Here is a 57,319-nt window from a genome sequence, read left to right as displayed (position 1 = left end):
CCGGGCTGGCCCACGTACGACTCCGAGGGGCGCCTGACCCGGATCTTCGACACGGAGCCTTCGGTGGTGGCGTACCCGCACGAGACCTCGCGCCGTATGTGGCAGGACCACTCCTTCGAGGCGATGCCCCTGCTGGGTTCCTGACCCCCCGATCTCCGGCACCGGCTTCCGAGCGGCCATGGCGCGCCGCTCAGGAGGCCGGTGCCGCAGGTGTGTCACCGGGGCGGACCAGACCGGTCTCATAGGCCACGATCACCAGCTGGGCCCGGTCGCGTACGCCGAGCTTGCTCATCGCCCGGTTGACGTGTGTTTTTGCCGTCAGCGGCGACACGAACAGCCGTGCCGCGATCTGTTCGTTCGACAGCCCCGCCCCGACGAGGGTGAGTGTCTCCCGCTCGCGGTCGGTCAGCACGTCCAGCGAGGGCGCCGCGGGCGCCGACGTCGACCGCTCGGGTTCGTTGAGATACCGGGTGATCAGCGTTCGGGTGGCTCCTGGCGAGAGCAGTACATCGCCGGCAGCGACGGTACGGATGGCGTCCAGGAGTCCGGCGGGGTCCACCCCCTTGGTCAGGAAGCCGCTGGCGCCGGCGCGCAGCGCCAGCAGCACGTTCTCGTCCATCTCGAACGTGGTCAGGACGAGCACCCGTACCCCGGCGAGGGAGTCGTCGGCGGTGATGCGTCGGGTAGCCTCCAGACCGTCCACCTCCGGCATCCGGATGTCCATGAGTACGACGTCGGCCCGGGTCGCGCGCACCAGGTCGACCGCCTCCCGGCCGTTTCCGGCCTCGCCGACGACCTCGAGATCGTCCGCCGTCTCGATGAGGGCACGGAACCCGGCCCGGATGAGCGCCTGGTCGTCGGCCAGCACCACGCGAATGGTCACTCGGCCACCCCGGAGGACTCGGGCGCCGGCACGAACGCGTGCACGGTGAAGGTGTTCGCCGTGGCCGGGCCGGCCCGCAGGGTGCCGCCGATCGCGGTGGCACGCTCCCGCATGCCGATGAGACCGTGCCGGGTTCCCGTGGCGGCTGCCCCGCCGTCGGGCAGGTCGGTCGTCCGGACCGGGTTGGTGACTTCGATCGTGACTCCCGCGTCGTCGTAGTCGAGCCGCAGGCCGGCGGTCGCGCCGGCGCCGTGCTTGTGGGCGTTGGTGAGCGACTCCTGGATGATGCGGTACGCGGCGAGGTCGGCAGCGGCGGGCAGCATCCGCATCGGGCCGCTTCGCCGGGACCGGACCCGCAGTCCGGTGGTGGCCACCGCGTCGAGCAGCTCCGGCAACTGGGCCAGGCCGGGGGTCGGCTGGGTGGCCGTCTCGGGATCGCTGTCCTGGCGCAGCACACTGAGCACGGTGCCGAGTTCGTCGACGGCGGTGTTGGCGGCCTCCCGGACGTGGCCGAGCGCGGTGACGGCCTGATCGGGACGGCTGTGCATGAGGTGGGTGGCGACCCCGGACTGCACGCTGATCAGCGCGAGGCGGTGGGCGACCACGTCGTGCAGCTCCCTTGCGATGCGCAGCCGTTCCTCGATCACCCGCCGCTGTGCCTCCTCCTCGCGGGACGCCTCGGCCCGGCGCGCCCGCTCCTCCACGGCGGCCACATAGGCCCTCCGCGAGCGCACTGCGTCGCCGATCGCCACGGCCATCCCCACCGCGGTGAGCACACCGACGTTACCCCGCTGCCACCAGTCGGCACACGCAAGCTGGGGAGCCGGCCACACCGCACTCGCGACGAACAGCAACAGCGCCGCGGTGCCGCCCCACTGCCGGGCGGTACGCCGGGTCTCCAGGGTGGCGACGGTGTACGCGGCGACGGCTGCTGCCGGGATCATCGCCGCCCATGGCTCGCCGGCCGCCATGCTCACCGTCGCCCCGGCCACGGACAGCCCCAGCACCGTACGGGGCCACCGTCGGCGTACCGCGATCAGTGCGAACGCGACGGCCGCCGCGACGAAGTCCCAGCTTGTCAACGGGCGGGCCGGATGGGGCCCGAACTGGTCGCCCAGCCGGACCGAGGCGAGATAGCCCTGGGCGACCAGCGCGGCGACGATCAGGTCGACGGCCGAGGGATGCCGGGCCGTCCACCTTGTCACACACGACTGCGCCATACCGGGCTGAACCATGCAGGTCAGAGTAGGTGGGCATCGACCTGCGATGCGTCCTCCGGCAGTGGTACGGCAACGGCGCCCGCCGTACCGCCATCGCAGTACGCCCCGCGCCGCTACCGCGGCCATGGCAGCCCCAGAAGCCCACGGCTGGACGACGCGGCACACGGCCCCGGAACGGGACCGTGGACCCATGATCGAAGTACACGAACTCACCAAGCGCTACGGCGACAAGACGGCCGTGGACAGGCTGTCGTTCACCGTCCCAGCCGGGATCGTGACGGGCTTCCTCGGCCCCAACGGCGCCGGGAAGTCCACCACCATGCGGATGATCCTGGGCCTGGACCGGCCTACCTCCGGCACGGCGACGGTGGGCGGCCGCCCGTACGCCGACCACGCTGCGCCGCTGCGCGCCGCCGGAGCGCTGCTGGACGCGAAGGCCGTGCACACCGGCCGCTCCGCCTACCACCACCTGCTGGCGATGGCAGCCACCACCGGCGTCCCCCGGGCCCGCGTCGACGAGGTGATCCAGCTGGTCGGCCTCCAGGGCGTGGCGCGCAAGCGCGCCGGTGGGTTCTCCCTCGGTATGGGCCAGCGTCTCGGTATCGCCTCCGCGCTGCTCGCGGACCCGCAGGTGCTGATCCTCGACGAACCGGTCAACGGCCTCGACCCGGAGGGTGTGTTGTGGATCCGCAACCTCATGCGGGACTTCGCCGCCCAGGGCCGTACCGTCTTCGTCTCCTCGCACCTGATGAGCGAGATGGCCGTCACCGCCGAACACCTCATCGTCATCGGCCGGGGCAAGCTGATCGCCGACACCTCGGTGAGCGCGTTCATCGAACAGGCGGCCTCGAACTCGGTCCTGGTGCGCTCACCCCGCGCCACCGAGCTCTTCCAGCTCCTCTCCGGCGCCGACGTCACCGTCACCACGGTGGAAACCGGGCTGTTCGAGGTCACCGGCCTGACCGCCGTGGAGATCGGGGACCGCGCCGCGGAAGCGGGCATCCCCGTGCACGAGCTCACCCCACAACGCCCCTCCCTGGAACAGGCGTTCATGGAACTCACCCGGGACTCCGTCGAATACCACGCCACATCCCAGAACGAACGCGCCGACGCAGGAGCCGCCCGATGACCACGACCACCGTCCCGCCCCGGGCCGACGCCGGCGGCGCGCCCGTCACGCAGTTGCGGGTCGTCAAGTCGGAGTGGATCAAGTTCTGGTCCCTGCGCTCGACGACCGTCACGCTGGTCGTGACCGTCCTGCTGCTCGTCGGAGTGGGACTCATCGCCTCCTCGGTGTTCGGCAACGGCGACACAGGCGGCCCCGGCGACGACGGCCCCCAGAACCCGATCGACGTCAGCCTCGCCGGGCTGAACCTCGCACAACTCGCCCTGGCCACCCTCGGCGTGCTGTTCATGGCCGGTGAGTACTCCACCGGGATGATCCGCTCGTCGCTCGCGGCCGTGCCGAAGCGACTGCCGGTCCTCTGGGCGAAGATCGCGGTCTTCACCGGGGTCTCGTTCGTCGTCGGGCTCCTCGCCTCCGCGATCGCGTTCACCGGAGGCCAGGCGATCATCGGCGACCTGGGTGCCTCGTGGTCCGACCCGGGCGTCGTACGGGCCGTCGTCGGCACCGCCGTCGTTCTCGCCGGGTTCGGCCTCTTCGGCGTCGCCCTGGGTACGCTCCTGCGCTCCACGCCCGCCGCCATCTCCACCATCGTCGGCGTGATGTTCCTGCTCCCCGGTATCGCGGGCCTGCTCCTGCCGGACAGCTGGGGCGACAACGTCACCCAGGTGCTGCCCCCCAACGCCGCCGAGGCGTTCACCGACATCACCCGGAACGAGGGCACGCTCAGCCCGTGGGCCGGACTCGCCGTCTTCGCCGCCTACCTCGTGGCCACGACCCTCGCCGCCGCCTGGCGGCTCAGGCGCACGGACGCCTGACACCCCCGAACCCCTGACGACCGCCCAATACCCGACCGACAGAAGGACCCACCCCATGAACCAGATGCCCCGTCGTGCCATGATCCGGCGCAGTGGTGCCGTCGCGGGAGCGGCGACGCTGGCCGCCACGGGACTGGCCTCGCCCGCCACCGCTGCGACCGAGACGGACGGCCCCCAGTTTCTCCCGCTGCCCGATCACGCCAAGCCGCTGCCGGTCCCGGCCGAGGGGTACCGGCTGGAGCCCGTCGGCGACAACGGGTACGCCGTCAGCGCCGGCTCCGCGCAGGGCTACTTCTTCGTCACCCGCACCGGCGTCGTCATGCTCGACGCGCCCACCGCCGTGTCCAACTACCTGCCCCTGGCCGTCAAGAGGATCACGGACAAACCCGTGACCCACATGATCCTCACCCACGATCACAACGACCACATCAGCGGCGCCGCCAAGTTCCCCGACGCCAGATTCGTCTCCCACAAGATGACCGCCGAACTGCTGCGGGTCTACACCGACCCCGACCGCCCCGTACCGGACATCACCTTCGCCGGCACCCACCACACCCTGAGGGTGGGCGGCGAGCGCTTCGACCTGATCTACCCCGGCGCCAACCACGAGCACGGCAACATCATCGTGTACCTGCCGAGGCAGAAGATCGCGATGATGGCCGACGTCGTCGCGCCGGGCTGGGCGCCCTTCCTCCACTACGGCAACGCCGACCACATCCCCGGCATCCTCAAGGCGATCGACGCCGTCCTGGACCTGGACTTCGAGATCTTCCTCGGCGCGCACACCTACCGCATCGGCGACCGGCACGACGTGGAGATGGGCCGGGCGTTCTTCGTCGACCAGTGGAACTGGACCCGGCAGGCGATGCGGGAGGTCCGGTTCGACCCGAGCGTGGCCGAAGCGGGCAACCTGTGGGCCGCGCAGTCCGTCTGGTTCAACCGCGTCGCCGACCAGGTGTCGGCCCGCCTGATCGACAGGTACGGCAAGGACCTCGCCGCCGTGGACGCCTTCGCCCACGACAACGTCAAGGCCGTCCTCATCTCGCTGGGCACGGACGACCCCAACATCCCGGCGGACGCCCTCGCGTAGCCGGGAATCCCTCAGCCGGCCTACTTCAGGGGCATGACCCTGAGGTAGGCCGGCACCGCGATCACCGTCACCGCGACGTGCATCAGAAGCAGGGCCACCACACCGATGACGCCCTCTTCTTCGAGCTGGGCGAAGTCGGGAGGAAAGGAGAGGACGAGAACCGTCGGTACCAGCTTGCGGAGCAGGCGCTCGGGATTCTTGGAGAACCTGCGCACAAGAGCCCATCCGGCGGCCCCCGCCAACACACCCAACGCGGTCAGGGTGGCGTACGCCGGAGGCTTCAGCGCGTCGAAGTCCTCTGGTGCGCCCAGTTGGTGCGCCACGACCGCGATCAGCGCGTTCACCAGTGAGGACAGTATGAAAGCGGCTACCAGACCTCCGGCGACCACGAGGGGACCACGGCGGACGGGAGACGTCTCGGCGACAGGGGACACGGCAACTCCGGACGAGGGAAGGAAACGGTGCGGTCGGGGCGGGCGTGCCCGGAGCGAGGTGGGGCGCCGGGCCGTCGGCCTTACGGCTGATCGTCGGCTCCGGCACCCCCTGCGCGCATCGACCGATCGACGCGTCCTTCGTCCGTCGTGCGGTGGACGCGCATCCACCGGCTGGTCACCAGCGGACTGGCACTTTGCGCAGCCCTCCGACGCTCAGCCCCTCGACCTGCTCCAACTCCGCGGCCGGTACGGCCAGTTCCAGTGTGGGCAGGCGGCGCAGCAGAACCTCCAGGACGACTTGGAGCTCGGTGCGGGCAAGGGACTGGCCCAGGCAGGAGTGCGGGCCCGCGCCGAAGGTCAGATGGGGGTTGGGCAGACGGTCGAGGTCCATGATGTCGGCATCGGCGAAGACCGTCTCGTCCCGGTTGGCGGCGGACATGCCGCAGAAAACGGTGGTGCCGCCCGGCAGCAGCTCGCCGTCGATCTCGAAGTCCTCGGTGAGATAGCGCCGGATACCGAAGTTGCCCACGTTGACGTCGAAACGCAGTGCCTCGTCGACGGCACCGCGTACCAGGGACGGGTCGTCCAGCAACCGCTCCCACCGGCTGCGGTCGGCGAGCAGCAGGGCGACCATCTTGCCGATCATGTTCGCGGTGGTCTCGTGCCCGGCGACCAGCAGGGACATGCCCGTGCCGATCAGCTCGGCGTCGGACATCCCCTGGTCGTCCGCGTCGCCCTCCTGGAGAAGCACGCTGAGCATGTCCTCGCCCGGCGCGAGGCGTTTGGCCTCCACGAGCCGCGTCATGTAGGTGACGAACTCGTCGTACGCCGCCGCTGTCTGCTCCTTCGAGTAGCGGGTGACGTTCAGGAACGCGTCGGACCAGAAGGAGAAGCGTGGCCGGTCGTCGACGGAGACGCCGAGGATGTCGCAGATCACGTAGACGGGCAGCGGGAAACCGAGCGATGCCTTGAGATCGGCGGGCCGACCGCTCTCCACCATGGCGTCGACGAGGTCCTCCGCCGTGCGCGTCATGCCGGGACGCAGCGCCGCGACCTGCTTGACGGTGAAGTACTTGGCCAGGCGCCCTCGCCAGCGCTGGTGCCCTTCGCCACGGACCGGCACGACGTCCGACAGTCCGCCGTCGGCGACCACACCGCCCGCTCCTTCCGGGGCGATCCTGGCTCCGTCGTCCTCGGCGGCCGGCCGGGAGAAGCGTGGGTCGGACAGCAGGGCCCGGACATGGTCGTAGCGGGTCAGGAAGACTCCCTTGTCACCGCTGGGCAGTTCGACGGTGGCCACCGGGCACCGCTCGCGCAACTGTTTCCACTCGGGGGGCGGGCCCAGCGGCCCGTCAGTGGGCATCGGCAGACGGAGGGTCAGGTCGTCGTGGTGCATGTGCGTCTCCAGTGATATGGGGGGAGAGACTGCCGGCCGGGCGGCTCACAGAGTGGTCGCGGTCACCTGTTCCCAGCGCTCGTACTCCGCCCACTGCGCGGTGAGTTTGCCGCGCAGCAGATGGAGGCCATGGCCCAGGGCGAGGCGCAACGGCGGGTTGTCCATGGTGGCGATCGACACGACCGCGTCGCAGGAGGCGTCGAGGTCGCCGAACTTGTAGTCGTTGGCGAACAGCAGGGCCTGAGCGGGGCCGTACTCGTCGGGCAGGGGATGTGCCGGTCCGCTCATGCCCGCACCGAACTCGGTCTTGTAGGAGGCCGGTTGAACGATTGTGACGTTGATGCCCAGATGCCGGACGTCCTGGGCGAGTGATTCGCTGAAGCCTTCCAGGGCGAATTTCGAGCTGCTGTAGGCCGCCATGGTCGGCACCGCTGCCGTGCCGGCCACGGAGGAGAAGTTGAGGATGTGCCCGATGGCGCGCTCGCGCATCTGCGGCAGAACGGCCTTGGTGAGCGCCAGCGCTCCGAACAGATTGGTCTCGAACTGTGCGCGGATCTGGTCGAGCGTCATCTCTTCCAGTGATCCCCGCTGTGCGTAGCCGGCGACGTTGGCGAGGACGTCGACCGGGCCGAAGCGGGCGTGGACCGCGTCGAGAGCGGTGACGATCGACTCGGGTTCGGTGACGTCGAGCCGTACGACCTCGACGGCGGGAAGGCTTGCGAAGTCGGGGGGCGCCTGCGACGGCTTGCGCATGGTCGCGGCGACATTCCAGCCCGCCCGGGCGAACGCCCGGGTCAGGGCGGCCCCGAAACCGGAGGACGCTCCGGTGACGAGGGCGGTTCGGGTCATGGGTATCTCCTTCAATCAGCAGATGCGAGACGGCGACGACATGTACGGGCAGGGGGCTGCCGGGTGGCGGCCGGTCCGTGGCGGTCTGGGTGCGAGCGGATCTGCATGGTGCGGATGCCTCGGATACGGACGTGGGGGAGTAGCGCGCGGTGGGCGCGACGGATCTGGAGGAATCGCCGTACGCGCTCGGCGTATCGGACGAATTCCTTCCGCTTCGAAAACCGACCGTACCGAAGCGGACGGAATTCGTCCACGTTGCTCAGGTCGAACTGCCTCAACCCCCTGCGAGAATCGGCCACATGAACCGGCGGTTTCCCGGCCGTGAGCCGCTGATCCGCACCGTGGCACGCGGGCAGCTTCGAGCGTGTGCCAGACATCCAGTGCGGTCGGCCCGGACTGGCCCGCGTGCAGCGCTTTCCAGTCGCCGCGTGTGGGATGCGCCGCGGGGGTGCGTCGGTGGCGGGCCGCCGGGCGGCCAGGGCCGCACGCCCTCAACACGGGCGTCCTAGCCTTCATCCGGCCTCCCGGACCGGCAGGATGATCGCCGAGGGGTGTTCGGGGTCGTGGAAGACCTGCTGGTCCGCGGCGCGCAGATGGGTGGCCGTGGCTCGGGGATCGCCGGTGCCCGGGTTGCGGTTGAAGCGGGGGAAGGCGCCGCTGGAGACCTGGACGCGGATGCGGTGGCCGCGCTTGAAGCGATACGCCGTCGGCCACAACCGCACTGTCGCACAGGTGAGTTCGTCGGCTCCGGTGAGACCGGTCAGGCCGTCGCAGACATTGACGGAACGCCCCTTCTCGTCGACGTCGCACAGCCGGACGAAGACGTCCGCGTGCGACAGGCTGGAGCGGAACCAGACTTCTGCGCTGACCTCTCCGATCACCTCGACGTCCTGAGTCAGGGCGGAGGTGGTGTAGGTCAGGACGTCGTCGCGGGCCTCCAGCTTCGCCTGGTCGACAGGACCGGCTTTGGCGGCGAACGTCATACGGACGCCACCGACGGCCGGGGTGGGATCGGCAGGGTCGTAGCGGTAGCCGTCCGGGGTCGCGTCGGCGGGCGGTGGCTCGGTGGCCAGGGCGGCGCCGGGGCGCAGATGGAAGCGCTGGGATGTGTAGCCGGGCGGCGGCCAGGACGTGAAGTCGCGCCACTTTCCCTCGCCCATGACGTACAGCCGCACCGGCGCGCGCTCTGCGGGCCGCCCACCGCGGCACAGAGCGAGTCCGAAGTCGAGCGCTTCGCGGGCACCCAGGCCGCCGGCCTCGAGGGAGGCATGGGGCCAGGGGCCGACCGTGAGCCGGAGCGGGTCGGCGCGGCCGGTGTCCTGCAGGACGCGGTAGTCGCGGAGTTGGCCCGGCAGGAAGATGTCGTACCAGCCGCCGATCACGCTGGCCGGCACGCTGATGTCGGCCACCGTGTCGCGGTGGTCGAGCGACGACCAGAACGGGTCGTCGCCGGGATGGTCGAGGATGTCCTGGATGTATTGGCAGCGGTAGCCCAGGGCGGCGGTGTCCGCCTGGTTCAGCGGCAGGGTGTCCAGGGCGCGCAGGGTCTTCCTCGACGCCAGCAATTGGCGTGGCATTGCCAACCGCTCCTCCTGGCCGGCGACCATGACGCCCCAGTTGAAGGGGGTCTCCAGGGAGAACCCGTCCGAGCGGAGGAACTCCAGTGTCAGGGCCGAATTCGACACCAGCGGAATCATTGCCTTGACCTGGGGTGGCACGGAGTCGGCGACGGCCCACTGGACGAAACCGGAGTAGCTGCCACCGGTGAGGATCATCGAGTCGCCGAACCACGGCTGCTCGACGATCCAGCCGAGGGTGTCGATGCCGTCGTTGCGTTCGCAGCGCAGCGGGTTGACGGGTCCGTCGGAGCCGAAGGTGCCGCGAGTGCTCTGGATCAGTACCTGGAAGCCGCGCTCGGCCAGCGGCCGGGCGATCTGCCAGCCCTGCGTGCCCGCCCTGCCGTAGGGAACGCGGACGAGCGCGGTGGGCAGCCCGTCGCTGCCGGACTTGGGGAACCAGCGGTCGGCCAGCAGGACCGCCCCGTCGCGCATCGGCACGTGGAGATCGCGCTCGACGACCAGATCTCTCGTGGCCGGGGGAGGCAGGTGTTGCATGCGCTGCACGAGACGACTGCTGAGATTCACGGGTACGACCTCCCAAGCATAAGTCAATGGATTGATTTAAACTCATCTCGTGGGTGGCGTACAGGTTTTGGCCGTCGGAGCTCAGGCGTCCCGGGCGCACCGGAGCCCGGCGTGGCCGCTCGCGGCGACTGGTGTGTTCGCGGTGCGTGCGGCCACGCGGTAGCGGTTGCAGTAGGACCTGTGGCATGGGTGGGAGCCGCCGCGGATGACCTTCTCAGTGCCGGTGATGGGACCCCTCGGGGTGGTCACCGCGCCGGTCGGATGGTCGGTCGACCACCAGTCGGCGCACCACTCCCACGCGTTCCGGAGGTGTTGTACAGGCCGAAGCCGTTAGGCTCAACGGCGTCTACCGGTGCGGTGCCGTGGTAGCCGTCGCCGGCGGTGTTCTTGGTGGGGAAGGTGCCGCGCCAGATGTTGCAGCGGTACGCGCCGTCCGGGTCTGGTTCGTCGCCCCACGGGTACCGCTTCTGCTCCAGGCCGCCGCGAGCCGTCTACTCCCACTCGGCCTCGGTCGGCAGCCGCTTGCCCGCCCAGGCGCAGTAGGCGAGGGCGTCGTTCCAGGAGATGTGCACCACCGGGTGGTCGCCCCGGCCCTCGATCGTACTGCCGGGTCCCTCGGGGTGATCCCAGCGGGCGTCGGCCACTCCGCACCACCAGGGTGGGGGCTCCGCTGCGCAGCGCGGCGGGCAGGCAACCGGCGAACACGTAGAACCGGCCGATGTGTTCGGCTTCGGTGATGTAGCCGGTGGCGTCGGTGAACTCCGCGAAGCCGTCGTTGCTGACGGCGTGCGCGTCGATGTGGAAGGCGCCGAGGCGTACCGGCCGGCCGGGCCTTCGCCGTCTCCCGGGAAACCCTCTGCGTCTTCCGTGCCCATGAGGAACTCGCCGCCGGGTACGAGCGCCATCCCGTCCGCGGATCCGGGCGGGGGGGGCGACCGGTCGGTGGCGCACAGCAGGCGGCGTGCGGGCGGTGAGTCATGGTGCAAGGTCCTGTTCGGGGCCGGGGTTGGACGTGTCCGGACGCAGTGCCCGTACCGATCCCACTGTCAGATATTTTACTTTGATAGATTTTCATCCGTCGCGCGTCAGGGTGCGACTGATCACGAGCCGCTGGATCTGGTTCGTCCCTTCGAAGATCTGCGTGACCTTGGCTTCTCGCATGTACCGTTCGACGGGAAAGTCGCGGGTGTAACCGTAGCCACCGAGTATCTGCACCGCGTCGGTGGTCACCTTCATGGCGTTGTCCGTGGTGACGAGTTTCGCCACCGCCGCCTGGCGGGTGTACGGGAGGCCGGCGTCCTTGCGGCGAGCGGCTGCGAGACAGATGGCGCGTGACGCTTCGACCGCGGCGGCCATGTCGGCGATCAGGAACGCGAGCCCCTGGTGCTCGATGATCGGCCTGCCGAAGGTCTCGCGTTCCCGGGCGTAGGTGACGGCGGCGTCCAAGGCCGCTTGGGACAGGCCGACGGCGACGGCGGCGATGCCGAGGCGCCCGGCGTCGAGGCCGGCGAGGGCGATCCTGAGCCCGTCGCCCTCCTCGCCCAGGCGTCGCTCGACCGGAACCGCGACGTCGTCGAAACGCATGGTCGCGGTGGGCGACCCGGTGAGTCCCATCTTCCGCTCCGGTGGGTCGGCGGTCAGTCCCTCGGCGTCGGCGGGCACGAGGAAGCAGGAGATGCCGTTGCGGTCGTCGGAGGTGCGGGCCATGACCTTGTAGAAGTCGGCGTGTCCGCCATGCGTGGTCCACGCCTTCGCGCCGCGGATCACGTACGTGTCGCCCTTGCGGGTCGCTCGGGTGGTCATCGCGGCGGGATCGGAGCCCGCGCCGGGTTCGGAGAGGCAGTAGGCGCCGAGCAGGTCGCCGCCCAGCATGTCCGGCAGAAACGCCTTCCTCTGTTCCGGTGTGCCGGCGGTCGCCACACCGAAGCAGCTGAGCGCGTGGACGCTCGTGCCCACGCCGACCGTCGCCCAGGCGGTGGCGATCTCCTCGACCACCTGAAGGTAGACCTCGTAGGGCTGTCCGCCGCCGCCGTCCTCCTCGGGGTAGGGCAGACCGAGGAGCCCGGCCCGGCCGAGCGTGCGGAAGACGTCACGGGGGAAGGTCCCGTCCGCCTCGTCGCGGGCCGCGCGCGGCCCGAGCTCCTTGGCGGCCAGGTCGCGGGTCAGCTCGATGAGTTCGCGGGCCTCGTCGGACGGCAGGAGGCGTGTGGCCGGCATTTTGGTTCCCTCTGGGTGTGTCGCGGTCGTGGGATTCAGGGGTGGACGGTCGCGGCGGGGGCGTCGGTGCCCCGGAGCTCGGTCAGCAGCTGTGCGACATGCAGGCGGAAGCGCTCGACGTTGCGCAGCTTGACGTCTTCGTATCCGCGGACCATCTCCGGTGCCTGGGCGAGGTCGAGGACCAGCGGCCGAGTCGACGGGGCCAGGCTTGGCAGGGCCAGTTCCATCGCGTTTCGGTACTCCGCGGGGAGGGAGCGCTCGACACGCCGGACCTCCGCCCGCCCGAAGAGGTCGATCTTCGTGCCGCGCATCCAGCGCGTCGCGTACAGCAGGCGCAGTGCCGGGAAGGCCCAGGGGCCCAGACCGATCTTGCGGCGCAGGCCCAGGGCCCGCAGGAGCGGCGGCTGCAGCATGATCCTGGCCTTGGCGCCTGGACCGAACTCGGATGCCAGTCTCGCCTTCCCGACGGAGTCGAGATGCAGTCGCGCGACCTCGTACTCGTCCTTGTACGCCATCAGTTTGAACAGTCCCTCGGCGTAGGCCGCCACCACGTCCTCGGCGTCCTCGGCGCGGTCCGCGACGGCGCCGACGGAGTCGACGAACTCCTGCGCGTAGGCATCGTTCTGGTAGGCGACGAGCTCGCCCGCGAGCCGCGACACCCGTCGCCGCACATCCTCTGGGAGGCCGGAGACCGGTACCGGAATCTCAGGGACGGTCGGCGTGGGCGCCGTCGCCGTCGGCCGCAGCAGTTCGGGTGCCGCGGCCGCGATCCTGCCGAGCCGGAAGGCGGACAGGTTGGTGTCGACGGCCGCGCCGTTGAGGCGGACGGCCTCTTCCACGGCCCACGCCTCCAACGGCAGGACGCCGTGCTGGAAGGCCGCGCCGACGAGGATCATGTTGGCGGACATGTGGTCGGCGAAGTAGCGGTCGGCGAGGTCCCCGGCGTCGACGTAGAGGTTGTCCGAGGCGGTCGTCGCCGCGTCGATCCGGGCGCGTACGTCCTGCCAGGCAGGGGCTGTCGCGGCCGTGTCGTGGACCATGACCGAGGTGGGGACGTGGGCGGTGTTCACCACGGCCACGGCGGTGCCGCGCAGGGAGTCGAGTGTCGCCTCACCGGCTGCGCCGAGGGCGTCGAACCCGAGCAGGACGTCGACGGTGCCCCGGCCCGCCCGGAGCTGGCCGGTGACGGGCCGCGTCGAGAACCGTACGTCGGAGATGACCGGACCGCCCTTCTGGGCGAGTCCGATCTGTTCGAGCCCGGCGGAGCAGTCGCCCTGGATGAAGGCAGCCATCTGCAGGACCGCCGAGGCGGTCACCACCCCGGTCCCGCCGATGCCGGGCATCCGCACCAGCACGTCGGCCGGGACACGACGGCGGGGCTCCGGCAGCGTGATGTCCGGCACCGTCCGCGTCACCGGCCTGCCCGAGGGCCTCACCTTGACGAACGACGGGCAGTCGCCGTGCAGGCAGGAGGCGTCCTGGTTGCAGGAGGACTGGTGGATCCGGGTCTTGCGGCCGAACTCGGACTCCACGGGCAGCACGGACAGGCAGGTGGACTTCTCACCGCAGTCGCCGCATCCTTCGCAGACCCGCTCGTTGATCCAGACGCGTTCGGCGGGGGCGGGGAGCTTCCCGCGCCTGCGCAGCCGCCGTTCCTCCGTGGCGCAGCGGTCGATGTGGAGGAGGACGGTCACGCCGGCCTCGTCGGCCAGCTCACGCTGCACCTCCGCGAGGTGATCACGGTGACGGACTGAGACGCTCCTGCCGAATCGTGTGCGGCGCCACGCCTCCGGGTGGGCCGTCGTGACGACGATTTTCCGTACGCCCTCCAGGAGCAGCGCCTTCGTGAGGCTGGGGATGCTCATCTGGCCGGCCGGTGTCTGTCCACCCGTCATGGCCACGGCATCGTTGAACAGGAGCTTGTACGTGATGGTGGACCCGGCGGCGACGGCCGCGCGGACGGCCAGTGAGGCGGAGTGGTAGTAGGTGCCGTCACCGACGTTCTGGAAGAAGTGCCTGTCGGCGGTGAACGGCTCCAGGCCGAGCCACTGGGCACCCTCTCCGCCCATCTGGGTCATACCGGTCAACCTGCCTCGTTTGTCCGTCCCTGACTCTCCCGGGTCCTCCAGGGCGACCATGACGTGGCAGCCGATGCCCACGCCGACCAGCTGGTCGGTGTCGGCTCGGGTCGAGACGCTGTGGGGGCAGCCCGAGCAGAAGGCCGGCGTGCGTGCCGGGAGCAGATCGAGGTGCCGGGTGCGGCTGCGGGGGGCCGGCACGACGGCGACCTCGCGGATCCCCGGAACCACCTTGAGAAGAGCGGCGACGACGTCGTCGGACACGAGTCCACCGCGTGGGCTGAGCAGTGGACTGCCGTCACCGCGTAGCTTGCCCACCACTTCGGGCGCGTGCCCGGTGCCGAACAGGGCTTCCTTGACGAGGCCTTCGAGGAAGGGAAGCTTGTCCTCGACGACGAAGACGGTCTCGACGCCCCGCAGCATCCGACGCACCAGACGGTGGTCGAGAGGCCAGGGCATGCCGAGCCGAACGAGCCGGATTCCCAGGTGATCCAGGCCGGCGTCGTCGATTCCCAGGTCGTGCAGCGCCCGTAGAACGGACTGGTGGCCCAGGCCGGCGGCCATGATCGCGATGCGCGCCCGAGCCGGCTCGTGGGTGACCCGGTTCAGGTTGGCCGCCTCCGCGTACTCCTGTGCGCGGGCCAGGCGCCCGGTCATCAGGTCGAACTCCGCGTCGAGGTTCGTGGGCGGCAGCAGTACCGGCGGCCGGAAGGAGCGCGGGCGTCCGAGATCGGGGATCTGCTCCAGCAGTCCGTCGACGCTGACCACCGCGGAGGCGTCGGCGACATCCGCGACGATCTTGAGGCCGGTCCAGAGGCCGGCATGGCGTGACATGGCGATCGCGTGCAGGCCGAAGGTGAGGATCTCCGCGACGCTGCCGGGGGTGAGGAGCGGCATCACCAGGCTTCGGCACATCGGCTCGCACGAGCTGGGGACCGTCGAGGACTTGCTCGTCGGATCGTCCCCGATCCACGCGACGGCGCCGCCGAGCGGTGCGGTGCCGCTGATGTTTCCGTGTCGGATAGCGTCTGCGGCACGGTCGAGCCCGGGGTTCTTGCCGAACCAGATCCCGGTCACGCCCTCCTTGGTGCGGTTCTCCAGTTCCCCGAGCAGTTGGGTCCCCGCGACGGCGGTGGCCGCGAGTTCCTCGTTGAGCCCCTGCCGGAACACCACGTCCTCGGGCCGCAGGAACGCGTCGGCGCGCTTCATCTCGCGATCGACCCCGCCCAGCGGGGAACCCTGGTAGCCCGAGACGAACACGGCGGTGTCGTGGCCCCGCAGCGCGTCGAGCCGGCGCTGGTCCAGGGCGGTGCGCACGAGTGCCTGAATGCCCGTCAGCAGGACCGATCCGCTGGTGGCGGTGTACTTGTCGTCGAGCGTGATCCGTGAACGGACCGGCGTCGCAGAACTCATGTCGAACCCTCCGCGGTGTGTGGCGGTTCACGCTTTCAACCGGCGTGATGGGGAGCAAGATTTATGCCTGGAACAGGCCCCAACAGGCACGGAACGGCGCGACTTTCGCTGGTTTGCTTACTGTTTCGGGATGTGTGACTTACGTTTTCCGCTGTGGACGAGATAGATCGCAGAATCCTTGAGCTGCTCACCCAGAACGCGCGCAGGCCTCTCAGCGAGATCGCCGAGCAGGTCGGTCTGTCGGCGGCGCCGGTCAAACGCCGTATCGAACGGCTGGAGGCGACCGGCGTGATCGAGGGCTACACGGCCGTGGTGAACCACGCGCGGGCCGGTTCGACCCTTGTGGCGTTCACCGAGGTGCGCATCCCCGGCACCGAGGACATCGAGGACCTCTGGAAGGACCTGCGGACCATGCCCGAGGTCCTCCAGATGTTCACGATCGCCGGAGACCCCGACGCCCTGCTGCGTCTGCGCGTCGACAGCGTCCAGCACCTGCAGCAGGTCGTGAACCGTATACGGAAGACGGGGCGGATCGTCGGCACCAAGACACTGATCGTGCTCAACGAGTGGAACCGCTGACGTGCGCGACCGCTCCGTCAGCCGAGCCCGTCAGCACCGACCCGCACGGCCGACTCGTCCAGCAAGGCGTCGGAGACGGGCTGCGGATTGCCGTCGAGGTCCAGCACAGGGCTGGCCTCCTTGTACCAGGACTCGATGACGGCGTTGCCCCAGAAGTCGCGGCGGCGGTCGTCGTGGACGCTCCAGCGGTACGTCTCGTGGTCGGGGTCGCCGGTGTAATAGTCGGAGGTGTAGATCTCGACGCGGTGCCCGTCCGGGTCCCTGAGGTAGAGGTAGAAGGCGTTCGAGACGCCGTGCCGACCGGGCCCCCGTTCGATGTGGTGCTGCTCGTTCAGCGCACCGAGGACATCGGCGATCCGCAGCACCTGATGCGACTCGTGGGTGGCCACGCCGACGTGGTGCAGGCGCGGTCCGGCCCCGCCGGTGAAGGCGACGTCGTGGACGGTCTGCTTGCGGTACATCCAGGCCGCGTACAGCTCGTGCTCGTCGCCCTCGATGGTCTCCGAGCAGCCGAAGCCGAGGGACTCGTAGTGGGCGTAGGCGTTCGGGATGTCAGGGGTGCAGATGTTGAAGTGGTCCAGGCGGGCGATCTGCGCGCCCCGGTGCAGGTCGAAGCGCTGGATGAGGCGCTCGGCGTGGTCGATGTCGTGGAAGAACTCCACGGGGAAGCCGAGCGGGTCGACGACCCGGACCGCGTCGCCGACTCCGGGAGTGCCCTGCCCGCGCGGCACACGGCGGACGGGACACCCGAGTCCGGCGAAGAACCGCTCGGCCCTGTCGACGTCCTCGGGGGTGCGGACCCGGTAGGAGAGGTGGTCGAGGGCCGCCATCCCGCCCTGGCGCAACACCAGGGAGTGGTGGGTGAGTTCGTCGGTGCCGCGCAGACAGAGGACGCCCGCATCCTCGTACTGCACATGGAAGCCGAGCAGGTCGGCCCAGAACCGGCGGCTCGCGTCGAGGTCGGTGACGGCGAGCTGGGCGTAGGCGGAACGGACGACGTCGGGTGCGGGGGAGGAGGTCACGAGGCGGCTCCGAAACGGGGGGTGCGGACATCACCGAGGGCCACGTGGACGATCTTGGCCTCGGTGTAGAAGTCGATGGAGTGCGCGCCGCCCTCCCGGCCCACGCCGGACGCCTTGACCCCGCCGAAGGGGGTGCGCAGGTCGCGGACGTTGTGCGAGTTGATCCAGACCATGCCGGACTCGACGGCGTGGGCGATGCGGTGGCCGCGCTTGAGGTCGGACGTCCAGACGTACGCCGCGAGCCCGTACCGGGTGGCGTTGGCGAGCTCGACCGCCTCCGTCTCGTCGTCGAAGGGGGCGACGGCGACGACGGGGCCGAAGATCTCCTCCTGGAAGATCCGGGCGTCGCGCGGGACGTCGGCGAACACGGTCGGCTGGAGGTAGTTGCCCTCGGGAAGGTGGTCGGGACGTGTGCCGCCGGCCGCCAGTCGAGCCTCCTTCCGGCCGGTCTCGACGTAGTCGAGTACGCGTGCGTAGTGCTCGGGGTGCACCAGCGCGCCCACCTCGGTCGCCGGGTCGCTGGGATGCCCCACCCGGACCTTCGCGGCCCGCTCCGCGAGCCGGCGCGTGAACTCGTCGTACAGCCGCCGCTCGACCAGGACCCGTGAACCGGCCGTGCAGCGCTCGCCGTTGAGGGAGAACACCCCGAACACCACCGAGTCCAGGGCGGCTTCGACATCGGCGTCGGCGAAGACAACCACTGGGGACTTGCCGCCCAGCTCCATGGAGGTGGTCTTCAGATGCTCGGCCGAGGACCGGATGATGCGCCGCCCGGTGTCGGTGGAGCCGGTGAAGGAGATCAGCGGTACGTCCGGATGGTCGACCAGCGCCTGCCCGGCCTCGTCCCCAATGCCGTGCACGATGTTCACCGCTCCGGACGGCACGCCCGCCTCGGCGAAGATCTCCGGCCACAGCGAGGCGGAGAGCGGGGTCCACTCGGCCGGCTTGAGCACGAGGGTGCACCCGGAAGCCAGTGCGGGTGCCAGTTTCCAGCTCTCCAGCATGAAGGGGGTGTTCCACGGCGTGATCAGTCCGGCGACGCCTACGGGGGAGCGTACGACGTACGAGAACTGCTCCTCGCCCTGCCGGAACGCCTCCTCGCCGAGCGCCACGATCACGTCGGCGAAGTAACGGAAGTTCTCCGCCGCCCGGCTGGCCTGGCCCTGCGCCTGGGTGATCGGCAGACCGGAGTCGTACGACTCGAAGGCGGCCAGCCGGTCGTGGCGGGCCTCGACCGCGTCGGCGACGCGGTACAGGACGGTCGCCCGCGCCCGGTTGGACAGCCGGGACCAGGCGGGGAAGGCGGCGCGGGCGGCGGCCACCGCGCGGTCCACGTCGGTCGCCGAACCGCGTGCCGCCCGCGCGTACACGGTGTCGGACACCGGCTCGGCAACCTCGAAGGTACGGCCGTCGGTCGCGTCGACGAGTTCGCCGCCGATCCAGTGCCGGATGACGGAGGGCAGATGGTCGGGGGTGGTCACCGGATGGCTCCGATCTGTGCGGTGAGGTCGCCGCCCTCGGCGAGCAGCGCGCGGATTTCTGTCAGTCCCTGTTCGGTGGGCGACACCAGCGGCGGGCGGACGAAGTCCGAGGCAATGCGGCCCTGTTGGGAGAGGACCCACTTGGCGGGCGCCGGGTTCGTCTCGACGAACAGCAGGTCGACCAAGGGGTGGAGCCGGTAGTGGAGGTCACGGGCGCCCTCGAAGTCGCCGGCCTCCCACAGCTCGTACATACGCGCCACCGCGGTCGGGGCGAGGTTGGCGACGGCCGACACGAACCCGGTCCCGCCGAGCGCCAGCAGCGGCAGGCACAGCAGCTCGATGCCCGACCACACGAGCAGCGAGCGGCCACAGGCGTGCAGAACGCGGGAGAAGTGCTCGAAGTCCTTCGTGGTTTCCTTCACCCCGACGAAGTTGTCGAAGTCGGTGAACAGCCGCCTCACCGTTTCCGGTGCGATGTCGACGGCGGTGCGGGAGGGCACGTTGTAGGCGACGATCGGCAGGTCGGGGAACTCCCGGGCCACCGTCGCGTACCACTGATAGAGCGCCTCCTGGGTCGGCCGCGCGTAGTACGGCGTGATGACGAGCGCGGCGTCTGCGCCCAAGTCCTGTGCCGCAGAGGTGAGTTCGAGGGTCTCGTCGAGCTTGTGGGAGCCCGTGCCGGGCAGGAAGGGCACCCGGTCGCCGATCTCCTCCACGGCGGTGCGCATCCCGGCGACGCGCTCTACGACGCTCTGCGCGCTCGGCTCGCCGGTGGACCCGCCGAGCGAGATGCCGTGCGAGCCGGACTCCAACTGGAAGCGGATCAGGGCGCGCAGACTTTCGTGGTCGACCGCGCCGTCCGCCGTGAACGGCGTGACGACCGGGGCGATCGACCCGCGGATGGTGGACGGGTCGCTGCGGAACTTCACCCTGACTCTCCCTTGCACCAGGTGTCGTATATAGCCCGCCAGGCCGGAGCAAGCGGATACAGGCCGTCGACGCTCTCGCCCGCGGCCACCTGCTCGGTGATGAACCGCTCCTGGCGCTCCTGCTCCCGGCCGTCCGCCACCAACTCCTCGGCGAGGTCGGGCGGTACGACGACCACGCCGTCGGCGTCCCCCACGATCAGGTCCCCGGGCTGCACCAGCGCACCTCCGCAGGCGATGGGCACGCCGTGGTCCCAGGGGATGTGGCGGCGGCCGAGGACGGACGGGTGGGCGCCGGACGCGTACACCGGCAGGCCCAGGCCGGCGATCGCCCGGCTGTCCCGGACCGCGCCGTCGGTGACGACCCCGGCCGCCCCTCGCTTCATCGCTCGCAGGGCGAGGATGTCGCCGAGGGTGCCGGCCGTCGGGTCGCGTCGGGCGTCCATCACCAGCACGTGCCCGGGGCGCAGTGCTTCGACGGCGCGTTTCTGGGCGTTCATGCCGGTGCCGTGCTTCTCGAACAGGTCCTCGCGCAGGGGCAGATAGCGGAGAGTGTGGGCAACGCCGACCATGCCCGTGCTGCTGACGGGCAGTACACCGTCGATGGACATGTGTGGCAGCCCCCGCGCGCGCATCTGTGCGCTCAGCGTCGCCGCCGCCACCGACCGCAGACGCGACTCCAGCGCGGGATCCAGCAGCGGGAGAGCGGTACCGTAGGCGGCCTCCCGCTCGGTGGGATCGGCCTTGGGCATTGACCCGAAGGGCTCCAGCGGGGGCCCGGCGGAGACTGGGTTGCGCAGCCGCCCGGTGGACAACTCGCCGCCGGACACCTCGACTTCGACCACGTCGCCGGGTACGACGACCGAGGCGCCCGCCGGGGTCCCGGTCAGGATCACGTCCCCGGGCTCCAACGTCATCAGGCGCGACAGGTCGGCGACCAGTTGCCCGAACGGGAACAGCAGGGTGTCCGTGGTGTCGTCCTGCACGAGTTCACTGTTGACCCAGGTGCGCAATCGCAGTGCGGCTGGGTCGAGTCGGCGGGCGTCCAGCAGGCGTGGCCCGATCGGCGTGAAACCGTCGCCGCCCTTGGAACGGAGGTTGGAGCCGCGGTCGGCGTACCGCAGGTCGTACAGGCCCGCGTCGTTGGCGGCGGTCACCCAGCGGACGTACGACCAGCCGTCCTCCGGCGGGACATGCTGTGCGCGCGAGCCGATGACGAGCGCGATCTCGCCCTCGAATCCCAGGAGTTCGCAGCCCTCGGGCCGGACGATCGCCTCCTGCGTACCGGACAAGGACGACGGCGGCTTGAGGAAGTACGACGGGTGGGACGGGAACCGCCCCCGCTCCCTGGCGCGGCTGGCGTAGCCGAGATGGACCGCGACGACCTTCGACGGGGGATTCCCCAGCGGGTGCGACATCAGACGCTCTCCAGAAACGCCTGGACCCTGGCTTTGTAGGGCTCACGGTCGTACGACTTGACGTACGCGCTCGCCATCCGCACCGGGTCGCCGAAGAAGTAGTATTCGTAGAGCGCCTGCCGGCTGGAGAAGGCGGAGATGCAGGTGTCCCAGACCAGGCGGAACAGCTTGACCCGCTCGGGGCCGGTCAGTGTCGCCGACTGGAGGTAGGCCTCTATGTCGTCGGCGGCCGGGCCGAGCACGTCGAGCTCGGTCGGCGTCGCCATCAGACCGGAGGCGCCGAGCTTGCGCAGGATCTGCGGGAAGCGCTGGTAGAGCTTGGGGTAGAGGTTGCGGGCCGCGTTGAGCGGGGCGAACGCCGGAGTGAGGACGCCGTAGTCGTTGATCTGCGCGTCGGCCTCGGCCGCCCGCAGGAAAGCGCGCAGCGTCTCCAGCGTCGTGATGACTTCGGCGATGTCCTCCTGGACGTGCTGGAACTGCTCGATGCCGATGGCCTCGGTCAGCAGCGACACCAGGCCGAGGACGTACTCGGTCTTCGCCGTCGTCCGGGTCACGACCTGGTGGGTCATGTGGACCACGGAGCCTGTCCGGGCGTAGAAGCCGTTGCACAGGTCGGCGTCGCCGAGGACGAAGCAGCGCTCGTAGGGCACATGGACGTCGTCGAAGACCACGACGCAGTCGGACTCCTCGTAGCGGGAGGCGAGCGGGTGGTCGTGGCGCCGACGGTCGTAATCCAGCGGTTCGCGTGCGATGTAGCGCAGGCCGCGGGTGTCGTTGGGGATGGCGAAGGCGTACGAGTACGGCTTGTCCTCCGGGGTGCCGCGCAGCACCGTCGAAGGGAACACCAGCATCTCGTCGGCGAAGGGGGCGATGGTGGCGAGCATGCGCGCACCCCGGATCACGACCCCGTTGTCGTCCTCCTTGACGATCCGCGCCGAGAGCTTGCCGCCCGCCTGGTGGCTCCCCGACACCGCGCGGTTGACCTGCGGAGGGATCAGCGTGTGGGTGCACAGCAGGTCCTCCTCGCGGACCTTCTCGTAGTAGCGGCGGATGTTCTCGCCGAAGGCCGGGTTCGCCTGGGCGAACCAGTCGGTGGCCGAGGCGAGTGCCATCAGGGAGCTGTTCAGGTAGTCGCCGGTGCGGCCCAGCATGCCGTTGCTGTGATCGGCCCACACCTTGAACGCCTTGCGGCGCCTGACCAGGTCGTCCGGGGTCCGAGGGGTGAGGAAGGAGGTGCCGACGGGCTCGCCGGAGGTGGGGGAGGGGTAGGTGAGGGTGTCCCGGTGCTCGTCGCTGTGCTGGAGGTCGTAGAGCTCGGCGTAGGTGCGCACCACATTGCGGAAGGCGGGGTGGTCCTGGATGCCGCCGGTGAGCGTCTTGCCCTGGATGTGCACGGTGGGACGGGAGGCGGCGAGCCGTTGGAGGTATTCCTTGCCGGTGCGTGCGGCCATGTGCGGGCTCCTGAAGGGGAAGTGAGGGTTGGTCAGATGAGGTGCTCGACGCCGTCGGCGGACTCTACGGCGCTGCCGAAACGGCTCCAGGCGTAGGTGAGGGCGTCGCCGTCGCGGTGGCCGAGGGCGATCACCTGGCCGAGGACGAGGGTGTGGTCGCCGCCGTCGTAGGACCGCCAGGGGACGCACTCGGCCCAGGCGAGCGGATTGTCCAGTCGGGGGACGCCGCTGCCGGGTGCCCAGCGGGGTGCGGCGGCATCGGGGGTGCCGGCGAACTGCCGTGCCAGCGGCTCCTGTTCGCGGCCGAGGACGTTCACGCAGAACGGCCGGTCGAGCAGCTGGTCGTGGCAGCGTGCCCAGCGGGCGACGCTGACCAGCACCAGCGGGGGCTCGGCCGAGACCGAGGTGAACGAGTTGATGGTGGCCCCGCGTGGGCCGTCGTCCCCCTCGTAGGTCACGACGGTGACGCCGGTGACGAAACGGGACATGCAGGCGCGCAGGGCGCCGGGATCAGGGGGAGCGAGGGTTTCGGGCATGGGTGACTCCCTTGAACGGAGCACATGGGGTGAATGGTGCGATAAGCGGACCAAGATATGTAATAAAACCTTTGATTAATGCGGGAACGTACCGCAGGACGGGCTTCTTGGGAACCCCCTAGACTCCGGACGTGCCCCAGGACCCGCCTGACAACGACCAACTGCACTTCTGGTCGTTCATCGACCACGCCATTGAGCGGACCGCCCGTGAACTGCCGGACGTGGACCCGCTCGCCATGCGCATGGTGCTCACCCTGCACCGCGCCGCGAACATGGTCGTCTACGACCTGGAGTCCAGCGTCCACCGGCCGCGTGGCTGGTCCTGGCCGGGGTTTCGTGTGCTGTTCGTCGTCTGGCTCACCGGACCCGTGGAGGCCAAGAAGGTGGCCGAGCTGTCCGGGATGAGCCGCGCGGCCGTGTCCTCCCTGGTCGCGACGCTGGAGAAGGACGGGCTGATCAGCAAGGAACGGGCGCCGCACGACAAGCGCGCGGTCCATCTGACCCTGACGGAAAAGGGATTGGCCGCCGTCACGGGGGCCTTCCGGGAGCACAACGCGCGCGAACAGGCGTGGGCGGGGTCCCTGAGCCCCGACGAACAGTCCACGCTGATCGGCCTGTTGGAGAAACTGACCGCACAGTCGGTGCACTTCGACGCACGCCATCGGGCGTAGTCCCGAGGCCGGTGTCCACGCCGTTCTACAAACGACGCGTCGATACCGGACAACGTTCGTCGGACGATGGATGTCCCACCGGCCGCACTTGACGATGCTCCAAGGACCGAGGCGGGTGGGGAGTTCCGGCCCCAGCTCGCCCGGACCTCCGTGTCGTCACGAAGCCGCCGCAGGTGGGGAAGAGGCCGAGCATGAACGTGGACGTGGTGGTCATCGGCGCCGGTGTGATCGGTTCCGCGATCGCGCTCGAACTTGCCCGCTCCGGGCGGACGGTCGCGATCGTCGACAAGGCCGGCGGCGTCGGACACGGCTCCACGAGCGCGTCGAGCGCCGTGGTGAGGTTCAACTTCTCGACCCGGGCCGGCGTCGCGGCGTCCTGGGAGGCCAGGCACCAGTGGGAGAACTGGGCCGAGCACCTGGGCACGAGGGACCACGACGGGCTGGTGAGCTTCCGGCGCACCGGCCTGGCCATGCTCGACGTGGACATCGCACCGCGCGGTACCTACCTCCAGCACTTCCGGGACATCGGCGTTCCGTACACGGAATGGGACGACAAGGACCTCGCCGAGCACGTTCGCGGAATCGACGTGGGCCGGTACTGGCCGCCGGCCCGGCTCGACGACGACCGGTTCTGGGCCGACGCGAAGGGCACCCTGGGCGCGGTGTTCACCCCTGACGGAGGGTTCGTCAGCGATCCCCAGCTCGCCGCCCAGAACCTCGCCGACGCGGCCGTCGCACACGGAGCCGTCGTCCTGTCGCGCAGCACGGTGGTGTCCGTGGCGCGTTCCGTCGGCCGGGTGGCGGGCGTCGGTCTCGGGGACGGCAGGCGGATATCGGCCTCGGTGGTCGTCAACGCGGCCGGACCGTGGTCGGGGAGGGTCAACGCGCTGGCGGGCGTGGGTGCGGACTTCACCGTGGGCCTTCGTCCGATGCGTCAGGAGGTCCACCATGTGCCGGCTCCGCCCGGCTACCAGGAGCCGGGAACCCTCGGTGTCGCCGTCGCCGACATGGACCTCGGCATCTATCTGCGGGGCGAGACCGGCGACGGCCTCCTCGTCGGCGGCACCGAACCCGAATGCGACCCCCCGCAGTGGCTCGACGACCCGGACGCGGCCGCTCCCCACCCCACCACCGAGGTCTTCGACGCTCAGGTGACCAGAGCCGCGCGGCGTCTCCCCGGCCTGCGCGTGCCCAACCGGCCGAAGGGCGTGGTCGGGGTCTACGACGTCGCGGACGACTGGACGCCAATCTACGACCGCACCGATCTGCCGGGCTTCTACGTCGCGATCGGCACCAGCGGGAACCAGTTCAAGAACGCGCCTGTGGTGGGTCAGTTCCTGGCCGCGATCATCGAGCAGACGGAGAACGGCCTCGACCACGACACCGCTCCGGTGCAGTTCCTGACGCGGCACACCAAGCAGCTCATCGATCTCGCCGCGTTCTCCCGCAAACGCCCCCGCAACGGCGCGAGCTCCGGGACCGTCATGGGCTGACCAGGGATGGGCGCCGCCCGCGTGGTCGGCTCCGTTCAACGCATGTTGCGTCTGAGTCGGATATGGACAACACTCGTCCGCACCGCCTCCCGCGCTCGAATGGAGCCCTGCCATGCACTTCGACGAGGTGCAGCCGATCGTCGACACTCTGGCGGCCCGTCTGGGGCGGTCGGTGGCCGTGGACGACCCCTCGATCCGGCTGATCGCCGCCAGCCGGCACTTCGGCGACGAGGACGCCGTCCGGGTCCGCTCCGTCCTCGACCGCGAGGTTTCCAAGGACATCCACGACTGGGTCATGGCCCAGGGAGTCGCCACCTGGACCGAGCCGACGCACATGGCCCCCTGCCCCGATCTCGGCATCAGCACCCGCGTGTGTGCCCCGGTCCGCTGCAACACCCTGCTGCTGGGTTACCTCTGGCTCATCGACGACGCGCGGGAGATCGGCGCGGACGACCTGCGCGCCACCGCCGAGGCGGCCGATGCGGTCGGGCTCGTCCTCTACCGGCGCATGCTGCTGCGTGAACGGGAGCGTTCGCACGAGGAGTCGGTGCTGCGGATGCTGATCTCACCGGAACGCGAAGACCGCCGGCACGCCATCGCGGACCTGGTGAACGAAGACATCCTTGCCAACCCGGGGCATATGGCCGTCCTGGTCCTGGAGATCGACACGCCCCCGGGCGGGGACGACACGCTGGCCATGGAAGCATCGATCGAGCACCTGCGACGGACCATGCCGGCCCGCTCCATGCTCACCGTGGTTCAGCAGCGGCGCGCCATCCTGGTCCTGGCCGGCGCGCGACCGCACACCGACCTGAGACTGCGCGCCGCCGCGGAGCTGCTGCGCGAACGAGTCGCCAAGGCAGTGAACAGGAGTGGTGGCTGCGCGGTGGGCATCAGCGTCAGTCACCCCAGACTGGAGGCGGTCGTCGACTGTCACCGTGAGGCCGTCACCGCTGTGCGTGCCGCTCGGCTGCTGCCGGTGTTCGGCGAGATCGCGTCCTGGGCGACGCTGGGTCCGTTCGGACTGCTCCTGCGGATCGACTTCGACGAACTCGCCGCAGAACTGCCTTTTCCGGGGCTGAAGGAACTGCTGGGCGACCCGGCGCACGCCATGCTGGTCGAGACCGCCGAGGAATTCCTGGACCGAGCCGGGGACGTCAACGACACCGCCCAGGCACTGCACGTCCACCGCACGACGCTGTACCACCGTCTCAAGCGGGCCGAATCCGTCTCCGGACTCTCCCTGAGCAACGGGCTGGATCGCCTGACACTCCATCTGGCACTCAAGCTGTCCCGGCTCGCGTCAGCGCATCGAACCAGGTCGGCGACGCAGAGCGGGTGACACGGCGCAAGTGCCACGGAGTCGTGGCACTCGGGGGTCGCCTGAGCATCCACCGCCACGGCGGCCCGGGTTCAGGACGCGGACACGGGGCTCGCCGCGGGAGGCTCCTGCGTCCAGGAGCCGTCCTTACCGGGGACCGACTCCACGAGCCGGGCGGTGTAGGGATGTTGCGGCGAGTCCAGCACCGTGGTCGTGTCGCCGCTCTCCACGATCTCCCCCTTGCGCAGCACGATGGCGCGATCGGTCATCTGCCTCACCACCGAGAGATCGTGGGTGATGAACAGCATGCTCGTGCCCAGGCTGCGGCGGATCTCGCGGAGCAGCTCCAGGACCTGTGCCTGGACGGACACGTCGAGCGCGGCGACGGGCTCGTCGCAGATCAGCAGGCGTGGCCGCACGGCGAGGGCCCGCGCGATCGCGACGCGCTGACGTTCACCGCCGGAGAGGGCGCCCGGCCGACGGGCCGCGTACGAGGCGGGGAGCCCGACCATGTCGAGCAGGTCGCCGGCCTGTCGCGGACGATCGTCGCCCGGCGCGCCGACCGCGATCGCCTCGTCCAGCACGGTCCCGATGGTCAGCGCCGGGTTGAGGGAGGCGTAGGGGTCCTGGAAGACCACCTGCACCAGGCTCCGGACCCGCTGGACCTGTGACCTGCCGAGCTTGCTGTAGTCACTGATGTCGACGCCGTCCAGACGGATGCGACCCGAGTCGGGTTTCGCGAGCCCGAGCACGCAGCGGGCGATGGTGGTCTTCCCGGATCCCGTCTCACCGACCAGGCCCAGCGATTCGCCGGCCCGGATCTCGAACGAGGCGTCGTGCACGGCGGTCGTCTCGCGTGCCCGCCCGACCAGTGAGGTCGTCCGGAAGCTCTTGCGGACGTTCTCCACCACCAGCAGCGCCCCGTCGTCCGGCGCGGGCGGCGGCAGGGCGGAGCTGACCAGCCGCACCTGGCGCTCGCGGATCTCGCCGCGGATCTCGCCGATGCGTACACAGGCCGATGTCCGGTCCACTCCGGCCGGGACGAGCGTGGGCCGGGCCGTCGTGCAGATGTCGGTCTGCCAGGAACATCGGCTCGCGAAGGAGCACTGGCCGGCGACGGCGTCGGCGGACGGCACGCTTCCTGGGATGGCCGTGAGCTGCTCCACGTAGTGGGCCACCGGAGGCTCCGCGACGAGGAGGCCGAGGGTGTAGGGGTGTTCCGGCGCGCGGGCCAGTTCGGCCGCCGGCGCGTCCTCGATGACCGAGCCGGCGTACATGACCATCACCCGGTCGCACACGGAGAAGGCGACCCGCAGGTCGTGCGTGATCAGGACCAGCGCCATGCCGCGGTCGCGCTGCAGCTTGCGCAGCAGGCGGAGGACCTCGTCCTGGGTCGTCGCGTCGAGCGCGGTGGTCGGCTCGTCCGCGATCAACAGTTCGGGGTCGCTCGCGATGGCCGCGGCGATCGCGACGCGCTGCCGCATGCCGCCGGAGAGCTGGAAGGGATAGCGGTCCGCGACCAGGTCTGGATCAAGGCCCACCTCGGTGAGACGACGCGCGACCTCCGTCCGCGCCAGGGCGCGGTCGCGCCGGACCTCGGGCCGCAGCGATTCGCGCAGGTGCTCGCGGATGGTCTGCAGCGGGTTCAGCGCGGTGAAAGGATCCTGGAGCACCATGCTGATCCGGCTCGCGCGCAGCGGACGCAACTCGCGCTCCTTCCGGCCGAGCAGCGGGATTCCGTCGAAGACGACATCGCCTTCGGCGCGCACTCCGGCGGGGAGCACCGCCATGACGGAGCGGGCGGTCAGGGTCTTGCCGCTGCCGGACTCGCCGACGATGCCGAGCGTCTGCCCGGCCTCCAGGGCGAAGCTGACGTCCCGGACGAGGGTGACCCCGTGACCGGCGGTGGACACAGACAGGTTCCGGACGGACAGCAAAGGGGTGCGGTCGCCGCTCATCGGTGCCCGCCCCGCTCGGCGAAACGGTCGTACATCCAGTCTCCTATGAGGGTCACGCTGGTCGCGGTGAGGATGATCAGCAGTCCGGGCGCGAGGGACAGCCAGGGGTTGACGGACAGCAGGCTCTGACCGTCCTGCAGCAGCGAACCCCAGTCGGGCGTGCCCGGCGGGGCCCCGAGTCCCAGGTAGGACAGCCCGGACAGGCCGATCAGCGCGCCGACGAAGTCCAGCAGGAATGTCGCGATGATCGTGGGCATGATGTTCGGGGTGATGTGACGGAGCATGATGCGGTGCGACGGCAGCCCGAGAGTGCGCACCGCCTCGACGTAGGGGAGCCGTGCCTGCACCTGCGTGGCACTGCGGCACAGCCGGATCTCGGCCGGGAGGGACAGGACCGTCAGTACCAGGACGGCGAACCAGTAGCCGCCGCCGGCGACGCCGACCAGCACGATGATGACCAGCAGACCGGGAAGGGCGTACATCAGGTCGGCGAACCGGTTGACGGTGGCGTCGACCGCTCCGCCGCGATAGCCGGCGACTACCCCGAGGGTCGCGCCGAGTGCCACGGTGCCCAGTGCGACCAGGGCCGGGCCGACGACCGCGATCCGGGCGCCGGCGATCACCAGCGACAGGATGTCGCGGCCCAGCGTGTCCGTGCCGAGCAGGTGCCCGTTGCCCGGAGTGGCGGCGCTGGCCAGCAGGTCCTGTGCCTTTGGGTCGTACGGCGTGATCCATGGACCCACCAGGACGAGCAGCAGGATCACGGCGGCGACCACGAACGCTGCGATCACGAGCGGCGACGGCCGGGCGGGCTTGTGCCGGCGGCTTTCCGTGCCGGTCGCGGGCGGGGTCAGTATCGTCATCACGCACCTCCCTTCGCGGTGGTACGGGTGCGCGGGTCGAGGGCGAGTCCCAGCAGGTCGACCAGCAGGTTGACCACGATCACGAACGCGCCGAGCATCAGGGCCACGGCCTGGACCACCGGTACGTCCTTGTCGGTCACCGAGGTGAGCAGCAGGGTGCCCACGCCCGGCAGGGAGAAGACCTGCTCGACGAAGAGGCTGGCGGACAGCGCGGCGATGATGAGCATCCCGGCGCTGGTCACGACCGGCAGGGACGAGTTGCGCAGGGCGTACCCGAGGAGCACGCGCGCGGGGCTCAGGCCCCGGATCCGGGCGAAGGTGATGTAGTCCTGCCGCATGACCGTCAGGGTCGCCGCCCGGGTCTGCCGGACGACGATCGCGGACAGGAAGGTCGCCAGGGCCAGTGCCGGGAGGGTCAGGTGGGTGAGCCGGTCGGTGAAGCCGGTGCCTGCGCCGTAGACCGGGAACCAGCCCAGCGTCACCCCGAACACGTAGAGCAGGACGATCGAGATCACGAACGCGGGAGCGCTGACTCCGACCGTGGCGAAGAGGGAGATGCCCCGGTCCGTCGCGGTGCCGCGCCGGATGCCGGCCGCCATGCCCAGGGGGACGCCCGTCAGCACGACGAGCACGAACGCGTAGAGCGCCAGCTCGACCGACAGCCCCATGCGGGCGGTGATGATGCCGCTCACTGGGGAGTCCGTCTGGACCGAGATCGACTGGCCGAAGTCGAGCCGCACGATCCCGCCGAGCCAGTGCCAGTACTGGGACAGGAACGGGGCGTCCAGGTGGTACTTGCTGTTGAGCGCGGCGATCAGCTCCGGACTCGCGGGCCGGGTCCCGAGCAGTGTCTGGACCGGGGAACCGGGGCTGATCGAGAGCAGGCCGAACACCAGGAAGCTCAGGACGAGCAGGATCAGCAGCCCGCCTGCGAGACGTTTGAGGACGAAGAGAGCGATGGTCATACGTACGTTCCCTTCTCCGGTGGAGTGCCGGTCACGATGAGACCGGTCGTCGCGTCCAGCCGGAGGATGGCCGGAACCATACAAGTTGTTGACTTGGTTGACAATATGTTAGGGCCCTCTCATAAGGGATGGAATCGACGCGTTACGTGACCGCAACAGGTGAGGTCTCTCGTGGTTGTGAGGCTCTTCTGATACGCCAGGGTCATGACTTGGAGTGCGCTTTCCTACTTCTGTTGATGGTGTTGACTTCTTGTTGTGGCCTGTCGCAATAATGTGCGACCGTCTCCCGATCTCGAGACGCACCGGCGGCCGGAAAGGCCGTGTCGGTCGATCAGCGGCGCCGCGCAGACGAGCGATGTTGCGCCACTTTCACCATCGTCAAGATCGAAACGCGGTCGGCCGACAGGCCGGAAGGCGCGACAGGCACCGCGGCAACCAGAACGAGACAAGGAAGCCAAGATGAAACTTGGTGAGTTCCATCCGCGCAGGGGAACGCGTTCACTGTCGGTGCTTGTGGCGGTCGGCGCGAGCCTGCTGGCCGCCGGATGCACCAACACGGCGACGAAGGACAGCGGCGGCGCCGCGCTGACGGACAAGGTGATACCGACGTTCACCTGGGGCCTGGAAGCCGCCCCTCCCTCGCTCGACTACGCCAAGAGCTACGCCTCCACGGCCCAGTCGGTGCTCCCGCTGGTCACCGAGCCGCTCGAACGCGTGGCGAGCGACGGCACGTTCACCCCGGCTGTGGCCGCCTCGGTGACCCAGCCGGACGCCACCACCATCGTGTACAAGCTGCGGTCCGACGCCCGGTTCTCCGACGGACAGCCACTGAAGCCCGAGGACGTGGTCTGGAGCATCGAGCACGCCGTCTCGCCGACCGCGCAGAGCCTGGCGGCCATCCCGGGCGGAGTGAAGAAAGTGAGTGTCACGGGCCCGTCCGAGGTCACCGTGAAGCTCCCCTCCGCGGCTCCGACCGCGCGCGCCGGGCTCGCCATCGCCGCGCTCGTGCAGGAGGCCAAGTTCGCGAAGGCCCATGCCAAGGACCTCGGCAACGCCGACGCGCCCCCGGTCGGTACCGGGCCGTACAAGATCGACCAGTTCGACGCGCAGAAGATCACACTGAGCCGGAACGCTTCGTACGCGGGCACGAAGCCGGCACCCGACAAGGTCGTCTTCTCCGTCGTCACGGACGACAACAGCCGACAGCTGGCGTTGAGGTCCGGATCGATCGACGGCGGTCAGATCACCAATCTCAAGAGCGGCAGCCAGTGGCGCGCCATTCCGGGAGCGACGGTCTACTCCACCGCGGCGTTCATCCAGGACTTCATCGCTCTGGACACCAGCAAGGCGCCCTTCGACGACGTCCACGTGCGCCGGGCCGTCGCCTACGCGATCGACAAGCCGGGCCTTGCGAAGGCGGCCTTCGGTGACTTCGCGACACCGTTGAACTCCTTGGTCCCCGCGGGTGAACTCGCCGGCGTCGCCGGTTCCACGAAGAAGGCGCAGCAGTTCGTGGACGGGCTGCCGCAGTACGGCTTCGACATGGCCAAGGCGAAGGCGGAGCTCGCCAAGTCGGCGACCCCGAAGGGCTTCACGACGACCGTGGAGTACCAGAGCGCCATCCCGTGGCAGAAGCTCGCGGTGCTGAGCCTGCAGCAGAACCTGGCGCCGCTCGGCGTGACCATCACCCCGAAGAGCGTCACCCCCAACGAGTGGGCGGCCAAGTTCTCCCAGCACCAGCTCACCGGGCTGAGCCCCACCGGACCCTTCGGCGCCACGACTCCGGATCCCGCCTCGCTGCTCGGACAGTTCGTCGGCAAGGACAACATCGGGCCCCAGAGGATCAACATCGCCAACTGGACGACGGCCAAGGTCGAGCAGGCCCTGCCGACCGTCAACACGGCGGGGACGGCGGCGAGCCGATGGGCGGCGACCCGGACGATCCTGTCGGAGGTCGCCGACCAGGTACCCTACGTCCCGCTGTTCACCGAGAACACGGCGTTCGCCCTCCGGGAGGGGTACGGCTTCGTGAAGAAGGACATCGACTTCTACGACGTCGTCAACGGCGGCTGGATCTACGACGTGAAGGCGACCGCGTAGGGCGGCTGACCAGCACGGCAGCACCATGGAAGGGCCTCCGGCACGATGGACGTGCCGGAGGCCCTTCTTCAGCGCGTCGTGGGTTCGGCCTCGGCCGGCGGCCACGGACGGGTCTTCCACACGACTCCCTCCAGGTGCTCGTACATGGATGTGTCGTCGGGGAACTCGGCCGGGTCGAACCGGTCAGGGCGGAAGGAGGCGAGATCGGTGAAGGAGGTGTCACCGCGTACCAGCTGGGCTCCCGCGCGGCCCATGGCGGGGCCGTGCGAGACGCCGGTCTCGTTGTCACCGCCCAGGACGATCGCGTTGGGACAGCCGGGCACGCGCCCGATCACCAGTTGGCCGTCCGGCGTGTAGACCGGCATCCCCTGGAGCCAGGACTTGACCGGAAGCTCGGAGATGCCCGGGAACACCCGGTCCAGCACATGGGAATGGGCGCGGACCGCGTCGAACAGCTCCGGCTTGCGCGGCCGGCCGAAGGGCAGCGACCCGCCCGGAGGGGCCAGCTGGAACGCGGCCCGGTATCCCGCCGAGGTACCGAAGGTGAGACCCCCACCGCTCTCCCGCAGCCACAGGGGGAATTCACGGCACTGGATAGTCGGCATGGAATCCGGGACCCCGCAGACCTCGGTCACGATCCTGGTCGCCACGAAGGGCAGCAGCGGCAGCCGGACGTCCAGATGGGCGAGGATTCGGTTGGTCCAGGCACCGGCCGCGACGACCACCGCGGCGGCGGGGAGGTCGCCGGCGGTGGTCCGTACGGCGGTCACCTGTTCCCCGTCCCTGACCAGGCCCTCGACCGTGGCATCGGTCAGCACCCGGCCGCCCATCGTTTCGACGAGCCCGGCCACGGCGGTCACCGCCTGCCCGGTCTCCAGCTGGATCCCGCTGGGCATGAGAACACCACCGGCGACCGCCGACGCGTCGACCACACCGGTCCGCTCGGCTACCTCGGCCGCGCTGATCGCGCGCGTCCCCGGTGAGGCGAACGGATGATCCACGAGCACCTGCACATACTGCTCGTACCGCTCGCGGGTCACGGCGAGGACCAGGTTCCCGTCGTTGCGGTAGCTGATCTCGTGACCCTCCTCGTGCAGTCGACGGTAGAAGTCCAGCGAGTACTGTTCGAGCGCGAGACCCGCTGCCCCGAAATCCCCCATTCCGGCGGCCCAGAGGGCGACGAAACCGGCCCCGGCCGCGGTGGTTCCCCCGCCCGGTTCGTTCCGGTCGACGACCGTGACGTCGCGGGCGCCCGATCGCAACAGGTGATAGGCGGCGGACACGCCTACGATCCCCGCTCCGATCACCACGACCGGATCCGACGGATCAAGCCGGTCCCATGAGGAGGACTCCGCTGCGGCGGCGGTCATGTCCATGTACTGCGAACTCACAACGGTGCCTGCCTTCGCTCGACGGGAGAGATCGGGAGAAGAGGCCGATGCTAGGCAGCCCCGCGAATGATGGTCCATGTACGATCGTCGCTTCGCGCGGGGGCGCGGTGCTACATGCGTTGCGGGGGCGTCGAAGCCACAGGCCGTACACCACGGGAACGGGCCGGGGCGGCATGGGCGAGCGGTCCAGCTACGTCCGTTGCGTCGATCACGGTGACGGTTCTACATGCGTCGCATGCACGCCACAGGCGTGGCTGCCATGCTGCGTGCACATGAACGGGCGGTGAGGTTCTCCTCGACGCCACGAAGGCATGGAAGGGGCGCCGCCCATGTCAAACAGCACTCGGCGTCCGACCGTCGACATGGCGCCGGGCGCCGTCCGCGAGGTCAGTGCGGCCCACGGCGGTGTCGGAGTGACCGCGCTCCGGCCGCTGGCGACGACCCAGGGCGCTCCCTTCTACGTTCTGGACTGGGAGTTCCCGCCCGGCACCAGCGAGGGAGCGCACCACCACCGCGACGAGCCGATCGGCGTCGAACATTACGTCGTCGTGCGGGGCACCGTGGTGATCGTCGTGGACGGCGAGGCCCATGAGCTCACCGCGGGTGACGCCATGGCGATCCCGCCGCACTGCGTGCGCGAGGTACGCAACCACTTCGACCGGCCTGCCAGGGTCCTGCTCACCGTCGAGCGACTCGTTGCGGCCGACGACGTCCTCCAGGACACCTGATCGAGAAAGGCCGTGCCAGAGGTGACCCAGCAGATGACAGCGCCCGGGAAGCTGAACGGAGTGTTCGGCGGACGGGAGATCACCTACACCTTCTCCTGCGACGAAGTGGACGTGCGCACACAGGACGGCCGGCCGCTCGGCACACAGTCCGTCTTCTCGTACATCGCCGACCACACCCTCGACGAACCCTCACGCCGGCCGGTCCTGTTCGCCTTCAACGGGGGCCCGGGGTCGTCCTCGGCGTTCCTGCACCTGAGCGGCATCGGACCACGGCGGGTCGCCGTCCCGCGAGATCTCTCCGAGGGTGTTCACCCGCCTTACCTCCTGGAGGACAGCCCGAACTGCCTGCTCGACGTGGCGGACCTGGTCTTCATCGACCCCCTGAACGCCGGTTTCGGCCGTTCGGTTCCCGATGCCGACCTCACCGAGCCGTACTCGATCGAGGGCGATGCCCGCCTCTTCGCCGAGGTCATCACCGACTGGATCACCCGGCACGACCGCTGGGACTCGCCGAAGTTCCTCATGGGGGAGAGCTACGGAACCCACCGTGCCCCGTTCGTCGCGACCCAGCTCCACGGACTCCGGTCCATCACCGTCGACGGCCTGATCTTCCTCGGCCAGGCCCTCAACGTCCAGGAGACGCTGCAGCGTCCCGGGAACCCGGTCGGGATGCAGGCGGCGCTGCCCTTCTACGCGGCCGCGGCCTGGTTCCACGGCCGCGGCTCGCGAGCCCATACCACGGTCGACGAGGCGGTCGATCACGCGGTCGAGTACGCGCACGGAGAATTCGGAGCGCTCCTGCTGCAGGGCAACCGCAGCCGGGCCGAGGACCGCAGGCGGGCGGCGGCGCATCTGGAGGAGATCACGGGCATCGAGGCCCAGCGCTGGCTCTCGTCCCGGTTCTCGATCAAGAAGGACGAGTTCCGGCAGTCGCTCCTGGAGCAGGAGCGCAAGACCCTGGGCATGTACGACGCCCGCTACGTCTCCGCCACTGCGGACAGCGGTGCCGGGGAAGCGCCGATCGAGGCGGCGCTCTCCCATCTCGCCCCGGCCTGGAGCGCGGGACTGGCTCGGCATCTGCGTCAGGACCTCGGGCTGGACACCGGTGTCCCCTACCGCGTGATGGACGTGCAGGCCCCGGCACGGTGGAGCTGGCACGACACTTGGTCGCAGCAGATGAACTTCACGGGTCAGCCGTCCCCCTTCGACACATACGCCTATGTCGCGAGACTGACGCAGCATCTGCGCCGGGCTCCGCGCTCGCGGCTCTTCATCGGCACGGGCCACTACGACGCGCTCACGACAGTCGGCGCGGTCGAACACCTGCTGCGTCAGTACGACCTGCCCGAGGACCGGGTGGTCGAGCGCCGCTACCCGGCGGGCCACATGCCCTATGCGGACCCGGCCTCCCTGGTCGCACTGACCGGCGATCTGCGGTCCTTCATATGTCTTGACAAGATCTCCCAGGAAGAGGGTTAGAGATGGACGTGCGTCAGTTCGAGTCGGTCTACCGGCTCGGCAAACCCGCGCCGCATCCCACGTCGCCGATCGTGGTCGTCGAGCGGCGGGTCCCCGATGTCGCGAGCAACCGTTACGTTCGGCAGCTCTGGCGGGTCGACATCGGCGACGGGTCCTCGGAAGTCCTCACCGAGGGTCGTCTGCCGGCCTTCAACCACGACGGCACACGGCTCGCCTTCCTGCGTCTCACACCGGAGGGCCATGGCGTACTCACCGTGCGGGACATGGAGACGGGGACCGAGACGGAGTGCGACACCGAGTCCGATGTCCTGGACTTCGCCTGGGAGCCGGAGGGCACCCGCATCGCGTTCTCGGCACGCCATTGGCACGACCGGCCGCATGCGACGGGCGAGGCGGCACACCCGCGCAACGGAACCGCGCCACGCGTCACGACCAGGCTCTTCTTCGACCTCGACGAACACGGCTACTTCGAGGACGTCTCCTCCACCGTCCGGCTCGTGGACGTCGACGGCGGCGCCGCGGTGGTGGAGCTGACCTCGGGCGACCGGGACGACCGCGAGGTCTGCTGGAGCCCGGACGGCTCGGCCGTCGCCTTCACCGGCTCAGCCTTCCCGCACTGCGGCGAAGCGGTCCGGGACGTCTTCGTCCACCAGCTTGCCACGGGCGAGTCGACCCCCGTCTCCGGGCACGGATTCCGTGCCTACGGTCCGGTGTTCAGCGAGGACTCCCGCCACGTGGTCTTCATCGGCACTCCCATGGCGCCGAACGGGCTGGCCTGGGCGGCCATGTGCGCGGGCGTCTACCGCGCACCGGTCGACGGGGACGCCGGCGTGAGCGCCGTCGCCGAGGCCGGCCTGGCGGAGCTGATGATCCAGGTCATGCCACAGCCTAGCGAGGTGATCTGCGCCGGCGACAAGGTGTGGTACACCGCCGCGCACCGCGGACTGGCCGCGGCCTTCTCGGTCCCGTCCGACGGCGGCCTGCCGGTCGTCGAGTCGGGCTCCCGGTACCACGTCCACCACCTCGCCCACGCCGCCGACGGCCGGGTCGTGGCCGTGGCGGGCGACTGGCAGTCGCCGGGCGAGCTGGGCGTCCTGACCGACGGCGAGTTCCAGTCCGTCACCCGGTTCAGCGCCGACCTCGACCTCGGGAAACTCCCCGCACCCCAGACCGTCACAGCCGTCGCGAGCGACGGATACGACGTGCTCGGCAAGCTCTTCCTGCCGGCCGGCGAAGGACCCCACCCGCTGATCGTCCGGATCCACGGCGGCCCGTACTGGTTCGAGTCGGACGAGGTCCGCGACGACCGGCTCGCCTACACCCAGGCCGGGTACGCCTACCTGACCTGCGACTTCCGCGCGACCATGGGCTACGGCATGGAGCACGCGGTAGCCGGCCTGGTGCCGGTGCCGGCCGGGCAGCACTACCCCATGGTCGACGACATCCTGTCGCTGCTGGAAGGCGTGTGCGCCCGAGAGGAGATCGCCGCGGACCGGGTGGGTGTCACCGGCGGCAGCTTCGGAGGGCTGCTGACGGCGTGGTTCGTCACCCATGTCGACCGGTTCGTCTCGGCGATCGTCGAGTCCCCTGCCATCGACATCGAAGCGCTCATGGGAACCTCCGACCTGGGGTGGATGGGACATCCGGGTGTCACGGGGCCCGCAGCCGAGATGGACGTAGAGGTCGTGGACGGCGACATCAAGGGCACCGTCATGGACGTGGACCTCGCTCCTCTGGCCGAGCAGGTCGTGACCCCGACCATGGTCGCTCAGTACGAGGGCGACCTCAGGACCCCGGTCGACCAGGGGAAGGTGTTCTACCGCGCGCTGCGCGCGTACGGCAAGGAAAGCGCCTTCGTGCTCTTCCCCGGTGGACATCACTCCATCGAGGACCGGGGCGACCCGCAGCTGCGCAAGCACCGCATCGACTACTTCCTCGCATGGTGGTCCCGCCACCTGCCCACCACGGACAACCCGCGGACCCCTGGGAACGTGTTCGACCTGAGGCTCGCCCAGGGCACGATCGGCGACGCCGGAAAGGAGACGAGGTGACCGACGGCACGAGGCACTACATCGGGGGGCGCTGGACCGAGTCGCACGGCGCCGACTCGGTCGAGGTGGAAAACCCCGCCACCGAGGGGGTCATCGCCTCGGTCAGGATCGGCGACGCGGAGGACGTCGACCGGGCCGTGGGGGCCGCGTCCGACGCCCTGCCCGCCTGGTCGGCGACCACGGCCGAGGAGCGCGCGGTGCTTCTGGAGGCGATCGCGTCGGCCGTCGAGCAGAGGGCGGACGAGCTGGCCTCGACGCTCACCCAGGAGCTGGGAGTGCCGGTGTCGATGGCACGCCCGGCCCAGGTCGGCATGGCCCTCCAGATCTTTCGGCAACACGCCGACATCGCGCGGGAGTTCGTGTTCGAGGAGAAGCGGGACGGGTACCGCCTCGTCCGTGAGCCGGCCGGAGTCGTCGCGGCCGTCACTCCATGGAACTTCCCGCTCTTCCAGATCGCCTGCAAGGTCGCCCCGGCGCTCACCGCGGGCTGCACGGTCGTCCTCAAGCCGAGCGAACTCACCCCGTTGAACGCGCTGCTGCTCGCTGACATCCTGGAGCAGGCGGGTGTGCCGGCCGGGGTCGTCAACGTCGTCACCGGTGACGGCATACGGACCGGGGAGGCACTGGTCTCCCATCCCGATGTCGCGGTGGTGTCGTTCACCGGGTCCACCAGGGCCGGTACGCGGGTCAGCCAGGTCGCCGCCGACACGGTCAAGAAGGTGGTCCTGGAACTCGGCGGCAAGTCTGCTTCCCTGGTGTTCGCCGACGCGGATATCGAGGCGGCCGTACAGCGGACGGTGGCCTCGGCGTTCCAGAACTCGGGCCAGGTCTGCGCGGCCCTCACCCGGCTGGTCGTCGAGCGGTCACGTCTGGGCGAGGTGCTCGAACTCGCCGTGGCGGCGGGGGGCCGCTTCGTGCCGGGCGACCCCCAGGACCCTGCGACGCTGCTCGGGCCGGTCGCGTCGAGGACCCAGCTGGATCGTATCCGCGGTCTCGTGGAGACGGCCGGACGCGAGGGCGCGCGGGTGGTCCTCGGCGGGACCGAGCCGCCGTCCGGACTGGCCCGGGGCCACTACGTCCGGCCCACCATCCTCGCCGACGTCCACCCGGACAGCACTGTCGCGCAGGAGGAGGTGTTCGGCCCGGTTCTCGGAGTCATCCCCTTCGACGACGAGAAGGAGGCCGTGCGGATCGCCAACAACTCGAAGTACGGCCTCAGCGGCGCCGTTTGGTCGGGCGACCAGGAGCGCGCCGAGCGCGTCGCCCGGAAGATCAAGACGGGAATGGTCGTCGTCAACGGCGCGGCCGGGACCATGAGGGTGCCCTTCGGAGGCGTCAAGCAGTCCGGTCACGGCCGTGAGTGGGGAGACGCCGGTGTCGAGGAGTTCCTGGACGCCAAGAGCCTCGTCATCCAACCCTGAAAGGACCAACCATCTCATGTACGACATCGGGAGCAGTGTTCGGTTCGACGCGGTCCGGCGACGGATGTGTGAGCGCCAGGTCGACGCGCTCGTCCTGGCACCGAAGTCGGACCTCGCCTGGCTGCTGCCGGGTGTGGACGTGCTCTACACCGACCGGCCCTGCATGCTGTTCGTGAGCAGGCATCGGGCCGCGATGGTCATGCCCGGCTTCGAGGTGCCCGAGTTCGCGTCGCAGGTCTCCGGCATCGAGATGTTCGGGTGGAACGACCGGGAGGGACCCGAGGCCGCTGTCGCCGGGGCGTTGGCGTCGCTGGAGGTCGGCGACGGCCCGGTGGTCGCAGCCGACGACGACCTCCCCTTCCGTTATCTCAAGCACCTGCTGCCGCTCCTCGGGGCGCAGCCGAGGAGCGGCAGCGACGTCATCGGGCCGCTGCGCCTGGTGAAGGACAAGGAGGAGATCGAGGCTCTCCAGGTCGCCGCGGACCTGGTGTCGGACGCCGTCGACCACGCGATCGAGGTGGCGCAGATCGGCATGACCGAGCGCGAACTCCAGGGCGAGATCTCGGCGTTCCTGCGGCTGCGGGGATCCGGTTCGGCCGACTACATGGTCGTGGCGTTCGGACCCAACGCGGCTCAGCCGCACCACGTTGCCGATGACACGGTGCTGGCCGGGGGCTCGGCCGTGCTCTTCGACATCGGGGTCGAGTACCGCGGTTTCTGGGCGGACATGACACAGCAGGTGCACTTCGGGCAGCCGTCCGAGGAGTACGCGCGGGCTTACGCTGCCGTACAGGAGGCACAGGACGCCGCCTTCGCCGCGGCGGTCGTCGGCCATGACATCGGCGCACTGTGCCGCGCCTCGAACGAGGCCCTCGTACGCAACGGCTATCGCGAGAACACCAGGGTCGGTCACGGCATCGGGCTCGACGTCCACGAGGCCCCGTCGCTCGTCCCCGATGCCGCGGCGCCTCTGGAGGCGGGGTTGGTGGTGACCCTGGAGCCGGGTGTCTATCTGCCCGGACGGTTCGGAATCCGTATCGAGGACATGGTCGTGGCGGGCCAGGACGGACCGCGACGCCTGACCCGTGCTCCTCGCCCGATCGCGGTGAAGCACGCCTGACCCCAACGGCTCGTTGCCGGCTCGCCCAGCACACCGGCGGCCGGGGACGAGCCGTTTTCTGCGTCGATCCGCCGGGCCTCCGGCTCGGCATCGCCCCGTCGCCCTCGGTAAGGGGGCCGGAGTTGCCCGGGTCCTGCCCGGGTAACTCCAACCCCCACTTTCTTTCCCGAGGCGCCTTGGGAAAGAGCGCGAGCGCCGCGGGCTGGCGACGAAACCAGCGGGCCTGACGAGGCCCGGCCACTCAGGTTCGACGGCCCTCCTCGCCCGGTTCCGACACGGCGGGCGCAGGGACGAACGGTTCGATGTTCAGCTCACGGTAGATCTCGTGCGGGAAGTACAGGTCTCCGTCCCTGACCACCATGCGAATGTTCCGGATCGCCGAGACATCGACGGTGGGGTCGCCGTCGAGCAGGACGAAGGACGCCGTCCTGCCCCGTTCGATACTGCCGTGACTGTGCCCGAGCCCCAGATGGCGGGCACAGTCACGGGTCGCGATACACAGCACCTCCGCCGGCGACAGGCCTGCCGCGGCGTACAGCTCCAACTCGCGGTGGAGAGTGAAGCCGGTGCCGTCGTCGGTGCCCGGCCACAGCTGGACGCCGTGATCGTGCAGCAGCCTCATGATGTCCAGGAGCTTGGCGAAGGACCGGTCGTAGTCCTGCAGTTCCGCGTCGGAGGAGTAGGGCACGTAGGTGCGTTTGCGACTGCGCTGGTAGCTGACGGGCATGTGGTCGAGATAGGCCTGGTCCGCGTCGATGACAGTGCGGGTCCGGCTGAGCATCAGACGTTCCAGAATGACCGTCGTGGTGTCCAGTCCGACACCCCGCTCGACCATGCGGGCCACGGTGTGACGTACCGGAGCCGAGTCCAGGTCGAGGTTCTTCGAGCGTGCCATCGCGGTGAGCCGCAGTGGCGTGCGGGTGTCCTCCTCCGGCGAAAGGAGCCAGCCCAGCACGAGCTGGTTGATGTGTGTGATCTCGTCATAGCCGTCCGCGATGACCCGGTCGGGGCTGCTGAACGCCGGTACATGCCCGACCACGCGCATGCCGAGTCTGTGCGCTTCGGCGGCCAGGGGTGCCACCCAGTCGGGATTCATGGAGTTGTAGAGCTTGATCTGGTGGTAGCCGCGGCTGCCGTACCAGCGCACGGCCTCCAGGCCCTCCTCCAGGGTCTCGGGGATGACACCGAGCCTCATCGAGAAGTCGCTGCGGCCCTCGATGAATCCGGAGGGCACGACCGTCGGGCCGGCGATCTCCGCCGCGTCGATTCGGGTCATCAGGTCCAGCAGGGTGTCGTTCTCGTTGCCCATGTCACGGATCGTGGTGACGCCCGCGGCGATGTAGAACAGCGCGGACCAGCCGGAGACATGCGCGTGCATGTCGTGCAGACCGGCGAGCAGTGTGCCCCCGGCGCCGTCGACGACCACCTCGTCCGGTCGGCTGCGGGCCGAGGCGTCCGGCTCGATCAGGGTGATCATGCCGCGGTATGTGGTCACCGACATCGGCTCGGTGAGAGTCCCGGACTCCGGGTCGAAGACGCGTACGTCCCTGATCCGCACGGGAGCGTCGTGGCGGTGCCGGACCCGTGACTGGATCTGTTCCAGATGGCGGCGGGTGAGGGCGGCGAAGAGGTCGGTGAGTTCGGGAAGCTCCACGGCGAAGTCGTCGCGGACGAGTGTCTCGGAGAAGTCCAGAGTGCCGCCGCCTGTGGCGATCAGCCGCTCGTCGGCATCCATCAGCACGTACTGCGGGGTAAGCGCCGCGCCGGTCACGGCGTACACGTCGAGTGCCGTGCCCCTCAGTTCGACCTGGGTGAACCGTTCGGCCCGTACGGACCCCGCAGGCAGGGCCTCGATCGTGCCGCCGGCCGCGAGGGCCGCGCGCGCGTAGATCCACGGGGCGTAGGGGCTGGAGTCGGCGGCCAGATACAGTTTGAGGACGGCGCTGTCGTCGCTGCCCTCCTCGGCTTGGCTGGTCCACGACTGTACGTGTCCGTCGGTGCCGAGCCGCTCGTGTACGGCCCCGCCCATCAGCGAGGTCCCGTCGATGCGCCACTCCAGCGGGAGGTGGAGGTCGTTCAGCCGGAGCTGTTCGTCGAATTTGGCGCCCCGTCCGTTGTTGAAGACGCCGAAGTCCAGGTGGATGCGGTTCTCGACGTGGGTCGCGGTGATCGTACCGACGCGCATCGCCGCGCCGAAGACGGTGAAGTGCTCGATCACGACCGGCCTCCCCGATAGGCGACGCAGGTGAGTTCCACGTTCAGGCCGGCGGGCAGGTCGGCCACGGCCACCGCCGCGCGCGCCGGTGGCTCTTCGGGGAAGTAGGGGCCGTAGACCTCGTTGAGCGTCGACCAGTCGGCCAGGTCGCGCAGATAGCAGGTGACGGACACGACCTCGGCCATGCGGAAACCGGCTTCGGTGATCACGGACTTGAGGTTCTCCATGGTCTGGCGGATCTCGGCCTCGATCCCTCCTTCCGCCACGCGCTTGGTGCCGGGGACCAGGCCTCCCGTACCGGCGACGAAGCAGTAATCACCCGCGACGACCGCGGAGGAGTACGGTCCGAGGGCCGAACCGTTGTTGACAACTGTCTTTACCATTACGTTCCTTCCGGCTGCGCACGTCGGCTCATGCGGTGGGCAGGGCCGCCAACGAGTGCATGAGGATGTCGATGTCCGTGTCCGTGGTGTAGAAGTGCGGCGAGAGACGCAGCAGGCCCCCGCGGTCGGCTGCGGTAACGCCGTTCGCGGCGAGAGCCCGTACGGCGGCGGGCACATCGGCTACGGCCGACAGGCTCACGATCCCGCCCATCCGGGACGGGTCCGCGACAGGAACGAGTCCCAGCCGCGTGCAGTCCAGGTGGATGCTGTGGGACAGGGCGGCCACGCGTTCGTGGACGGCCTGGAACCCGAATTCCCGCCGGACGGCGGCGGCCGCCCGCAGGGCGTGGATTCCGCCGAAGTTGGGCGTGCCGCAGCCCAGTCGGGTGGAGGGCGGGAGGTTCGCGTGCCCGAGCAGGGTCGGCCGAAGGCCGTCGCGTACGGCGGCGGAGCTGATCACAACGGCGATTCCGAAGCCCGCGAGCAGCCACTTGTAGCCCGTCGCGATGTAGAAGTCGACCTCGCCGAGTGCGACCGGGACACTGCCCGCCGACTGGGCGCCGTCGCACACCAGCAGGGCGTTCACCCGAGCGCAGGCCCGGCCGAGGGTGTCGAGGTCGATGCGCGTACCGGTGAAGGAGCTGACGTGCGAGACGACCACGACGCGGGTGCGTGGGGTGAGGCCGTCCAGCAGTGCACCGAGCCGGTCGTCGCCCCGCAGCGGATCCACCTGGACCAGACGCACTCCATCGCCGAGCCTGCTCCAGGGCCATGTCACCGTAGGGAACTCGCCCGTGAGCGTCAGCACTTCATCGCCCTCGAGCCAGGGAACTGCCCGCGCGAGGGCGTTCATCGCCTCGCCGGTGCTGGAGGCGAACGACACGTCACCGGGGTCGACTCCGAACTCCTGCCCGAGCAACTCGCGCGCCTGATCGACGCCTTCGCGTACCCGCGCCATTCCGAGCGTGCCCCTCCCAAGGGCCTCGTAGCAGTTCGTCACAGCGTGTCGGACCGCCGGGGGCACGAAGCCCACGGAGGCGGTGTCGAAGTAGTGCCCGGAGATGGCGCCGGGGGCCGGTCGCTCTGTGGGGGCCATGAGGTCATGCGTGATGACGGGCCTCCTGGATCCAGCCGTCCACCTGCCGGGCGAGGACATCGAGGGGGACGGCGCCGTTTCCGAGAACCGCATCGTGGAAGTCCCGGATGTCGAAATCGGGTCCCAGCGCGTCCTTCGCGCGAGTACGGAGATCAAGGATGCGGATCTGGCCGATCAGGTAGGCCGTGGCCTGTCCGGGCGAGCCGATGTACCGGTCGACCTCCCGTTCGATGTCGAGATGCGACAGCGAGGAGTTCGCGGTGAAGTAAGCGATGGCCTGCTCGCGCGTCCAGCGTTTGGCGTGGATTCCCGTGTCCAGCACCAGCCGGCAGGCCCGCCACATCTGGAGCGACAGCATTCCGAAGCGCGCATAGGGATCCTCGTAGAGGCCCATCTCGTCTCCCAGGCGCTCGGAATAGAGAGCCCACCCCTCGACGTACGCCCCGTAGTCGACGTTGAAGCGCCTGAACTTCGGCAGATCCGCACACTCCTGATCGAGGGCAACCTGGTAGTGGTGCCCCGGAACACCCTCGTGGTGAACGATCGCGGCCAGCTGGATCTTCTGCACCTGTGTCATGTCGGCGAGGTTCACGTACAGCGTGCCCGGCCGCTCTCCGTCGGGTGACGCGGGGTCGTAGAAGGCAACCGGTGAATTCGCCGCACGCCACTCCTCCACCGCCCGCACTTCGATGGACGCTTTGGGCAGAGAGCGGAAGAAACCCGGGGAAACGGCCAGTGCCGCGGCCAGGGCCTGTTCCGTGTCGCGCAAGCACTGCGCACGGCCCGGTTCGTCGTCGCTGTACTGGAAACGGGGATCGGTGCGGATCGTTTCCTGGAAGTGTGAGAGCGGTCCGGTGAAACCGACCTGCCGCAGGACCTCGGCCATTTCGGCGCCGATGTGTTCCACCTGTTCGAGGCCGAGGCGATGGATCTCGTCGGCCGACATGTCGGTGGTGCTCCAGCGGCGGAGGGCGGCGCCGTAATAGGCGTCGCCGTCCGGGAGACTCCACACACCGTCCCTCGGCCGGGGGCGGGGTGCGATCGCGTCGATCGCGGACAGGTAGCGATCCCTGCCGCGGCACACTTCCCCGGTCAGCGCGGCGGTGGCCTCGGCCACCAGAGCGGCCTCCTCCCCGGACGTCAGACCGAGAGCCGCGATCTTCTTCCTGAAGTCCGCGAGCAGCGGCCCGTCGGCGCCGGGCTCGAACGGGGCACCGGCACGGTAGGGCCGAAGAGCCAGGCGAAGCCGTCCGATCTGCCGCTCGGTCCAGGTGATGCCGAGATCCTGCTGACGGGCCAGCCGCTGCGCGAGTTCACCGAGGACCCGTTCCAACTCCCGCAGTCGGGCGATGTAATGCCGGGCGTCCTCGACGGAACCGATTCCGTGCCGGCCGATCAGGAACGAGGCGCTCTCGTCGGGGCCGCCGTCGATCGAGAACGGTGCGATGTGGTCGCGCCAGGTGTGCTCGGCCCTGGCACGTTCGGCTCGCGCCTCGAAGAGCGCCGCGTTGAGCCGCCCTTCCGGCCCGAGCGCGTCGGCCAGGAAACGGTGCCGCATCGCGTCCCGTTGGGACTCCAGCAGCCGCACCCGGCGAAGCCCTGCGGCATCCGACTTGTCGTCGAGCCGGTCCTGGTCGCCGGCGATGCCGAGCGAAGCCCGCGTCTGCGGGCTGAGCGCGACCTCCTCGTCGAAGGCGGCGTCCAGGAACTGCCTCAGCGCCTCGTCTTCCCTGGGCACCGGACTGCTCACCTGGTGGCTCCTTCCCGCGCGTCGAGGCAGGGCATGAAGAAGACGTCGAGGTCGTCGGCGAGAGCGCGCGCGGCGTCGGCGTCGCTGTACATCATGTGTCCGCTCCGGTACCAGCGGGACACCACACGGTCCTCGGGCAGCGGGTACTGACGGAGCAGGTGGTCGGCGGTGCCGACCGTGGTGACGGAGTCGTACAGGCCCGTGCCGATGAACAGCCGTGCCTGGCGTACCTGTTTGAGGTACTTCGTGAGCTGCGCGGGATAGGGATACACGCGGGCGGGCCCCGGCTTGCCGATCCGGGGGAAGCGCTCCGATCCGGCTTCCTCCCAGTCCCAGCGCCCCACCGCTGTCGGATCGCTCACCCGGTAGCGGACGTCGGTCGGGACGCCGAGTTCGGAGTGCACGAAGCTTGCGACGGCCGCCGCGTACGCCGGGATCAGCGCGGTGTACGCGGCGTCGAAGGGAGCCTCGCCGATCGTCGAGTCCGCGACGGCCGAGGTGTACCGCGAGTCGGGCGCCCCGACGAGACGGCCGGGTAGCAGGGACTTCGTGTGCTCCGTGGTCGACAGCCAGAGTCTGTCCCGCACATAGCGCTGGGCGGGGATGCCGGTGATCTTCGACAGCGCGTCGGCGACCGCGTGGAGTTCCTGGTCACCGAGCCGGTTCCCGCGGGCCAGCGCGGTCGCGTAGGTGCTCACGCCGAACTCGACGGCCGCCAAGGCGGCCTCGTCCGGTGTCTCGTGGGCTGTGGAGCCGACTTTGTGATACCAGGCCGTCGCCGCCTGGTAAGGGAGGGAGGCGAGGGCGCCGGTGATGTTGCCCGGCCGTTCGAAGACGTCCTGGAGGTTGACGATCTGCGACAGAAGGACGATCCCGTCGACCGGAATGGACCGGGTACTGTGCAGCGCCGTGGCGACGAACGCGGCGCGGATGGTGCCGTAGCTCTCGCCGACGAGGTACTTCGGTGACTGCCACCTTCCGTGGCGGGACAGCCACTGGCCTATCAGGTCGGCGAAACAGCGCGCGTCGCCCTCGACCGAGAACAGCTCCTCGCCGTCGACGCCGGGCAGCACTCGCCCCAGGCCCGAGTTCACCGGATCGATGAAGACGAGGTCCGCGGTGGCCAGTACCGACGACGGGCTCTCCTCCAGGACGTACGGCGGCAGGTTTCCCGCGTCCAGGTCGTCGGAGAAGCCCGCGCGCAGCGGCCCGATCCCCGAGAAGTGGAGGAACACGGACGACGTACCGGGACCGCCATTGAAGAGGAACACGACCGGGCGTTGCGCCGCGGCACCGGCCTCCTCCCGCGCGACGTAGCTGAACACGGAGGCCGTGCCGAGCTGCTCCCCGGACGCGCCGTTCGCGGGCAACAGATCGAGAGAGACGGTGTACGCGACCTCACGGTCACGGAACTTGCCGGTGCGCTCCGTCTCGTAGTGACTGTCCACGTACTTCCCTTCGCTGGGTGTGGTGTTGGCGGAGATCAGGACATGCGCTGTCACTGATCGCCGAGGGTGAATCCGCTGTCGAAGGGATCGGCGGTCATGCAGACGAACCGGTGTTCGCCGGACCGGTAGGCGCGTCCCTCGACCCGGGGCGCGATCGCACCGCCGGGAGTGCTGCTGTCCTCGTTCACGGTCCCCGTGAACGAGGAACCGACGAGGGACAGTTGGGTTAGACGCCCTCCGGCGGTCAGTTCGCCCCTGTGGCGCAGCAGCGCGGTGAGCGCGGCCGTCCCGGTGCCGCACGGCGACCGGTCGAGCTGACCGTTTCCGTAGATCGCGACGCCGCGCTGCCGGATCTCAAGGCCGTCCGCAGCCAGTCGGCGATAGAACACGGCGATGCCCGCCGGGGCGAGCGGCCAGCCCTCTTTGTAGCTCGTCCGCCGGATCTCGCGGTACAGACCCGTGAGGATGGGGAGGTCCTGCCTGGTGACGTCCAGGCTCGTCCGGCCGATGTCGACGGCGAGCAGGGGATGTCCGCTGTCGAGGGTGTCGACGGACAGCGGGCCGTATTCGGTCGGCACCACGCGCCCCAGTTCGACGACGTGCACCGGCAGGCCGTCGTAAGCGGCTGCCAGTAGTTCTCCGTCCCGGGCGCGAAGCCGGACCTGTACCCGGCCCGCGGGCACGTCGAGGACTAGCTCGCCGTACCCGTCGGCGTCCACTTCCACGAGGCCCGTCTCGAAGGCCCAGGTGGCCAGGGCGATGCTGCCGTGTCCACAGGCCTTGGAGAAGCCGTCGCGGTGCCAGAACAGGACGCCGAGGTCCGCCCCGTCGTCGTCCGGGGGGACGATGAAACCGCCGTACATGCCGTCGAAGCCCCGCGGTTCCAGCGCCAGGAACCCGCGCAGGGCGTTGGCACGCGGGTCGGAGGCGGCCAGGTCGCGGCGCTCGGCCACGCGCGCGCCCGGGAAGGCGATCGGCGGGTCCGGCACGATGCGGAAGGGTTCTCCGGCCGTGTGGTAGTCCACGGCGACGATGTCCGGCCAGGTCATGTCGTGGCTCCCCAACGCCTGACGGGTGGTCCCGTACGGTCCCGGTGACCGCCGGCGCTCACGACGCCGCGTCCTGTCCTGTGTGGCGCCGGTAGGCGCGCGCCGCGACGGCGAGGTCCTCCCACGCCATGCCGGAGCTCTTGAAGAACACCGGTCGGCCCGCGGACCGCTCGCGGGCAGCGGCGTCCGAGACGAAGTCCTTGAGCGGGACGAGGTCGTCGGGGTCGAGCAGCCCTTCCCTGACGGCGAGTACCACGTCCCCCGATTCCCGCAGCGCCGTGGCGACGTCCTCGACGACCACGGTGGCGCGCGCGCCCAGTCGGCCGTCCACCTCGCGTGCGTCGGGCTCGTGCGAGCCGACGGCCACGACGACGGACTCGTCCCTGATCAGGCCGGAGTCGAACAGCGGCTCCCTGGCGCCGGTGGCACAGATCACCAGGTCAGCACCGGCGAGACGTCTCCCGACCTCCTTGTCCAGCGCCCCGAGCGACTCGGCCATGTCGTACCGCGCTGTCCTGAGGGGATCGGGGCGGCGCGCGACGAACGTCGCCCGCCCGATGTCGGCGCCCTTCGGGAGAACCGCCAGCAGGCAGTCCAAATGCGCGTATGCCTGGACGCCCTGTCCGAAGACGACGACCTCCAGATCGGCACGGGCGGGCAGGACGGGGAGGACGGCGCTCAAAGAGACGGCGGGTGTGCGTAGTTCGGTCAGCGCGCTCGCGTCGATCACCGCGACGGGCCGCAGGGTCGGCTGCTCGAAGAGCAGGTACTGGCCCTGGACGGCCGGCAGGCCGTACGCCGTGTTGTCGCGTGCGACGGACAGGACCTTGACGCCGCAGTACGACGACTCGTCGGACGGCATGACGAGGAACTGGCCGTTCGCGATGTCGACCCGTGACCGGGCCGGTTCCCGTGTGGGATCCAGGCCGCCGGTCAGCGCGTCCGTGATCGTCTCGACGGCCCGCTCGAATGGGACCAGCCCGAACACGTCCTGTCTGTTCAGGACCGCAAGATCTTGCATGTCGTTCCTCTCGTCTCCTCGGTCACGGGCTCGTGTCCCCGCGAGAGGTGTTCCAGGAGGGGGGCCGTCGCGCGGCTGACGCGCATGGACGGGCCGGATGGTGGAACGGGGTTGGCGCATTGCCGTGCTTCGGCTCGCCGTCGTGCGCGTCGACGTCAAAAAGTTGTTGAGATATTATCACCCTTGTTGAAGTGATGGCATGCTGTTTCACGGACGCCCCCGGGGAAGCTCCCATTCGCCGGCCCGGGGCATGAGATCGTGTGCGGCGGGTGACGGCGAGACCGGCAGTGTTCAGCCGTGATTGGCGGCTATATCGGTCCGCGCTTGTGCGACAGGAGGACTTCTATGGCCGACGGGCTCGAATTCGTGGAGCCTTTCGATGAACCGGACCGGGCGTACGCGCAGCAGGTCGTGACCGTGATGACACCGATCCTGTCGTCCCTGTCGCAGGCGTTCCCGGTCGACACGGAAGTCCTGCTGCAGGATTTCACGTGCATTCCCCATTCGATCGCGGCGATAGCCAACCCCGTCACGGGCCGATCCATCGGTGGACCGCCGACCAATGCCGCCCTCTACGCACTTCGGCACAACCTCACGTCGGACAACATCGGATACCGGTCGGAAACCGCCGACGGCACTCCGCTGCGTTCATCGGCCATTTACTTCTGGGGGCCGAGCGGGCGCCCAGTGGTCTGTCTGTGCGTGAACAGCAAGATCGGTCAGATCGAGAGCGCCGCGCGGATCCTGGGCGATCTCACCGGCCTGGTGCCGGAACCCGCGGTCGCACCGGTCGAAGCCGTGACCGAGGAGGTCTCGCCGGCGAACCTGTCCGCGCTGAGCAAGAGCATCCTCGAAGAGGCGATCCAGCAGACGTCGGTGCCCGTCGACCTCATGCAGAAGGAACACCGTCTCGACGTCGTACGGCTGCTCGACCTCCGCAGCTACTTCGCTCTTCGAGGCTCCGTCGAACTCGTCGCTGAAGAACTCGGCGTGAGCCGGTTCACCGTCTACAACTACCTCGACGAGGTCCGGGCAGGCAGCGTCTGAGGGCGGACTTGCGGGATCCCCGTCAGGGTTGCGGCGTCCCTTCTTCCGCCCGGACCTCGTTGATGTACTTGTAGATGCTGAAGCGCGTCACGCCGAGAGCCTGTGCGGCGATGTCGATCGACTCACGCAGGGCGAAGAAGCCGCGCCGGTCCAGCTCTCGGACCGCCCGCATCTTGTGCGTCTTCTTCATCAGTTCGACGCTGACCCCGACGGCCTCGATCGTCTCTCGCAGGATGTCCTGGGCCAGAGATTCGACGGAGCGCGCGAACCGCTCACGGTCCGCACTCGCCTCGGTGCTCGGGCCCGGGGCAGCCGGTGTCATCGCCGCCAGAATCTCGTGGGCCCGGGCGAAGTCGCTGATGTCGGCCTCGATGCACAGCGCGGCGACCGCGCGGCCGCCGGCGGCACGGAAGAGGAGCCTCGACGAACGGACGACCCGGCCCGATTCGAGCATCCTGCGCGCGCCGATCGTCTCCTCTCCGGCGAGCGCAGAAGAAAGGGAGGTGTCCAGTCCGAGCACCTCGCCGCCCGCGACCGTCACGGGGGAGTCCACGGACTCGGTGAGGTCGTACAGGACGACGGTAGCGGGTGGTACGAACGCGCGGGCCAGCCCCGGGACCACGTGACGCACGGTCGAGACCACGGCGCGGGCGTACGCACGCTCCTCATCGCTGAACGCGACCTTTGCGAAGTCTTCCGTCTGCAATGCGTCCACACCTTCGTCCTCGCGTTCCCGTCACCTTAACAGCGTGTCACTAGCAGGACAGGAGGGCCGGAACGGGCGCCGGATTACCCGGTCCGCAGCCGTGACACCTTCGAAACGATCTTCCAGGTGTCCTCGACACGCGCGACCACGAGCACGTCCCGGAACGCCAGGGTGCCCTGGTCGAAGTCGAGTTCGACGACGGCCAGGGAGTCGTCGGCGGCGTGCACGCCGACGCGGGAGACCGCCGTACCCGGATCGGATCGTTCGGCCCACTTGCCCAGGAGATCGGACACGGGCGCGGTGCCCTGGACGGCTCCGTCCTCTCCGACGTAGGTGAAGGTGCCTTGTGCGTCGAAGAGACCCGCGAAGATCTCGGCGTCCCCGGTACGGAAGGCGGTGAGGTAGGCGTCGGCCACCGCGCCGGCTTCGGTTCGTACAGTCATGATTGTTCTCCTGTAAGGGAGTCGGGCCGCCCGGTGCTGACGGCGGACGGTCGTTGTCGTGGGATGCCGGGGCCGGGCCGTCCCGGATCACCGCGCGGACCGGACGCGCGCGGGCTCACCGACGGGACCAACCCTTCACCGGCACTCCGCCCTTGATCACCACGTCGACCTCGCCGAAGCGGTCGACCGGGTCCAGTCCGTCGGCGCGCACCGCCACCAGATCGGCCAGCCTGCCGGGGGCGAGGACACCGATGTCGTCCCGGCCAAGGCACTCGGCCGCCACCACTGTCGCCGAGCGGATCGCGTCGAGGGGAGTCATCCCGGCCGCGACGAGGTCCACCAGCTGCCCGGCGTTGAGACCGTGCGGATACACGATCGCGTCGGTTCCGTACGCGATCCGCACACCGGCCTCGACGGCGTCGCGCAGTCCCCGCATGGCGGTGCCGTGCACATCGGTGATCCGCCGGACGTGATGGTCGGAGTACCCGCCGAACCCGGGCTGGTCGGTGATCCAGCGCATGAGGAAGGTGGTGGGGACGTAGTAGGTCCCGTGCTGGAGAAACGCGTCGATCACCTCGTCGGTGATCGTCGTACCGTGCTCGACGGAACGCACCCCGGCCCGCACCGCGCGAAGGATTCCCTCGGCCCCATGGGCGTGTGCCGCCACGTACAGGCCGTACAAGGCCGCCTCGTCGACAGCGGCCCTGATCTCGTCCTGCGAATACTCGGGGACACCGGGCACTGTCCCTCGAGTGAGCACCGCTCCCGTGGCCATCAGCTTGATCACGTCGGCTCCGCGGTGGGCGATGGTGCGCACCACGCGCCGGACCTCGTCGACCGAGTCCGCGACCCCGGTGCGGAACTCGGGCGGCAGCGGGATGTCGGGGGCGAGGTCCGTGATCTCACCGCCGCCGTGGGAAGTCCCCACGTACGCTCCTGCGCAGACCATGCGCGGGCCCTCGCAGATCCCCGCCTCGATGGCGTCGCGCAGATCGCAGTCGACGAACGCGCGGAACGTTCCCACGTCCCGGACGGTGGTGAAGCCCGCCCGCAGGGTGACGCTCGCATTCCGTACGCCGTGCAGCGCGTTCCGGGCGGCCGACCCCGTCAGGAAGGGGGCGAAACCGCCTGATTCGAGCTCGCCGATCAGATGGGTGTGGAGGTCGATCAGTCCGGGAGTGACCACGTGGTCTGTGAGGTCCAAGGTTTCGTACGCCCCGTGTCGTGACGGCGACCACGGCTCGACGGTCTCGATCCGGTCGCCCGACACGACGACCGCGTGGTCGGGCAGCATCTCGCCGTTCTGTACATCGACGAGCATCCCAGCCCGTACTGCGTAGCTGTTCATACGTCCCCTGCCGCCCTGTTCTCCGGGCTCGGTCGACCCATACCGCTTCCGTGCCTGCACCAGTCTTGATCGCCTCTGTACCGATGTCGTGCTACATACGTTGCGACTCGACGGCCGAACGCGGTTCACCGGAAGGTTCCGCCGACCGCACGGCACGGGCGCCGAGCATCACACGGTGTCGTCCGAGGGCTCCCAGATGGCGGGGGCCGGAAGGTGGTGGTGCGCCGTCCGCAGTGACCGCCGCGCGGTCACTCGACCGTTGCCGCGACGTCGTCCCTCACTATGGAGCCGATACTCGCGTGCTGGGCCGTTCCGCCCCGCGCCTGCGCTCGCGACTGCCGCCGTTCCCCAGCTCGCAGAAACGTCGCGGCGACGGAGGCCAGGGGCGACCGCGGCGATGCCGAGCCACTGCGGCCAGGCCAACTGCTGCCCGAGGACGAGGAGCCCGAACAGCGCGCCGGCGGCCGCCTCCAGACTGGTCAGCACGCTGAACACAGCGGCGGAATCCGGCGCAGCGCCTCCAGGTTGAGCGAGTACGGCAGCACGCTCGCGGCTACCGCGACCAGGGCGGCCACCCCCAGCACGTACGGGTCCAGAAGCGCGCTGCCGGCGTGGGAGATGCCGTACGGGGCGCTGAACAGAGCCGCGATCAGCACCGCCACGGCCAGTCCTTCGCCGCCGCTGAGGCGTTGCGCCATACGGGCGGAGACGAGGATGTAGCCGGCCCAGCAGCACGCGGCGACCGCGGCCAGGGCCAGGCCGGTCGCGTCGAGAGGGATGCCGCCCCCGCTGAGCAGGACGACACCGCCGATGGCCAGACCGGCGGGCAGCAGGTCGACGGCCTGGTGTGATCCGGCCAGCGCGATGGCGAACGGGCCGAGGAACTCGATCGTGGCCACCGCGCCGAGCGGGATGTGCTTCACCGCCTCGTAGAAGGAGGGGTGGTGGGCGGCCAGGAGAGCCCCCGCGCAGACCATCGTCGGCCAGGCGCCCATCACCGAACTCAGCGTCCGACACCGGGGGTGGGTACGTTTCCCACGACCTCGGAGCTGTCCGCGGTCGCGGATCCCGTGCGCATCCAGCTGATCCGCGAGCTGGCGGGCTCCACCGAGTGGACGCGCAGCTGCGGCAGCTTCGACATGCCGGTCGGCAAGGCCGCCCTCAGCCACCACTTCTCGATCCTGCGCGGCGCTGGCCTGGTCGAACAGCGCGACGAGGGAGCCAGACGCGTCAACCGGCTGCGCCGCAAGGAGTTCGACGCGCGTTTCCCGGGACTGCTCGACCTGCTCCTCCGGGCGGACCCGGCGGACTGAGCACCGGGGCCCGGTGAAGCGACTGAGTGGGAGAGGCCGGTCCAGGGGAGCCGCGCCCCTGAACCGGCCTCGGTCGGGATCCGGCCGCGTCGACCGGTTACCGGGCCGCCCACGCGTCGTTGCCCGGCGTCCGCGGCGGGCGCTCGTTGCGCTTCACGCTGCGCGGGCTCGCGAAGCGGATCAGGTTCCAGACCGTGCCGGCCTTGTCGTTGGTGCCGGAGGCGCGCGCGCCTCCGAACGGCTGCTGGCCCACGACGGCGCCGCTAGGCTTGTCGTTGACGTAGAAGTTGCCGGCGGTGTAGCGAAGGGCCTCCGACGCCCGGGCGAGAGCGGCCTCGTCCTCGGCGAACACGGCCCCGGTCAGGCCGTACGCGGTGGACTCGTCGACCAGCCGCAGAGTCTGCTCCCAGTCGGCGTCCTCGTACACGTACGCGGCGAGGACGGGAGCGAAGAGCTCCTCGGTCATGAACGGCGAGAGGGGGTCGGCGACTTCGAGCAGTGTCGGCTCGACGAACCAACCGGTCGTGTCGGCCGTGCCGCCGCCCGTCAGGACGATGCCCTCGGCGCGGGCCTTCGCCAGCGCCTCGGTGTGCTTGGCATGCTGGCGGGCGTTGATGACGGCGCCGATGTGTGTGCCGGGCAGCGTCGGGTCGCCCGTGACGACGGAGCGGGTCAGTTCGATCAGCCGGTCCTTGAGCCTCGGCCACAGGCTGCGTGGCACATAGAGCCGGGAGGGCGCGGCGCACTTCTGGCCCTGGTACTCATAGGCGCCCCGTATGCACGCCACCGCCAGCGCTTCGACGTCGGCGGACGGGTGGGCGATCACGAAGTCCTTGCCGCCGGTCTCGCCGACCACGCGCGGGAAGTCGCGGTAGCCGTCGATGTTGGCACCGACGGTGCGCCAGATGTGCCGGAACGTCGCGGTGGAGCCGGTGAAGTGTACGGCCGCCAACTCATGGTGAGTCAGGGCGACTTGACCGATCTCCGCACCGTCGCCGTGCACCAGGTTGACCACACCGTCGGGCAGTCCGGCCTCCCGCAGCAGCCGCATCGACAGGTGGGCCACCAGCGAGGAGCTCTCGTGCGGCTTCCACAGCACCGTGTTGCCGAGCAGGGCCGGGGCGAAGGCGAGGTTGTTGGTGGAGACGAAGTTGAACGGCGAGACCGCGAAGACGAAGCCCTCCAGCGGGCGGTACTCGACATGGTTGCGTACCCCGTCCGGCGAGTACGGCTGGACGTCGGCCATGGCCGCCATGTTGGCCACGTTGGCTCGGATGAGTTCGACCGTCTCGTCCGACGCGTCGCCCTCGGCCTGGTCCCGGGTCTTGGACAGCTCCAGCATGGCGGCGGCGTTCAACCGCTCGCGCCAGGGGCCGGACTCCAGAAGTTCGGCGGCGCGCAGGAAGGGCTTCGCCCGCTCGGCCGCATCCAGCCGCCCCCAGTCGCTGGCGGCTTCGCGGGCCGCGGTGATCGCCTGCTCCACCTCGGCCGCCCCGGCGTGATGAGCGTGCCCGAGGCTGACCGCGTGGGCGTGCGGGGTGACGACCGGGACGGTGCGCCCTGTGCGGATCTCGTGCCCGCCGATCACGCTCGGGATGTCGTAGCCGGCGGCGCGGACCTCGGCGAGCCCGGCCACGAGGTCCGGAGGGTGAGGCACGGATGGTGAGGTCATACGGTGCTCCGAGACGTTCGAGGGACGATACGGTGCGGTCGTCCCGACGCTAGGCGGTCGCGTGTCGGCGGCGCTTCGGAGCGCGGGTGGAAACTTCGCCGGGCGTTCATACACTTGTCGAATCCACCCGGTCAGGGCAGTGTCAGCAGTGTGCGTGGATGCGTTCCGGGCAGCGATCCGGGACGGCACGCGACATCAGAAACGAAGTACGGAGGCACGCATCCCGTGGTGGAACCGATGGGTATGCAGAGGGTGGTCGATCGCCTCGCCCAGGAGATCGGACTCTCCGTCCTGGTCGAGGACCGAGAACAGCATCCGGTGTGGTGGAGTACTCGTGGCGCGGTGGACGGTACCCGCACCAAGACCATTCTCGACCGGCATGTGGATCCGGTCGCGGCCGCCGTCGTCCAGCGATTCCGGCTCTCCCAGGCGACCGCTCCCGTCCGCGTTCCCGCCGTGCCCGAGGCCGACATGTGGGCGCGCTGGTGCATGCCGGTGCGCTGCGACGGCCGCACGCTCGGTCTGCTCTGGGTGCTCGACCCGGACGGGGTTCTCGGCGAGTCCGCACTGCCGAGTCTGGTGGAGTGCGCGGGACTCGCCGGCGAGGCCATGGCGGGCAGTGAGGATTCCGCGGAGCGGCAGCGCCGCCATCGCGACGCGCTCCTGGGCCGCCTCCTGTCCGGCCCGGACGAGGAGGCCGCACGTGAACTTGCCCGTCTGGAGAACCTGCCACCGGACGCGCGGGTACAGGTCGAGGCGCCGCCCCGGCCCGGCGGCTGGGAGCTGCCCGGGGGAATGAGCGTGCACGTGGTCCGCACCAGCGTGCGCGCGGCGACCAGCGGCGCTCCGCTTCCCCTGCTGGAGCTGGCCGAGGCGGTGCGCCGCGCGACGGCCGTGCGCAGAGTGGCGGCCGCCGGAGCGCGCCCGACGCCGGCCACCTGGGACGACCTCGGCGCCTGGCGTCTGATCGTCGAGGCCCCCGAGTCCCTGACGCCCGCCGATCTGCATCCCGGCGCCGGCATTCTGGGCCAGGGACCGCGCGAGGAGCTGACGACGACGGCGCGGGTCGTCCTGGACCACGGTGGTGAAGTGGCTGCGGCGGCAAGGGAGTTGCACGTCCACCGCACGACCCTGTACTACCGGCTGGACCGCATCACCGAACTCACCGGCGTCGACCTCCGTTCCGGAG

General features: G+C 69.7%; 47 protein-coding genes and 1 pseudogene (2 of these 48 running past the window's edge). 17 read left to right on the top strand and 31 right to left on the bottom strand.

Annotated features, from left to right (window positions below):
- Nucleotides 1-144: the end of a carboxylesterase/lipase family protein gene (locus ACFYXF_RS04410; RefSeq protein ID WP_389347991.1), read on the top strand. Its footprint begins 1,389 nt before the window's first position; the window shows 144 of its 1,533 coding nt (coding positions 1,390-1,533); its start codon lies off the left edge, out of view; it ends in the stop codon at nt 142-144.
- Nucleotides 145-190: 46 nt separating this feature from the next.
- Here ACFYXF_RS04410 and ACFYXF_RS04405 read toward each other — a convergent pair whose 3' ends face one another.
- Both ACFYXF_RS04405 and ACFYXF_RS04400 read right to left on the bottom strand, forming a co-directional pair.
- Nucleotides 191-883: a response regulator gene (locus ACFYXF_RS04405; protein WP_389347990.1), complete on the bottom strand. Its 693-nt coding sequence runs from the start codon at nt 881-883 to the stop codon at nt 191-193.
- Nucleotides 880-2,118: a sensor histidine kinase gene (locus tag ACFYXF_RS04400; protein ID WP_389347988.1), complete on the bottom strand. Its 1,239-nt coding sequence runs from the start codon at nt 2,116-2,118 to the stop codon at nt 880-882. The genes ACFYXF_RS04405 and ACFYXF_RS04400 overlap by 4 nt, the downstream gene beginning before the upstream one ends.
- 175 nt (nt 2,119-2,293) lie before the next feature.
- Between ACFYXF_RS04400 and ACFYXF_RS04395 the strand changes: the two genes are divergently transcribed.
- From ACFYXF_RS04395 to ACFYXF_RS04385, 3 genes are read left to right on the top strand one after another with little or no spacing between them, the layout of a single operon-like run.
- Complete coding sequence (locus tag ACFYXF_RS04395) at nt 2,294-3,232, top strand: ABC transporter ATP-binding protein (protein WP_389347987.1); 939 nt, start codon at nt 2,294-2,296, stop codon at nt 3,230-3,232.
- Nucleotides 3,229-4,044: an ABC transporter permease gene (locus ACFYXF_RS04390; protein ID WP_389347986.1), complete on the top strand. Its 816-nt coding sequence runs from the start codon at nt 3,229-3,231 to the stop codon at nt 4,042-4,044. The genes ACFYXF_RS04395 and ACFYXF_RS04390 overlap by 4 nt, the downstream gene beginning before the upstream one ends.
- Nucleotides 4,045-4,099: 55 nt before the next feature.
- The gene (locus ACFYXF_RS04385; protein WP_389347985.1) at nt 4,100-5,134 is read left to right on the top strand and encodes an MBL fold metallo-hydrolase; all 1,035 of its coding nucleotides are present in this window, start codon (nt 4,100-4,102) and stop codon (nt 5,132-5,134) included.
- A gap of 20 nt (nt 5,135-5,154) precedes the next feature.
- On the opposite strand, the gene ACFYXF_RS04380 is transcribed toward ACFYXF_RS04385, so the two are convergent.
- From ACFYXF_RS04380 to ACFYXF_RS04350, 7 genes and pseudogenes are all read right to left on the bottom strand, one after another.
- On the bottom strand, nt 5,155-5,523 hold the full coding sequence (locus tag ACFYXF_RS04380) for a DUF6069 family protein (protein ID WP_389348461.1): 369 nt from the start codon (nt 5,521-5,523) through the stop codon (nt 5,155-5,157).
- 220 nt (nt 5,524-5,743) lie between these two features.
- Nucleotides 5,744-6,964: a cytochrome P450 gene (locus tag ACFYXF_RS04375; RefSeq protein ID WP_389347984.1), complete on the bottom strand. Its 1,221-nt coding sequence runs from the start codon at nt 6,962-6,964 to the stop codon at nt 5,744-5,746.
- 45 nt (nt 6,965-7,009) lie between these two features.
- Nucleotides 7,010-7,813 (bottom strand): SDR family oxidoreductase, encoded by an 804-nt coding sequence (locus ACFYXF_RS04370; RefSeq protein ID WP_389347983.1) that lies wholly within the window; start codon nt 7,811-7,813, stop codon nt 7,010-7,012.
- 512 nt (nt 7,814-8,325) lie between these two features.
- Nucleotides 8,326-9,927, bottom strand: coding sequence for a CocE/NonD family hydrolase (locus ACFYXF_RS04365; protein ID WP_389347982.1), 1,602 nt, complete (start codon nt 9,925-9,927; stop codon nt 8,326-8,328).
- A 111-nt stretch (nt 9,928-10,038) separates the two neighbouring features.
- A pseudogene (locus ACFYXF_RS04360) lies at nt 10,039-10,832 on the bottom strand (SUMF1/EgtB/PvdO family nonheme iron enzyme).
- A gap of 196 nt (nt 10,833-11,028) precedes the next feature.
- On the bottom strand, nt 11,029-12,174 hold the full coding sequence (locus ACFYXF_RS04355) for an acyl-CoA dehydrogenase family protein (RefSeq protein WP_389347981.1): 1,146 nt from the start codon (nt 12,172-12,174) through the stop codon (nt 11,029-11,031).
- A gap of 35 nt (nt 12,175-12,209) precedes the next feature.
- Entirely contained in the window at nt 12,210-15,665 is a 3,456-nt protein-coding gene (locus tag ACFYXF_RS04350; RefSeq protein WP_389347979.1) for an indolepyruvate ferredoxin oxidoreductase family protein, read from the bottom strand.
- Between the two features lie 153 nt (nt 15,666-15,818).
- Between ACFYXF_RS04350 and ACFYXF_RS04345 the strand changes: the two genes are divergently transcribed.
- Nucleotides 15,819-16,244, top strand: a complete 426-nt coding sequence (locus ACFYXF_RS04345; RefSeq protein ID WP_389347978.1) for an Lrp/AsnC family transcriptional regulator — start codon at nt 15,819-15,821, stop codon at nt 16,242-16,244.
- Between the two features lie 17 nt (nt 16,245-16,261).
- Here ACFYXF_RS04345 and hpaD read toward each other — a convergent pair whose 3' ends face one another.
- From hpaD to ACFYXF_RS04315, 6 genes are read right to left on the bottom strand one after another with little or no spacing between them, the layout of a single operon-like run.
- Nucleotides 16,262-17,266, bottom strand: a complete 1,005-nt coding sequence (gene hpaD / locus ACFYXF_RS04340) for a 3,4-dihydroxyphenylacetate 2,3-dioxygenase (protein WP_389347977.1) — start codon at nt 17,264-17,266, stop codon at nt 16,262-16,264.
- A complete protein-coding gene (hpaE, locus tag ACFYXF_RS04335; RefSeq protein ID WP_389347976.1) occupies nt 17,263-18,747 on the bottom strand; it encodes a 5-carboxymethyl-2-hydroxymuconate semialdehyde dehydrogenase in 1,485 nt (494 codons plus the stop codon). The genes hpaD and hpaE overlap by 4 nt, the downstream gene beginning before the upstream one ends.
- Nucleotides 18,744-19,676, bottom strand: a complete 933-nt coding sequence (dapA, locus tag ACFYXF_RS04330) for a 4-hydroxy-tetrahydrodipicolinate synthase (protein ID WP_389347975.1) — start codon at nt 19,674-19,676, stop codon at nt 18,744-18,746. The genes hpaE and dapA overlap by 4 nt, the downstream gene beginning before the upstream one ends.
- Nucleotides 19,673-21,091: a fumarylacetoacetate hydrolase family protein gene (locus ACFYXF_RS04325; RefSeq protein WP_389347974.1), complete on the bottom strand. Its 1,419-nt coding sequence runs from the start codon at nt 21,089-21,091 to the stop codon at nt 19,673-19,675. The genes dapA and ACFYXF_RS04325 overlap by 4 nt, the downstream gene beginning before the upstream one ends.
- Entirely contained in the window at nt 21,091-22,542 is a 1,452-nt protein-coding gene (gene hpaB, locus ACFYXF_RS04320; RefSeq protein WP_389347973.1) for a 4-hydroxyphenylacetate 3-monooxygenase, oxygenase component, read from the bottom strand. The genes ACFYXF_RS04325 and hpaB overlap by 1 nt, the downstream gene beginning before the upstream one ends.
- Before the next feature lie 32 nt (nt 22,543-22,574).
- Nucleotides 22,575-23,078, bottom strand: a complete 504-nt coding sequence (locus ACFYXF_RS04315) for a flavin reductase family protein (RefSeq protein ID WP_389347972.1) — start codon at nt 23,076-23,078, stop codon at nt 22,575-22,577.
- Nucleotides 23,079-23,209: 131 nt separating this feature from the next.
- On the opposite strand from ACFYXF_RS04315, the gene ACFYXF_RS04310 reads away from it, so the two are divergent.
- From ACFYXF_RS04310 to ACFYXF_RS04300, 3 genes are all read left to right on the top strand, one after another.
- Nucleotides 23,210-23,749 (top strand): MarR family winged helix-turn-helix transcriptional regulator, encoded by a 540-nt coding sequence (locus ACFYXF_RS04310; RefSeq protein WP_389347971.1) that lies wholly within the window; start codon nt 23,210-23,212, stop codon nt 23,747-23,749.
- 191 nt (nt 23,750-23,940) lie between these two features.
- Nucleotides 23,941-25,242: an NAD(P)/FAD-dependent oxidoreductase gene (locus ACFYXF_RS04305; protein WP_389347970.1), complete on the top strand. Its 1,302-nt coding sequence runs from the start codon at nt 23,941-23,943 to the stop codon at nt 25,240-25,242.
- A 112-nt stretch (nt 25,243-25,354) separates the two neighbouring features.
- Nucleotides 25,355-26,584 (top strand): PucR family transcriptional regulator, encoded by a 1,230-nt coding sequence (locus tag ACFYXF_RS04300; RefSeq protein WP_389347969.1) that lies wholly within the window; start codon nt 25,355-25,357, stop codon nt 26,582-26,584.
- A gap of 71 nt (nt 26,585-26,655) precedes the next feature.
- On the opposite strand, the gene ACFYXF_RS04295 is transcribed toward ACFYXF_RS04300, so the two are convergent.
- Genes ACFYXF_RS04295 through ACFYXF_RS04285 form a run of 3 tightly spaced genes read right to left on the bottom strand, consistent with a single transcriptional unit; the run spans nt 26,656 to nt 30,349 of the window.
- The gene (locus tag ACFYXF_RS04295) at nt 26,656-28,476 is read right to left on the bottom strand and encodes a dipeptide ABC transporter ATP-binding protein (protein WP_389347968.1); all 1,821 of its coding nucleotides are present in this window, start codon (nt 28,474-28,476) and stop codon (nt 26,656-26,658) included.
- Nucleotides 28,477-28,517: 41 nt separating this feature from the next.
- Nucleotides 28,518-29,384 carry an ABC transporter permease gene (locus ACFYXF_RS04290; RefSeq protein WP_389347967.1) on the bottom strand — a complete coding sequence of 289 codons (867 nt, stop codon included), beginning with the start codon at nt 29,382-29,384 and terminating at the stop codon, nt 28,518-28,520.
- Nucleotides 29,384-30,349 carry an ABC transporter permease gene (locus ACFYXF_RS04285; protein WP_389347966.1) on the bottom strand — a complete coding sequence of 322 codons (966 nt, stop codon included), beginning with the start codon at nt 30,347-30,349 and terminating at the stop codon, nt 29,384-29,386. The genes ACFYXF_RS04290 and ACFYXF_RS04285 overlap by 1 nt, the downstream gene beginning before the upstream one ends.
- A gap of 459 nt (nt 30,350-30,808) precedes the next feature.
- Here ACFYXF_RS04285 and ACFYXF_RS04280 point away from each other — a divergent pair, with 459 nt between their 5' ends.
- A complete protein-coding gene (locus ACFYXF_RS04280) occupies nt 30,809-32,449 on the top strand; it encodes an ABC transporter substrate-binding protein (RefSeq protein ID WP_389347965.1) in 1,641 nt (546 codons plus the stop codon).
- Nucleotides 32,450-32,517: 68 nt separating this feature from the next.
- On the opposite strand, the gene ACFYXF_RS04275 is transcribed toward ACFYXF_RS04280, so the two are convergent.
- On the bottom strand, nt 32,518-33,840 hold the full coding sequence (locus tag ACFYXF_RS04275; RefSeq protein ID WP_389347964.1) for an NAD(P)/FAD-dependent oxidoreductase: 1,323 nt from the start codon (nt 33,838-33,840) through the stop codon (nt 32,518-32,520).
- Between the two features lie 329 nt (nt 33,841-34,169).
- Between ACFYXF_RS04275 and ACFYXF_RS04270 the strand changes: the two genes are divergently transcribed.
- Genes ACFYXF_RS04270 through ACFYXF_RS04250 form a run of 5 tightly spaced genes read left to right on the top strand, consistent with a single transcriptional unit; the run spans nt 34,170 to nt 40,639 of the window.
- Complete coding sequence (locus ACFYXF_RS04270; protein WP_389347963.1) at nt 34,170-34,568, top strand: cupin domain-containing protein; 399 nt, start codon at nt 34,170-34,172, stop codon at nt 34,566-34,568.
- Nucleotides 34,569-34,601: 33 nt separating this feature from the next.
- Nucleotides 34,602-36,047, top strand: a complete 1,446-nt coding sequence (locus ACFYXF_RS04265) for a hypothetical protein (RefSeq protein WP_389347962.1) — start codon at nt 34,602-34,604, stop codon at nt 36,045-36,047.
- A gap of 2 nt (nt 36,048-36,049) precedes the next feature.
- Nucleotides 36,050-38,098 carry a prolyl oligopeptidase family serine peptidase gene (locus ACFYXF_RS04260; RefSeq protein WP_389347961.1) on the top strand — a complete coding sequence of 683 codons (2,049 nt, stop codon included), beginning with the start codon at nt 36,050-36,052 and terminating at the stop codon, nt 38,096-38,098.
- Nucleotides 38,095-39,519, top strand: a complete 1,425-nt coding sequence (locus ACFYXF_RS04255; protein WP_389347960.1) for an aldehyde dehydrogenase family protein — start codon at nt 38,095-38,097, stop codon at nt 39,517-39,519. Before ACFYXF_RS04260 ends, ACFYXF_RS04255 begins: the two co-directional genes overlap by 4 nt.
- A 16-nt stretch (nt 39,520-39,535) precedes the next feature.
- The gene (locus ACFYXF_RS04250) at nt 39,536-40,639 is read left to right on the top strand and encodes a M24 family metallopeptidase (protein ID WP_389347959.1); all 1,104 of its coding nucleotides are present in this window, start codon (nt 39,536-39,538) and stop codon (nt 40,637-40,639) included.
- A 241-nt stretch (nt 40,640-40,880) separates the two neighbouring features.
- On the opposite strand, the gene ACFYXF_RS04245 is transcribed toward ACFYXF_RS04250, so the two are convergent.
- The 7 genes from ACFYXF_RS04245 to ACFYXF_RS04215 are packed head-to-tail and all read right to left on the bottom strand — an operon-like array spanning nt 40,881 to nt 49,601.
- Nucleotides 40,881-42,857 (bottom strand): amidohydrolase family protein, encoded by a 1,977-nt coding sequence (locus tag ACFYXF_RS04245; RefSeq protein WP_389347958.1) that lies wholly within the window; start codon nt 42,855-42,857, stop codon nt 40,881-40,883.
- On the bottom strand, nt 42,854-43,237 hold the full coding sequence (locus ACFYXF_RS04240; RefSeq protein ID WP_389347957.1) for a RidA family protein: 384 nt from the start codon (nt 43,235-43,237) through the stop codon (nt 42,854-42,856). The genes ACFYXF_RS04245 and ACFYXF_RS04240 overlap by 4 nt, the downstream gene beginning before the upstream one ends.
- 28 nt (nt 43,238-43,265) lie before the next feature.
- Nucleotides 43,266-44,333, bottom strand: coding sequence for an aminotransferase class V-fold PLP-dependent enzyme (locus tag ACFYXF_RS04235; RefSeq protein ID WP_389347956.1), 1,068 nt, complete (start codon nt 44,331-44,333; stop codon nt 43,266-43,268).
- Between the two features lie 4 nt (nt 44,334-44,337).
- The gene (locus ACFYXF_RS04230; RefSeq protein ID WP_389347955.1) at nt 44,338-46,083 is read right to left on the bottom strand and encodes a DUF885 domain-containing protein; all 1,746 of its coding nucleotides are present in this window, start codon (nt 46,081-46,083) and stop codon (nt 44,338-44,340) included.
- On the bottom strand, nt 46,080-47,585 hold the full coding sequence (locus ACFYXF_RS04225) for a hypothetical protein (RefSeq protein ID WP_389347954.1): 1,506 nt from the start codon (nt 47,583-47,585) through the stop codon (nt 46,080-46,082). Before ACFYXF_RS04225 ends, ACFYXF_RS04230 begins: the two co-directional genes overlap by 4 nt.
- Nucleotides 47,582-48,580: a proline racemase family protein gene (locus tag ACFYXF_RS04220; protein ID WP_389347953.1), complete on the bottom strand. Its 999-nt coding sequence runs from the start codon at nt 48,578-48,580 to the stop codon at nt 47,582-47,584. Before ACFYXF_RS04220 ends, ACFYXF_RS04225 begins: the two co-directional genes overlap by 4 nt.
- A 58-nt stretch (nt 48,581-48,638) precedes the next feature.
- Nucleotides 48,639-49,601: an ornithine cyclodeaminase family protein gene (locus ACFYXF_RS04215; RefSeq protein WP_389347952.1), complete on the bottom strand. Its 963-nt coding sequence runs from the start codon at nt 49,599-49,601 to the stop codon at nt 48,639-48,641.
- 345 nt (nt 49,602-49,946) lie between these two features.
- On the opposite strand from ACFYXF_RS04215, the gene ACFYXF_RS04210 reads away from it, so the two are divergent.
- On the top strand, nt 49,947-50,648 hold the full coding sequence (locus tag ACFYXF_RS04210; protein ID WP_389347951.1) for a transcriptional regulator: 702 nt from the start codon (nt 49,947-49,949) through the stop codon (nt 50,646-50,648).
- Between the two features lie 22 nt (nt 50,649-50,670).
- Here ACFYXF_RS04210 and ACFYXF_RS04205 read toward each other — a convergent pair whose 3' ends face one another.
- From ACFYXF_RS04205 to ACFYXF_RS04190, 4 genes are all read right to left on the bottom strand, one after another.
- On the bottom strand, nt 50,671-51,363 hold the full coding sequence (locus ACFYXF_RS04205; RefSeq protein WP_389347950.1) for a helix-turn-helix domain-containing protein: 693 nt from the start codon (nt 51,361-51,363) through the stop codon (nt 50,671-50,673).
- 74 nt (nt 51,364-51,437) lie between these two features.
- On the bottom strand, nt 51,438-51,797 hold the full coding sequence (locus ACFYXF_RS04200; RefSeq protein WP_389347949.1) for a nuclear transport factor 2 family protein: 360 nt from the start codon (nt 51,795-51,797) through the stop codon (nt 51,438-51,440).
- 115 nt (nt 51,798-51,912) lie between these two features.
- Nucleotides 51,913-53,145 carry an amidohydrolase family protein gene (locus tag ACFYXF_RS04195; protein WP_389347948.1) on the bottom strand — a complete coding sequence of 411 codons (1,233 nt, stop codon included), beginning with the start codon at nt 53,143-53,145 and terminating at the stop codon, nt 51,913-51,915.
- Between the two features lie 479 nt (nt 53,146-53,624).
- A complete protein-coding gene (locus ACFYXF_RS04190; protein ID WP_389347947.1) occupies nt 53,625-54,140 on the bottom strand; it encodes an EamA family transporter in 516 nt (171 codons plus the stop codon).
- Nucleotides 54,141-54,167: 27 nt separating this feature from the next.
- Between ACFYXF_RS04190 and ACFYXF_RS04185 the strand changes: the two genes are divergently transcribed.
- Nucleotides 54,168-54,458 carry an ArsR/SmtB family transcription factor gene (locus tag ACFYXF_RS04185; RefSeq protein WP_389347946.1) on the top strand — a complete coding sequence of 97 codons (291 nt, stop codon included), beginning with the start codon at nt 54,168-54,170 and terminating at the stop codon, nt 54,456-54,458.
- 97 nt (nt 54,459-54,555) lie between these two features.
- Here ACFYXF_RS04185 and pruA read toward each other — a convergent pair whose 3' ends face one another.
- Nucleotides 54,556-56,130 carry an L-glutamate gamma-semialdehyde dehydrogenase gene (gene pruA / locus ACFYXF_RS04180; protein WP_389347945.1) on the bottom strand — a complete coding sequence of 525 codons (1,575 nt, stop codon included), beginning with the start codon at nt 56,128-56,130 and terminating at the stop codon, nt 54,556-54,558.
- A gap of 237 nt (nt 56,131-56,367) precedes the next feature.
- Here pruA and ACFYXF_RS04175 point away from each other — a divergent pair, with 237 nt between their 5' ends.
- Nucleotides 56,368-57,319: the 5' portion of a PucR family transcriptional regulator gene (locus tag ACFYXF_RS04175; RefSeq protein WP_389347944.1), read on the top strand. The gene runs 122 nt beyond the window's last position; only the first 952 of its 1,074 coding nucleotides appear in the window; it begins with the start codon at nt 56,368-56,370; the stop codon falls past the right edge of the window.

Origin of the sequence: Streptomyces sp. NPDC002680 (genome assembly GCF_042889145.1) — a bacterium.
GTDB lineage: Bacteria > Actinomycetota > Actinomycetes > Streptomycetales > Streptomycetaceae > Streptomyces > Streptomyces adonidis.
This window is presented reverse-complemented; position numbering and strand designations above follow the sequence as displayed.

What these genes read in the sequence shown, in the direction of transcription:
- ACFYXF_RS04280 (WP_389347965.1), top strand. Translation starts at nt 30,809, where the DNA reads ATGAAACTTGGTGAGTTCCATCCGCGCAGGGGAACGCGTTCACTGTCG.
- ACFYXF_RS04365 (WP_389347982.1), bottom strand. Translation starts at nt 9,927, where the DNA reads ATGCAACACCTGCCTCCCCCGGCCACGAGAGATCTGGTCGTCGAGCGC.
- ACFYXF_RS04220 (WP_389347953.1), bottom strand. Translation starts at nt 48,580, where the DNA reads ATGACCTGGCCGGACATCGTCGCCGTGGACTACCACACGGCCGGAGAA.
- ACFYXF_RS04390 (WP_389347986.1), top strand. Translation starts at nt 3,229, where the DNA reads ATGACCACGACCACCGTCCCGCCCCGGGCCGACGCCGGCGGCGCGCCC.
- pruA (WP_389347945.1), bottom strand. Translation starts at nt 56,130, where the DNA reads ATGACCTCACCATCCGTGCCTCACCCTCCGGACCTCGTGGCCGGGCTC.
- ACFYXF_RS04400 (WP_389347988.1), bottom strand. Translation starts at nt 2,118, where the DNA reads ATGGTTCAGCCCGGTATGGCGCAGTCGTGTGTGACAAGGTGGACGGCC.
- ACFYXF_RS04265 (WP_389347962.1), top strand. Translation starts at nt 34,602, where the DNA reads ATGACAGCGCCCGGGAAGCTGAACGGAGTGTTCGGCGGACGGGAGATC.
- ACFYXF_RS04305 (WP_389347970.1), top strand. Translation starts at nt 23,941, where the DNA reads ATGAACGTGGACGTGGTGGTCATCGGCGCCGGTGTGATCGGTTCCGCG.
- ACFYXF_RS04350 (WP_389347979.1), bottom strand. Translation starts at nt 15,665, where the DNA reads ATGAGTTCTGCGACGCCGGTCCGTTCACGGATCACGCTCGACGACAAG.
- ACFYXF_RS04385 (WP_389347985.1), top strand. Translation starts at nt 4,100, where the DNA reads ATGAACCAGATGCCCCGTCGTGCCATGATCCGGCGCAGTGGTGCCGTC.
- ACFYXF_RS04285 (WP_389347966.1), bottom strand. Translation starts at nt 30,349, where the DNA reads ATGACCATCGCTCTCTTCGTCCTCAAACGTCTCGCAGGCGGGCTGCTG.
- ACFYXF_RS04250 (WP_389347959.1), top strand. Translation starts at nt 39,536, where the DNA reads ATGTACGACATCGGGAGCAGTGTTCGGTTCGACGCGGTCCGGCGACGG.
- ACFYXF_RS04375 (WP_389347984.1), bottom strand. Translation starts at nt 6,964, where the DNA reads ATGCACCACGACGACCTGACCCTCCGTCTGCCGATGCCCACTGACGGG.
- ACFYXF_RS04210 (WP_389347951.1), top strand. Translation starts at nt 49,947, where the DNA reads ATGGCCGACGGGCTCGAATTCGTGGAGCCTTTCGATGAACCGGACCGG.
- ACFYXF_RS04190 (WP_389347947.1), bottom strand. Translation starts at nt 54,140, where the DNA reads ATGGGCGCCTGGCCGACGATGGTCTGCGCGGGGGCTCTCCTGGCCGCC.
- ACFYXF_RS04235 (WP_389347956.1), bottom strand. Translation starts at nt 44,333, where the DNA reads ATGGCCCCCACAGAGCGACCGGCCCCCGGCGCCATCTCCGGGCACTAC.
- ACFYXF_RS04215 (WP_389347952.1), bottom strand. Translation starts at nt 49,601, where the DNA reads ATGCAAGATCTTGCGGTCCTGAACAGACAGGACGTGTTCGGGCTGGTC.
- ACFYXF_RS04200 (WP_389347949.1), bottom strand. Translation starts at nt 51,797, where the DNA reads ATGACTGTACGAACCGAAGCCGGCGCGGTGGCCGACGCCTACCTCACC.
- hpaB (WP_389347973.1), bottom strand. Translation starts at nt 22,542, where the DNA reads ATGGCCGCACGCACCGGCAAGGAATACCTCCAACGGCTCGCCGCCTCC.
- ACFYXF_RS04370 (WP_389347983.1), bottom strand. Translation starts at nt 7,813, where the DNA reads ATGACCCGAACCGCCCTCGTCACCGGAGCGTCCTCCGGTTTCGGGGCC.
- ACFYXF_RS04300 (WP_389347969.1), top strand. Translation starts at nt 25,355, where the DNA reads ATGCACTTCGACGAGGTGCAGCCGATCGTCGACACTCTGGCGGCCCGT.
- ACFYXF_RS04355 (WP_389347981.1), bottom strand. Translation starts at nt 12,174, where the DNA reads ATGCCGGCCACACGCCTCCTGCCGTCCGACGAGGCCCGCGAACTCATC.
- ACFYXF_RS04270 (WP_389347963.1), top strand. Translation starts at nt 34,170, where the DNA reads ATGTCAAACAGCACTCGGCGTCCGACCGTCGACATGGCGCCGGGCGCC.
- ACFYXF_RS04325 (WP_389347974.1), bottom strand. Translation starts at nt 21,091, where the DNA reads ATGTCGCACCCGCTGGGGAATCCCCCGTCGAAGGTCGTCGCGGTCCAT.
- ACFYXF_RS04195 (WP_389347948.1), bottom strand. Translation starts at nt 53,145, where the DNA reads ATGAACAGCTACGCAGTACGGGCTGGGATGCTCGTCGATGTACAGAAC.
- ACFYXF_RS04240 (WP_389347957.1), bottom strand. Translation starts at nt 43,237, where the DNA reads ATGGTAAAGACAGTTGTCAACAACGGTTCGGCCCTCGGACCGTACTCC.
- ACFYXF_RS04315 (WP_389347972.1), bottom strand. Translation starts at nt 23,078, where the DNA reads ATGCCCGAAACCCTCGCTCCCCCTGATCCCGGCGCCCTGCGCGCCTGC.
- ACFYXF_RS04290 (WP_389347967.1), bottom strand. Translation starts at nt 29,384, where the DNA reads ATGACGATACTGACCCCGCCCGCGACCGGCACGGAAAGCCGCCGGCAC.
- ACFYXF_RS04395 (WP_389347987.1), top strand. Translation starts at nt 2,294, where the DNA reads ATGATCGAAGTACACGAACTCACCAAGCGCTACGGCGACAAGACGGCC.
- ACFYXF_RS04260 (WP_389347961.1), top strand. Translation starts at nt 36,050, where the DNA reads ATGGACGTGCGTCAGTTCGAGTCGGTCTACCGGCTCGGCAAACCCGCG.